At 69.8% G+C, this 53,920-nt stretch carries 48 protein-coding genes and 3 pseudogenes (1 of these 51 only partly in view); 25 read left to right on the forward strand and 26 right to left on the reverse strand.

Features of this window, described 5'->3' with window-relative positions:
• Window positions 1-1,012, reverse strand: the start of a protein-coding gene (locus ABZ453_RS06425) for a thioredoxin domain-containing protein (protein ID WP_359012107.1). 1,025 nt of this gene lie to the left of the window's left edge; the window shows 1,012 of its 2,037 coding nt (coding positions 1-1,012); its start codon is at window positions 1,010-1,012; its stop codon lies off the left edge, out of view.
• A 205-nt stretch (window positions 1,013-1,217) separates the two neighbouring features.
• Between ABZ453_RS06425 and ABZ453_RS06430 the strand changes: the two genes are divergently transcribed.
• Window positions 1,218-4,418 carry a tetratricopeptide repeat protein gene (locus ABZ453_RS06430; RefSeq protein ID WP_359012109.1) on the forward strand — a complete coding sequence of 1,067 codons (3,201 nt, stop codon included), beginning with the start codon at window positions 1,218-1,220 and terminating at the stop codon, window positions 4,416-4,418.
• Window positions 4,419-4,439: 21 nt separating this feature from the next.
• On the opposite strand, the gene ABZ453_RS06435 is transcribed toward ABZ453_RS06430, so the two are convergent.
• Entirely contained in the window at window positions 4,440-4,688 is a 249-nt protein-coding gene (locus tag ABZ453_RS06435; RefSeq protein ID WP_359012111.1) for a hypothetical protein, read from the reverse strand.
• Window positions 4,681-5,562: a mycothiol conjugate amidase Mca gene (gene mca, locus ABZ453_RS06440; RefSeq protein WP_359012113.1), complete on the reverse strand. Its 882-nt coding sequence runs from the start codon at window positions 5,560-5,562 to the stop codon at window positions 4,681-4,683. Before mca ends, ABZ453_RS06435 begins: the two co-directional genes overlap by 8 nt.
• Window positions 5,563-5,689: 127 nt before the next feature.
• On the opposite strand from mca, the gene ABZ453_RS06445 reads away from it, so the two are divergent.
• Window positions 5,690-6,088 (forward strand): DUF4307 domain-containing protein, encoded by a 399-nt coding sequence (locus ABZ453_RS06445; RefSeq protein ID WP_359012114.1) that lies wholly within the window; start codon window positions 5,690-5,692, stop codon window positions 6,086-6,088.
• Between the two features lie 167 nt (window positions 6,089-6,255).
• Window positions 6,256-6,756 (forward strand): transcription elongation factor GreA, encoded by a 501-nt coding sequence (gene greA / locus ABZ453_RS06450; RefSeq protein ID WP_240862790.1) that lies wholly within the window; start codon window positions 6,256-6,258, stop codon window positions 6,754-6,756.
• A gap of 112 nt (window positions 6,757-6,868) precedes the next feature.
• Here the strand turns inward: greA and ABZ453_RS06455 are convergent, their stop codons facing one another.
• From ABZ453_RS06455 to ilvA, 3 genes are all read right to left on the reverse strand, one after another.
• A complete protein-coding gene (locus ABZ453_RS06455) occupies window positions 6,869-7,726 on the reverse strand; it encodes an ABC transporter permease (protein WP_359012117.1) in 858 nt (285 codons plus the stop codon).
• The gene (locus ABZ453_RS06460) at window positions 7,723-8,733 is read right to left on the reverse strand and encodes an ATP-binding cassette domain-containing protein (protein WP_359012119.1); all 1,011 of its coding nucleotides are present in this window, start codon (window positions 8,731-8,733) and stop codon (window positions 7,723-7,725) included. The genes ABZ453_RS06455 and ABZ453_RS06460 overlap by 4 nt, the downstream gene beginning before the upstream one ends.
• A 214-nt stretch (window positions 8,734-8,947) precedes the next feature.
• Entirely contained in the window at window positions 8,948-10,177 is a 1,230-nt protein-coding gene (gene ilvA, locus ABZ453_RS06465; protein WP_359012121.1) for a threonine ammonia-lyase, read from the reverse strand.
• Window positions 10,178-10,340: 163 nt separating this feature from the next.
• Here ilvA and ABZ453_RS06470 point away from each other — a divergent pair, with 163 nt between their 5' ends.
• From ABZ453_RS06470 to ABZ453_RS06480, 3 genes are all read left to right on the forward strand, one after another.
• Window positions 10,341-10,847, forward strand: coding sequence for a MarR family transcriptional regulator (locus tag ABZ453_RS06470; protein WP_208783080.1), 507 nt, complete (start codon window positions 10,341-10,343; stop codon window positions 10,845-10,847).
• A 728-nt stretch (window positions 10,848-11,575) separates the two neighbouring features.
• Window positions 11,576-12,079, forward strand: coding sequence for a sigma factor-like helix-turn-helix DNA-binding protein (locus ABZ453_RS06475; protein WP_359012123.1), 504 nt, complete (start codon window positions 11,576-11,578; stop codon window positions 12,077-12,079).
• Window positions 12,080-12,176: 97 nt separating this feature from the next.
• Complete coding sequence (locus ABZ453_RS06480) at window positions 12,177-12,425, forward strand: hypothetical protein (RefSeq protein WP_359012125.1); 249 nt, start codon at window positions 12,177-12,179, stop codon at window positions 12,423-12,425.
• Window positions 12,426-12,438: 13 nt separating this feature from the next.
• Here ABZ453_RS06480 and ABZ453_RS06485 read toward each other — a convergent pair whose 3' ends face one another.
• Complete coding sequence (locus tag ABZ453_RS06485) at window positions 12,439-13,593, reverse strand: cystathionine gamma-synthase (RefSeq protein ID WP_359012127.1); 1,155 nt, start codon at window positions 13,591-13,593, stop codon at window positions 12,439-12,441.
• A gap of 173 nt (window positions 13,594-13,766) precedes the next feature.
• Between ABZ453_RS06485 and ABZ453_RS06490 the strand changes: the two genes are divergently transcribed.
• From ABZ453_RS06490 to ABZ453_RS06505, 4 genes are all read left to right on the forward strand, one after another.
• Window positions 13,767-14,885 carry a hypothetical protein gene (locus ABZ453_RS06490; RefSeq protein WP_359012129.1) on the forward strand — a complete coding sequence of 373 codons (1,119 nt, stop codon included), beginning with the start codon at window positions 13,767-13,769 and terminating at the stop codon, window positions 14,883-14,885.
• 803 nt (window positions 14,886-15,688) lie between these two features.
• Complete coding sequence (locus ABZ453_RS06495) at window positions 15,689-16,366, forward strand: Crp/Fnr family transcriptional regulator (RefSeq protein ID WP_359012131.1); 678 nt, start codon at window positions 15,689-15,691, stop codon at window positions 16,364-16,366.
• Window positions 16,367-16,543: 177 nt separating this feature from the next.
• A complete protein-coding gene (locus tag ABZ453_RS06500; RefSeq protein ID WP_359012133.1) occupies window positions 16,544-16,855 on the forward strand; it encodes a hypothetical protein in 312 nt (103 codons plus the stop codon).
• Window positions 16,856-17,299: 444 nt separating this feature from the next.
• Complete coding sequence (locus ABZ453_RS06505; protein WP_359012135.1) at window positions 17,300-17,938, forward strand: hypothetical protein; 639 nt, start codon at window positions 17,300-17,302, stop codon at window positions 17,936-17,938.
• 332 nt (window positions 17,939-18,270) lie between these two features.
• On the opposite strand, the gene ABZ453_RS06510 is transcribed toward ABZ453_RS06505, so the two are convergent.
• Window positions 18,271-18,951: a hypothetical protein gene (locus tag ABZ453_RS06510; RefSeq protein ID WP_359012137.1), complete on the reverse strand. Its 681-nt coding sequence runs from the start codon at window positions 18,949-18,951 to the stop codon at window positions 18,271-18,273.
• A gap of 141 nt (window positions 18,952-19,092) precedes the next feature.
• On the opposite strand from ABZ453_RS06510, the pseudogene ABZ453_RS06515 reads away from it, so the two are divergent.
• Window positions 19,093-19,248, forward strand: a pseudogene (locus tag ABZ453_RS06515) (DUF4291 family protein); the annotation flags it as partial.
• 159 nt (window positions 19,249-19,407) lie between these two features.
• On the opposite strand, the pseudogene ABZ453_RS06520 reads toward ABZ453_RS06515, so the two are convergent.
• Together ABZ453_RS06520 and ABZ453_RS06525 are read right to left on the reverse strand one after the other, a co-directional pair.
• Window positions 19,408-20,531 (reverse strand): annotated as a pseudogene (locus ABZ453_RS06520) (winged helix DNA-binding domain-containing protein).
• 214 nt (window positions 20,532-20,745) lie between these two features.
• Window positions 20,746-21,345: a hypothetical protein gene (locus ABZ453_RS06525; protein ID WP_359012139.1), complete on the reverse strand. Its 600-nt coding sequence runs from the start codon at window positions 21,343-21,345 to the stop codon at window positions 20,746-20,748.
• 221 nt (window positions 21,346-21,566) lie between these two features.
• On the opposite strand from ABZ453_RS06525, the gene ABZ453_RS06530 reads away from it, so the two are divergent.
• Complete coding sequence (locus ABZ453_RS06530; RefSeq protein ID WP_359012141.1) at window positions 21,567-22,232, forward strand: hypothetical protein; 666 nt, start codon at window positions 21,567-21,569, stop codon at window positions 22,230-22,232.
• 371 nt (window positions 22,233-22,603) lie between these two features.
• On the opposite strand, the gene ABZ453_RS06535 is transcribed toward ABZ453_RS06530, so the two are convergent.
• Window positions 22,604-25,066: a PA14 domain-containing protein gene (locus ABZ453_RS06535; RefSeq protein ID WP_359012143.1), complete on the reverse strand. Its 2,463-nt coding sequence runs from the start codon at window positions 25,064-25,066 to the stop codon at window positions 22,604-22,606.
• A gap of 349 nt (window positions 25,067-25,415) precedes the next feature.
• Between ABZ453_RS06535 and ABZ453_RS06540 the strand changes: the two are divergent.
• The 3 genes and pseudogenes from ABZ453_RS06540 to ABZ453_RS06550 all read left to right on the forward strand — a co-directional run bounded on the left by ABZ453_RS06540 (window position 25,416) and on the right by ABZ453_RS06550 (window position 26,887).
• A pseudogene (locus ABZ453_RS06540) lies at window positions 25,416-25,932 on the forward strand (DUF4291 domain-containing protein).
• Window positions 25,933-26,170: 238 nt separating this feature from the next.
• Window positions 26,171-26,584: a hypothetical protein gene (locus ABZ453_RS06545; RefSeq protein ID WP_359012145.1), complete on the forward strand. Its 414-nt coding sequence runs from the start codon at window positions 26,171-26,173 to the stop codon at window positions 26,582-26,584.
• A 45-nt stretch (window positions 26,585-26,629) separates the two neighbouring features.
• Window positions 26,630-26,887: a hypothetical protein gene (locus tag ABZ453_RS06550; protein WP_359012147.1), complete on the forward strand. Its 258-nt coding sequence runs from the start codon at window positions 26,630-26,632 to the stop codon at window positions 26,885-26,887.
• On the opposite strand, the gene ABZ453_RS06555 is transcribed toward ABZ453_RS06550, so the two are convergent.
• On the reverse strand, window positions 26,871-28,388 hold the full coding sequence (locus ABZ453_RS06555) for a lysyl oxidase family protein (RefSeq protein ID WP_359012149.1): 1,518 nt from the start codon (window positions 28,386-28,388) through the stop codon (window positions 26,871-26,873). The genes ABZ453_RS06550 and ABZ453_RS06555 overlap by 17 nt on opposite strands.
• A 181-nt stretch (window positions 28,389-28,569) precedes the next feature.
• Between ABZ453_RS06555 and ABZ453_RS06560 the strand changes: the two genes are divergently transcribed.
• The gene (locus ABZ453_RS06560) at window positions 28,570-29,676 is read left to right on the forward strand and encodes a serine hydrolase domain-containing protein (RefSeq protein ID WP_359012151.1); all 1,107 of its coding nucleotides are present in this window, start codon (window positions 28,570-28,572) and stop codon (window positions 29,674-29,676) included.
• A 24-nt stretch (window positions 29,677-29,700) separates the two neighbouring features.
• Here ABZ453_RS06560 and ABZ453_RS06565 read toward each other — a convergent pair whose 3' ends face one another.
• Window positions 29,701-30,417: an SDR family NAD(P)-dependent oxidoreductase gene (locus tag ABZ453_RS06565; RefSeq protein WP_359012153.1), complete on the reverse strand. Its 717-nt coding sequence runs from the start codon at window positions 30,415-30,417 to the stop codon at window positions 29,701-29,703.
• 92 nt (window positions 30,418-30,509) lie between these two features.
• On the opposite strand from ABZ453_RS06565, the gene ABZ453_RS06570 reads away from it, so the two are divergent.
• On the forward strand, window positions 30,510-31,322 hold the full coding sequence (locus tag ABZ453_RS06570) for a helix-turn-helix transcriptional regulator (protein WP_359012155.1): 813 nt from the start codon (window positions 30,510-30,512) through the stop codon (window positions 31,320-31,322).
• A 540-nt stretch (window positions 31,323-31,862) separates the two neighbouring features.
• On the opposite strand, the gene ABZ453_RS06575 is transcribed toward ABZ453_RS06570, so the two are convergent.
• Window positions 31,863-32,903, reverse strand: coding sequence for an NAD(P)-dependent alcohol dehydrogenase (locus ABZ453_RS06575; RefSeq protein WP_359012156.1), 1,041 nt, complete (start codon window positions 32,901-32,903; stop codon window positions 31,863-31,865).
• Window positions 32,904-33,080: 177 nt separating this feature from the next.
• Between ABZ453_RS06575 and ABZ453_RS06580 the strand changes: the two genes are divergently transcribed.
• Window positions 33,081-33,998, forward strand: coding sequence for a helix-turn-helix transcriptional regulator (locus tag ABZ453_RS06580; RefSeq protein WP_359012158.1), 918 nt, complete (start codon window positions 33,081-33,083; stop codon window positions 33,996-33,998).
• Here ABZ453_RS06580 and ABZ453_RS06585 read toward each other — a convergent pair.
• The 6 genes from ABZ453_RS06585 to ABZ453_RS06610 all read right to left on the reverse strand — a co-directional run bounded on the left by ABZ453_RS06585 (window position 33,976) and on the right by ABZ453_RS06610 (window position 42,568).
• Complete coding sequence (locus ABZ453_RS06585; protein WP_359012160.1) at window positions 33,976-34,746, reverse strand: antibiotic biosynthesis monooxygenase; 771 nt, start codon at window positions 34,744-34,746, stop codon at window positions 33,976-33,978. The two genes, ABZ453_RS06580 and ABZ453_RS06585, sit on opposite strands and share 23 nt — an antisense overlap.
• 104 nt (window positions 34,747-34,850) lie before the next feature.
• The gene (locus ABZ453_RS06590; protein WP_359012162.1) at window positions 34,851-38,147 is read right to left on the reverse strand and encodes a S8 family peptidase; all 3,297 of its coding nucleotides are present in this window, start codon (window positions 38,145-38,147) and stop codon (window positions 34,851-34,853) included.
• Between the two features lie 208 nt (window positions 38,148-38,355).
• Window positions 38,356-39,039: an ABC transporter ATP-binding protein gene (locus ABZ453_RS06595; RefSeq protein ID WP_133048930.1), complete on the reverse strand. Its 684-nt coding sequence runs from the start codon at window positions 39,037-39,039 to the stop codon at window positions 38,356-38,358.
• A 48-nt stretch (window positions 39,040-39,087) separates the two neighbouring features.
• Window positions 39,088-40,548, reverse strand: a complete 1,461-nt coding sequence (locus ABZ453_RS06600; protein WP_359012164.1) for an ABC transporter permease — start codon at window positions 40,546-40,548, stop codon at window positions 39,088-39,090.
• 147 nt (window positions 40,549-40,695) lie between these two features.
• Window positions 40,696-41,964 carry an Ig-like domain-containing protein gene (locus ABZ453_RS06605; RefSeq protein ID WP_359012166.1) on the reverse strand — a complete coding sequence of 423 codons (1,269 nt, stop codon included), beginning with the start codon at window positions 41,962-41,964 and terminating at the stop codon, window positions 40,696-40,698.
• A 259-nt stretch (window positions 41,965-42,223) separates the two neighbouring features.
• Window positions 42,224-42,568: a hypothetical protein gene (locus tag ABZ453_RS06610; RefSeq protein ID WP_359012168.1), complete on the reverse strand. Its 345-nt coding sequence runs from the start codon at window positions 42,566-42,568 to the stop codon at window positions 42,224-42,226.
• A gap of 109 nt (window positions 42,569-42,677) precedes the next feature.
• Here ABZ453_RS06610 and ABZ453_RS06615 point away from each other — a divergent pair, with 109 nt between their 5' ends.
• Window positions 42,678-43,010, forward strand: a complete 333-nt coding sequence (locus ABZ453_RS06615) for an LPXTG cell wall anchor domain-containing protein (protein ID WP_359012170.1) — start codon at window positions 42,678-42,680, stop codon at window positions 43,008-43,010.
• Window positions 43,011-43,090: 80 nt separating this feature from the next.
• On the opposite strand, the gene hutH is transcribed toward ABZ453_RS06615, so the two are convergent.
• The 3 genes from hutH to ABZ453_RS06630 all read right to left on the reverse strand — a co-directional run bounded on the left by hutH (window position 43,091) and on the right by ABZ453_RS06630 (window position 46,756).
• Window positions 43,091-44,629: a histidine ammonia-lyase gene (hutH, locus tag ABZ453_RS06620; protein ID WP_359012210.1), complete on the reverse strand. Its 1,539-nt coding sequence runs from the start codon at window positions 44,627-44,629 to the stop codon at window positions 43,091-43,093.
• 64 nt (window positions 44,630-44,693) lie between these two features.
• The gene (locus tag ABZ453_RS06625; protein WP_359012172.1) at window positions 44,694-45,845 is read right to left on the reverse strand and encodes a GGDEF domain-containing protein; all 1,152 of its coding nucleotides are present in this window, start codon (window positions 45,843-45,845) and stop codon (window positions 44,694-44,696) included.
• A gap of 107 nt (window positions 45,846-45,952) precedes the next feature.
• Entirely contained in the window at window positions 45,953-46,756 is an 804-nt protein-coding gene (locus ABZ453_RS06630; RefSeq protein WP_359012174.1) for an enoyl-CoA hydratase-related protein, read from the reverse strand.
• A 675-nt stretch (window positions 46,757-47,431) separates the two neighbouring features.
• Between ABZ453_RS06630 and ABZ453_RS06635 the strand changes: the two genes are divergently transcribed.
• A complete protein-coding gene (locus ABZ453_RS06635; RefSeq protein ID WP_359012176.1) occupies window positions 47,432-47,956 on the forward strand; it encodes a hypothetical protein in 525 nt (174 codons plus the stop codon).
• Between the two features lie 47 nt (window positions 47,957-48,003).
• Here the strand turns inward: ABZ453_RS06635 and ABZ453_RS06640 are convergent, their stop codons facing one another.
• Both ABZ453_RS06640 and ABZ453_RS06645 read right to left on the reverse strand, forming a co-directional pair.
• Entirely contained in the window at window positions 48,004-49,128 is a 1,125-nt protein-coding gene (locus tag ABZ453_RS06640; RefSeq protein ID WP_359012178.1) for an adenylate/guanylate cyclase domain-containing protein, read from the reverse strand.
• Between the two features lie 168 nt (window positions 49,129-49,296).
• A complete protein-coding gene (locus tag ABZ453_RS06645; RefSeq protein ID WP_359012180.1) occupies window positions 49,297-50,157 on the reverse strand; it encodes a biotin--[acetyl-CoA-carboxylase] ligase in 861 nt (286 codons plus the stop codon).
• Between the two features lie 111 nt (window positions 50,158-50,268).
• Here ABZ453_RS06645 and ABZ453_RS06650 point away from each other — a divergent pair, with 111 nt between their 5' ends.
• From ABZ453_RS06650 to ABZ453_RS06665, 4 genes are all read left to right on the forward strand, one after another.
• On the forward strand, window positions 50,269-51,861 hold the full coding sequence (locus ABZ453_RS06650; protein ID WP_359012183.1) for an acyl-CoA carboxylase subunit beta: 1,593 nt from the start codon (window positions 50,269-50,271) through the stop codon (window positions 51,859-51,861).
• 9 nt (window positions 51,862-51,870) lie between these two features.
• Entirely contained in the window at window positions 51,871-52,080 is a 210-nt protein-coding gene (locus ABZ453_RS06655) for an acyl-CoA carboxylase subunit epsilon (RefSeq protein ID WP_359012185.1), read from the forward strand.
• Window positions 52,081-52,218: 138 nt separating this feature from the next.
• Window positions 52,219-52,347: a hypothetical protein gene (locus tag ABZ453_RS06660; protein ID WP_133048920.1), complete on the forward strand. Its 129-nt coding sequence runs from the start codon at window positions 52,219-52,221 to the stop codon at window positions 52,345-52,347.
• 32 nt (window positions 52,348-52,379) lie between these two features.
• On the forward strand, window positions 52,380-53,000 hold the full coding sequence (locus tag ABZ453_RS06665; RefSeq protein ID WP_359012187.1) for a nucleoside triphosphate pyrophosphatase: 621 nt from the start codon (window positions 52,380-52,382) through the stop codon (window positions 52,998-53,000).
• Here ABZ453_RS06665 and ABZ453_RS06670 read toward each other — a convergent pair.
• Complete coding sequence (locus ABZ453_RS06670; protein ID WP_359012189.1) at window positions 52,969-53,463, reverse strand: hypothetical protein; 495 nt, start codon at window positions 53,461-53,463, stop codon at window positions 52,969-52,971. The two genes, ABZ453_RS06665 and ABZ453_RS06670, sit on opposite strands and share 32 nt — an antisense overlap.
• Window positions 53,464-53,828: 365 nt before the next feature.
• Here ABZ453_RS06670 and ABZ453_RS06675 point away from each other — a divergent pair.
• On the forward strand, window positions 53,829-53,920 hold a 92-nt coding region (locus tag ABZ453_RS06675), incomplete at its 3' end, for a biotin carboxylase N-terminal domain-containing protein (RefSeq protein WP_308427085.1).

Raw genomic sequence — 53,920 nt, forward strand, 5'->3', positions numbered from 1 at the left:
GGTGGGGCGTCCAGACGTAGTACGCCCCCTCGACGTGATTACCCGTCCCGTCGTCGCTGTCGGCGTCCAGGGCCGAGGCGAACCCGCCCTCGTTCGTGCGCAGTTCACGCACCATGAAGTCGGCGGTCTCCAGGGCGACCCGGCGGGCGAGCTCCGAGCCGGTGGTACGCCACAGGTGGGCGTAGACGCGGCACAGCAGGGCGTTGTCGTACAGCATCTTCTCGAAGTGCGGGACCACCCAGTCACGGTCCACGGAGTAGCGCGCGAACCCGCCCCCGAGCTGGTCGTAGATGCCGCCGCGGGCCATCCGCTCACAGGTGTCCGACGCCATCTGCAGGGCGCCCTCGGAACCGGTGCGGGCGTGATGCCTGAGCAGGAACTCGATCACCATGGACGGCGGGAACTTGGGCGCCCCGCCGAACCCGCCGCGCTGCGGGTCGTACTCCCGGGTCAGCCCGAGCAGCGCCTGCGCGAGCTCCTCCTCGCCGGGGATCTCCGTACCGCCGTAGTTGATCTCACGCTGGGACAGGTCCCGCACGATCTTCCCCGCGACCTCCGCCACCTCGTCCCGCCGGTCCGCCCAGGCGACCCGCACCCCCTCCAGCACCTGCCGGAAGGACGGCATGCCGTGCCGCGCGGCGGGCGGGAAGTAGGTACCGAAGTAGAAGGGCTCTGCGTCGGGCGTGAGAAACACGGTCATGGGCCACCCACCCTGCCCGGTCGCCGCCTGCACCGCCTCCATATAGACGGCGTCGACGTCGGGCCGCTCCTCACGGTCGACCTTGATGTTGACGAAGTGGTCGTTCATGAAACCGGCGGTGCCCTCGTCCTCGAACGACTCATGAGCCATGACATGGCACCAGTGGCAGCTCGAATACCCGACGCTCAGCAGAACCGGTCTGCCGGTCTTACGGGCCTCGTCGAAGGCCTCGGCCGACCACGGCCACCAGTCGACGGGGTTGTCGGCGTGCTGGAGGAGGTACGGGGACGTCTCATGGGCCAGTCGGTTCACTCCCCCACTCTCCCACGGGCTCCGGCAGGGCGTAGAAACGCGTGTGAACCGGGCGCGCCCCCTCGGGGGCATGCCCGGCGCGGCCGCCGTCCCGCTCATGCCGGTACGACCCGGCGCCGCACGAGTGATCGCTGCCCTCTCGCGCTCGCGGCCCACGGGAAGGACACTCGTAGGCGAACCAGTTGCCGCCGGAGGGGGACGGGACATGCGGGACGGCCATCGGGCTGATGCCGAACGGCTGTTGGCACGGGCGGTGGAGGAGGAGGTGCGGCGCTCCGGCGGACGTACCTACGGAGCGGTCCTGCTGTCGCGGGCACGCGGTGCGCTGGACGCGATGGCCGAGACGTCCGCCGAGGAGTACGAGGCCTACACCCGCGCGCTGGACGAGGGGGAGGCCGGCCGGCTCTCGTTCGCGCAGCGGTACGCGAAGGAGGGCGCCGGAACTCCCCTGCTGGTGGCGGCCGTTGCCGCTCTCGCAGCCGCCGTCTCCGACCTGGTCCTGGGCACGGACACGGGCACCGCGCTCGGCGCCGGCGTGGCCGTCGGCGTCGTGGCCGCCGCGGCTACGGTGGTCAAGGTGGCCGGCTCCCATCTGCCCGCCGCCCACCATCGCGCCGGCGCCGCCGGCCAGCCCGGCGGCCCCGAACAGCTGCGGCTGCAGTGGCTGACGGCGCTGGAGGTGCGCGGCATCCGCCCGTTCCTGGACCAGCAACGCGTCCTCGCCGCCTCGACCGGCCCGAAGAAGACGGGCCCGCAGCTGCGCGGCACGGACAAGAGCGCGGCGGCCCGCGGGCGGAGCGTGCTCGCGCAGTCGTTCGGCCAACTCCCGGAGCCGGCCGGCGCGTTCGCGGGCCGACGGCAGGAGATGGCGCGGATCCGGCAGTGGGTGCAGGCCTCGCGCGCGACGACGGAGACGCGTCCGACGGTCGTCGTGCTGCACGGTGCGCCCGGCAGCGGCCGTACGACGCTCGCCGTACGGGCCACGCACGACCTGAAGGACTACTTCCGCGGCGCCTGTGTGGTCGATCTGCGCGGCGGCAGCCCGGAGGAGTCGCCCCTGTCCACCCGTGACGCCCTGCTGCATCTGCTCAACCGGCTGGGCGCGCCCCGCGAGCAGCTGCTGTTCCGTGAGCGTTCCTCCCCCGACCAGCAGGTCAAGCGGCTGAGCGAGCTGTACCACCAGCATCTGACGGGTGTCGCGGTGACGATCGTCCTGGACGACGCCTCGGACCCGGAGCAGGTCCGCACGCTCGTCCCGGAGCGCTCCGACAGCCTGGTCCTGGTCACCGCCCGCGAGCCCCTCGCGCTGCCCTCCGCTCTGCCGGCGGACGTCCATCAGCTGCCGGTGCAGGCGCTGGACGCGGCGGGCGCGGAGGAGCTGCTGGAGGCGGCGGCGCAGGACAGTTCCGGACCGTATGACGCGGATTCCGCGGACCGGATCAGACGGTTGTGCGGCGGGCTGCCGCTGGCGCTGAGCATCGCGGGGTCCTCGCTGGGGCCGCGCTCACCGCGCCAACTGGCCACGGACCTCGGGGCGTACGGACCGGTCGAGCCGACGGAGCGGGCGCTGTGGCTGCGCTACACCGACCAGTCGGAGACGGCCCGGCGGCTGCTGCGCCGGCTCGCCCTGGCCGGCCGTGCCTCGCTCGGCGCCGCCGCGGCGGCCTCCCTGCTCGCGACCGACGAGACGGAGGCCACCCGCCATCTGGTGGCCCTGTCCCGCGCGGGCCTGATCGACCATGTGCGGGGCAACCGCTACCGGCTGCACGACCTGGTCCGCTCCTTCGCGCAGGCCCGTCTCCTCGACGAGGAGGACCCGGCCGAGCGTACGGCGGCGCAGGAACGTCTGATCGTGAACTACGCGGATCTCGCCGACTCGGTGCTGCGTCTGGTCGACGGCAACATGTCGACCCGCTCGGACCGCTTCAGCCCGCACGGCTTCACGTCCCTGGACGAGGCGCTGCGCTGGCTGGACGACGAGTCGAGCTTCATCACCTCCACATTGCGGCACGCGGAGGGCGTGAACCAGGCGGCCGTGCTGAACCTGCTGGGCGCCCTGTGCGACTACTGCCTGCTGCGCGGCGACCTCTACCGGCTGGGCGAGATCAGCGAGCTGGCACAGGCCGTCGACCAGGGCCTGCTGGTCCGCTCGGTGCAGTGGCGCACGGGTATCGCCGCGCGTCAGCTGGGCGAGCTGGACAAGGCCCGGACGACCCTGACCTCGGTCGTGGACCTGTACATGGAGGCCCATCACGACGCGGGCGCGGCCCGGGCGCTGTGCTCCCTCGGCATCACCCTGCACCACCAGGGCAACCTGACCGAGGCGACGGCGCGGCTGCGGGAGGCGCTGGAGCTGCAGTCGGTTCCCGAGCTGGCGACGGACCGGGCCTGGACGATGCACGCGCTGGCGGCGGTGGAGCGCGACCGCGGCCATCTGCCGGAGGCGATGCGGCTGCTCACCGAGTCCCTGGTGCTGCACCACGCCGGTGAGTCCCTGCACGGCGAGGCCTGGGCCCACTTCCAGCTCGGCCAGCTCGGTCTGCGCATGGGTGACGTCCCGCGCGCGGAGGCGGAGCTGCGGGCGGCCCTGGACCGCTACGGCCGTACCCGCGACGCCCGTGGCGAGGCATGGGCGCTGACCCAGCTGGCGCGCGCCCGGCTGGTGGCCGGCGATCCCTCCCCGGCGGTCGACGGCCTGCGCCAGGCGGCGGCCCGGCACCGGGAGAACGAGGACGCGCGCGGCGAGGCCTGGACGGTCTACTACCTGGGCCAGGCCCTGGAGGAGACCGGCGACCTGGATCAGGCGGTGCGCGAGCTGGAGCGCTCCCGCACGATGTTCTCCCGGATGCGGGACGTCTACGGCCTCGCGTGCGCCCGGCACCACTCGGCCCGCGTCACCCGCGACCAGCGGGCGGCCCAGACGGGGTCGCTGCGCAACTCCGGCTTCGCCCGCCAGCTCCTGGTCGACGCCCGCGCCGACTTCCAGCGCATCGGCGTCGCCCACGGCGAGGCGTGGACGTGTCTGGAGCTGGCGGTGGTGGACGCGGGCAACGCCCGCACCCAGCAGGCGCTCGCCCTGTGCGACGAGGCGGCGGGCCTGTTCGCCTCCTACGGCGACCGCCGCGGCGAGGACTGGGCCCGCTTCCTGCGCTGCACCCTGCTCCCCTACGCGGCCCCCGGTGGTGTGGAGGTCGGCACCGCGGTCGCCCAGGAGGATCTGACCGAACTCGCCCGCACCGACCACCCCCTGCGCGACGCGAAGCTCGACGACTACGTGGGGGCGTACCAGCTGCTGCTGGAGCGGGGGGTGAGTCTGGAGGCGGGCTGGCAGGCCTGGCGGCTGGGGATGGTGCCCAGCCGGCATGCGCGGGAGGTCATGGGAGTGGCGGTGCCGGCCAGACAGTGACCGGCACCTCCCTCCGCCTCGTCAGCTCTGGCGCGCCTCGGTGTCGGCGGAGGTCTTCGCGGACTCGGCGTCCGGGTCCGTCGGCTCCTTGAACTTGACCTTGCCCATGTGGCGGTTCATGGACTTCATCAGGACCCACACCGCCAGCGCCATCGCCGCGAAGACGATGAAGCCGAGGACGCCGGGGGTGACCTTGTTCTCGTCCACCTCCTTGGCGAGGGGGACGAGGTGCGTCATTGCCAGGCTCACGCTTGCGCTCATGTCAGGCATTGTCCCGGACGCCCGCGAAGAGGTCGTCCTCGGGGAGGGAGGTATCGACGAGGGACTTGGCGAGCTCGTACTCCTCGGTCGGCCAGACCTCCTTCTGGATCTCCATCGGGACCTTGAACCAGCCGCCGTCGGGGTCGATCTGCGTGGCGTGCGCGATCAGCGCCTTGTCGCGGATCTCGAAGAAGTCGGCGCACGGGACGTGGGTGGTCAGGGTGCGCTCGGCGCGCTCGAATTCCGCCCACCGCTTGAGCCAGTCCCCGTACGGCGACTCCATGCCGCGCTCCAGCAGCGCGTTGTGCAGTGCCTCGGTGCGCGGGCGGTTGAAGCCCTGGTTGTAGTACAGCTTCAGCGGCTGGTACGCGGGACCGAACTCGGCCTCCGGGTACTTCTCGGTGTCCGCCGCGCCCTCGAACGCCACCATCGAGATCTTGTGGGTCATGATGTGGTCGGGGTGCGGGTAGCCGCCGTTCTCGTCGTAGGTGGTGATCACCTGCGGACGGAACGAGCGGATCTGCTTCACCAGCTCGCCGGCCGCCTTGTCGACGTCCTCGAGCGCGAAGCAGCCCTCGGGCAGCGGCGGCAGCGGGTCGCCCTCGGGCAGGCCGGAGTCGACGAAGCCGAGCCACTCCTGCTTGACGCCGAGGATCTCGCGGGCCTCGTCCATCTCCTTCTTGCGTACCTCGTGGATGTGCTCCTCGATGTACGTGTCCCCCTGGAGCTTCGGATTGAGGATGGAGCCGCGCTCCCCGCCCGTGCAGGTCACGACCAGCACGTCCACCCCCTCGGACACGTACTTCGCCATGGTGGCCGCGCCCTTGCTCGACTCGTCGTCGGGGTGGGCGTGCACGGCCATCAGTCGCAGCTGGTCAGTCAAGACTCAATCCTTGGTAAGTCGGCGCCCCGGTGTCTTCGGGTGCGATCGGCGGCTTCTATAGTGACCGAATCGGGGGGCGAATAATTCCGGGGTACGGCTCCGGGGGCCCCGCACCGAGAGGACGATCATGAGTACGGCGAGCACTCAGCTGCCCGAGGGCCGCTACGGTCGCTCCTCGGACGAGCGCGCCGACCGCAAACTCAAGATCGCCGGGACGGTGCTCGGCGCCCTGCTGCTGGCGCTGATCGGTTACTTCGCCTACCACTACGTCGGCCAGAACAAGATCAGCGGCGAGGTCATCACCTTCGAGCCCCACAAGGACTCGGTGCAGATCCATCTGGAGGTCCGCAAGGACTCCGGTACCTCCGGCTACTGCACGATCCGCTCCCAGGCGGCGGACGGCACCGAGGTGGGCCGGGCCGACTTCCGCTTCACCGGGAGCCCCACCCGCATCGACCGGGTCCTCACGCTGCGTACGACGGCCCCGGGCACCACGGCGGAGCTGCTGGGCTGCCACGCCGACTGACGTCACCCGGAAACGTGTCGGCTGACCTGCGGCGACGTAATTCTGATGGCTTATGTCCTCCCCCTTCGGCCGCTGAATTGTTAGGCTCGTGGTTTCGCCCATCCGTGAAGGAACATTCTTCTGGGTAGGGCGATGCTTTGTATTCCCAGTACCTACGAGGAGCACCTGTGACCCAGACCAGCGAGAACGTCACCTGGCTGACCCAGGAGGCGTACAACCAGCTCAAGGCCGAGCTGGAGTACCTGTCTGGTCCTGCGCGCACGGAGATCGCCGCCAAGATCGCGGCCGCGCGCGAGGAGGGCGACCTGCGTGAGAACGGCGGGTACCACGCGGCCAAGGAGGAGCAGGGCAAGCAGGAGCTCCGTGTGCGCCAGCTGACCCAGCTCCTGGAGAACGCCAAGGTCGGCGAGGCCCCGGCGTCGGCGGACGGCGCCGTGGCGCCCGGCATGGTCGTGACGATCGCCTTCGACGGCGACGAGGACGACACGATGACCTTCCTGCTGGCGTCGCGCGAGTACGCGAGCTCCGACATCGAGACCTACTCGCCGCAGTCCCCGCTGGGCTCCGGCGTGATCGGCCACAAGGTCGGCGAGGACGCGGAGTACGAGCTGCCGAACGGCAAGAAGGCCTCCGTACGGATCCTCAAGGCCGAGCCCTACAACGGCTGACCCAGGCCCCCCGCACGTCCTTGGCGAGCCCCCGGCGTCCCGTGACGCCGGGGGCCTCGTCATGCGGGCGGGTCATGCAGTGGGTCATGCGGGCGGGGTCACGCGGTCGGGCTCACGCGGTCGCCGAGCGGTACTTGCGCACCGCGAGGGTCCGGAATATGACGATGATCAGCGCCGAGTAGATCAACGAGGCCCACACCGGGTGCACCATGGGCCAGGCGCCGGACGCCGACTGGCCCGGGTTCGCGAACAGCACGCGGCATGCCTGCACCGTGGCGCTGAAGGGGTTCCATTCGGCGATGTGGCGCAGCCACGGGGTCATGTGGCTGGTGTCCACGAACGCGTTGGAGATGAACGTCACCGGGAACAGCCAGATCAGCCCGCTGGAAGTGGCCGCCTCGGGGGTGCGCACCGACATGCCGATCAGGGCGCCGATCCAGGTGAACGCGTAGCCGAGCAGGAGCAGCAGGCCGAAGGCGCCGACGACCTTGGCGGCGTTGGTGTCGCCGTTGGAGCCCACGCGCCAGCCGACCAGCAGGGCGACCACGGCGAGGACGACCAGGGTCAGTGCCGTCTGCACCGAGTCCGCCAGGGTGCGCCCGGTCAGCACCGCGCCGCGGGCCATCGGCAGCGAGCGGAAGCGGTCGATGAGGCCCTTGTGCATGTCGTCGGCGATGCCCGCGCCGGAGCTGGCGGTGGCGAAGGTGACGGTCTGCGCGAAGATGCCCGCCATCAGGAAGTTCTTGTAGTCGGTGGCGCTGGTGCTGCCGCCGATCTGCATGGAGCCGCCGAAGACGTAGGTGAACAGCACCACGAACATGATGGGCTGGATGAGCCCGTAGATGATCATCTCCGGGATGCGGGACATCCGGATCAGGTTGCGTTTGGCGACGACCATCGAGTCCCGGAAGGACTGGCTGACCGGGTTCGTGCTCGGCGCGACCCGCACGGCGTCGGTGACGGCGCTCACTTGGCTGCCTCCTTCTTCTGACCGCGTCCCTTGGGCCCGGCCTGCTCGTCGCTCTCGGTTTCCTTGATCTCGGCGACATGTCCGGTCAGGGAGAGGAACACGTCGTCGAGGGTCGGGCGGCGCAGCCCGATGTCGTCTATCTCGATGCCCCGGACGTCCAGCTCGCGGATCACCTCGGCGAGCAGCTTGGCGCCGCCGGTGACGGGCACGGTGAGCTTGCGGGTGTGCTCCTCGACGGTGAGCTCGCCCTTGCCGAAGCCGGCGAGGACCTCCCCGGCGACCGTGATGTGCTCGCGCTCGTGCACCACGACCTCGACGCGTTCGCCGCCGGTGCGGGCCTTGAGCTCGTCGGAGGTGCCGCGCGCGATGACCCGGCCGTGGTCGACGACCGCGATGTCGTGCGCGAGGTGGTCGGCCTCTTCCAGGTACTGGGTCGTCAGCAGCAGGGTCGTGCCGCCGGAGACGAGCTGTTTGATGACCTCCCACAGCAGCTGGCGGTTGCGCGGGTCCAGGCCGGTCGTCGGCTCGTCCATGAACATCACGGGCGGGGAGACGACGAGGGCGGCCGCGAGGTCGAGACGGCGGCGCATGCCGCCTGAGTAGGTCTTCGCGGTCCGGTCTGCGGCGTCCGTGAGGTCGAACTGGTCCAGCAGCTCCGCGGCGCGGGCCTTCGCCGCCCTGGCCTTCATCTGATAGAGCTGGCCGACCATCTGGAGGTTCTCGCGGCCGGTCAGGTACTCGTCGACCGCGGCGAACTGGCCTGACAGGCCGATCGAGCGACGCACCTCGTTCGGTTGCTTGAGCACGTCGAGGCCGGCGACGACGGCCTTGCCGCTATCCGGTTGCAGCAGGGTCGTCAGACAGCGGACAGTGGTCGTCTTGCCCGCGCCGTTCGGCCCGAGCAGGCCCAGCACGGTGCCCTCGGGGACATCGAGGTCGACGCCGTCCAGAGCCCTTACGTCCCCGAAGGTCTTCACCAGACCTTCGGCATAGATGGCGCCTGGCATGTGAGTCTCCACGTCGTCGGGGATTCTTCGAAAAGGCCTAGGCAAGCCTAGGTTTTGTGCGATTTGTTCCGCCTGCTGGATGACGCGGCGGCGGCCACGAGACACACCATAACGCGATGTATCGCGTCTCTCAATGGATTTACCCGATCGAGTGACATCGAGTGACGAAGAGCCCCTGAGCAGGCCGTTCCGCTTGGGCGGGCGGTCTGCGACCTCAGCCGATGACCGTGTACCCCGCCTCGCGCAGCGCCCGGCCGACCTCGGCGCAGTGCTCCGACCCCTTCGTCTCCAGGTGCAGCTCGACCTCCGCCTCCGTGAGCCCGAGCCGTGGATCGGTCCGTACGTGACTCACATCAAGGACGTTAGCGTCCACCACTGACAACACCCCGAGAAGCGTCGCGAGCGCCCCCGGCCGGTCCGTCAGCCGCAGCCGTACGGCCAGGTAGCGGCCCTGCGCGGACATGCCGTGCCGCAGCACGCGCTGCATCAGCACCGGGTCCACGTTCCCGCCCGACAGCACCGCGACGACCGGGCCCGCGAAGGAGCCGGGCTCGCCCAGCAGTGCGGCGACCGGGCTCGCGCCGGCCGGTTCGACGACCAGCTTCGCCCGCTCCAGGCACAGCAGCAGCGCGGCGGCGAGCTGATCCTCGGTGACCGTGCGGACCTCGTCCACCAGCTCCTGGACGATCCCGAACGGCACGTCGCCGGGCCGCCCGACCTTGATCCCGTCGGCCATCGTCACCGGGTTCTCGACCGACACCGGGTGCCCGGCCGTCAGCGAGGGCGGATAGGCCGCCGCGCCCTGCGCCTGCACGCCCACGATCCGCACGTCCGGCCGCAGGGCCTTCACCGCGACCGCGATACCGGCCGCGAGGCCTCCGCCGCCGATGCCGACGACGACGGTCCGCACCTCCGGGCACTGTTCCAGGATCTCCAGGCCGACCGTGCCCTGGCCGGCGATGATGTCGGGGTGGTCGAAGGGGTGGATGAACACCGCGCCCGTCTCGGCCGCGTACGCCTGCGCGGCGGCCAGCGTCTCGTCGACCACCTGCCCGTGCAGGCGCACCTCCGCGCCGTACTCGCGCGTGGCGCTGATCTTCGGCAGCGGGGCGCCCCGCGGCATGAACACCGTCGCCCGCACGCCGAGCAGGGAGGACGCGAGGGCGACGCCTTGCGCGTGGTTGCCGGCGCTCGCCGCGACCACCCCGGCGGCCCGTTCCTCCGGCAGCAGGCCGGCGATCCGGACGTACGCGCCGCGCAGCTTGAAGGAGCCCGTCCGCTGGAGGTTCTCGCACTTGAAGTGCACCGGCGCGCCGACCAGCTGGGACAGATGCCTGCTGCCCTCCATCGCCGTCACCCGTGCCACGCCCGAGAGCATCTTCTGGGCGCCCCGAACGTCGTCGAGGGTCACGTGCCGCAAGGAGTCAGCCGTGCTGTAGCTCATGACTCAAGCATCGCAGTTCACAGGGTCCCGCGACCGGTGTGACCAACCTCCGAGACTGGTTTGCGCAGCGCCGGTACGGCCCGCCTTCCGGCCGCGTACTCTGTCCCCCATTCACAGACCACCTTCATGAAGCGAGCCTCCGGCCATGCCCACAACACCTGAAATGTCGATGGACATGACGACCGTCGGTGACAGCGGTCTCCTCGACACGCTGCAGCACGAGGTGGCGGTCTTCGCCCGGCGTGCCGAACAGACCCGGCTCGGGGGGGTCGGGCAGGTGCGCAACTCCATGGACCGCGCCGCATACCTGCTGCTCAACCGCCTGGACAAGGAAGGTCCGATGGGCGTCAAGGCGCTCGCCGCCAGCATGGGCATCGACTCCTCGACGGTCACCCGGCAGGTGGCGCCGCTCGTGGACACCGGGCTCGTCAAGCGCACCTCGCACCCCGAGGACGGGCGCGCGGTGGTACTCCAGCTCTCCCCGCGCGGCCTTTCCCGGCTGGAAGAAGTGCGCTCCTCCAGGCGACAGTTGATGGCGGAGTTGACCCAGGACTGGGAGCAGGAGGAGCGCGAGGCGTTCTGCGCGCTCCTGACCCGCTTCAACACCGCCCTGTCCGCCCGGATGACGGCCCAGGGCGTTCCGGGCCCGGAGGCGTCGTCCCCGTCGTAGACACTCGGCACGCGCACGACGGGGGACGCGTGCGGGGGTGGGCGTGGCGATTCACGCGGCGGGGGGCGCTTCACGCGTGCGGGGGTAGGGGCGTGGCGGCTTCACGCGCGCGTACGTGCGCCACGCCTCACGCGCGTGCGTCGGGGCTGCACGCGCGTGTGCGTACGTCGAGAGGGGCACGTGCGTTGCGCGTCGGGGGCTCCGCGGTGCGTATGACGTCGGGGAGCTGAACCCGTGCGTGGGCGCGTCGGGGGCTCAACGGATCTTGGTGCACCGGGGACTCCGACCGTGCGAGGTTGTGTCGCTGGGCTCCGGAGCGTGCGTGGCCGTGCCAGTGGCTGCTTACGCTGCGCGCGGGGACTTCACGGGCGCCGAGCGCGTCGGCAGTTGCATCGCGCGTGCATGACTGCGGCACGCTGCTCCGCCCACGCGATCATGGCTCCTCTGGCGGCTGCTGTGTGTGCATGGGTGCGTCGGGGGGGGCCGCGCATCTGCGGGTACCCCGGGGCTCCGGGCGTACGTTGGGTGCGTCGGCGACTGCTGCGCGTGCGTCACGGGGGTCAGCGCGTGCGTTGGTCGGGGAGCCGGGCGTGTTGTGGTTGTCGCGCGGCTCTTGACCGTGGGGCCACCTCTGGCCTCATATGAGACCGGGCCCGTCGTACACGGTTCCGGATGCCGTACACGGCCGGGCCCCGGTTCCGCAGGGTCGCGTCAGGGCGGGAGGCGCGGTGCGACAACGGCAGGCGTTGCAGGGCGCCCGCCGGGCCCGGGAGTTCGAGGCGTTCGTCGCGGGCGCGGCAGGGCGGCTGCTGCATGCCGCCACGCTGCTCACTGCGGAGGCCCCGGACGACAATCCGCGCGCGCGGCGCCTGCTGACGCTGGCCCTCGCCCACACGTACATCTCCTGGAACCGGCTGCGCGGCGAGGACCCGTACGACCGCGCCCGCCAGTACCTGGCCACCCGCTTCGCCCGCGCGGCCTGGCACCAGTACGGCGGTCTCGGCCGCGCCCGGACCCACCCGGGCGCCGCCCTGGCCACGCTCGCACCGCAGGAACGCCTGATCCTGGTCCTGCGCCTGTACGAGGGCGTCGCCGAGGAACAGACGGCGGCCCTCCTGGGCCTGCCGGTGGAACGGGTCCGCACGATCTGCGACCGCGCGACGACCACGCTGCTGCAACCTCCGCGGAATCCCGCTCCGGCCGTGGTGGGGGCGAAGGTGGCACCGTCATGAGTCGCCGCGACGGCGGGATGGGGGACGCCCGCGTGGGTGACGTCGGTGCGGCGGCCGTACGCGCGCGAAGCGGCCCGGGTGAACGGGGGTGGCACGGGTGAACCGGACCGAGCGGGAAGCCACCGTACGGCGGATCATGGAGCAGGCTCCGCCGCCCGTGCCGCCGGACCTGTACGCGGAGGTCATGCGGCGGGGCGCCCGCATGGTGCGCCGCAGGAGGATGGTCCGCCGGACGCTGTGGCTGCTGCTGTGCGCCGTGGCCGTGGCGTTCCTCGTGTGGGCCATGATGGCCCGCCCGTGGGTGGAGCCGCCCTCGCAGACGACTCCCCCGTACACGGGCTGGTGAGCCGCGTGGGCGGCTAGCCGAGGGCCTGCTGCAGGTCCTCCAGGAGGTCGTCCACGTTCTCGATGCCCACGGAGAGGCGGACGAGGTCGGCGGGCACCTCGAGGGCCGAGCCGGCCACGGACGCGTGCGTCATGCGTCCGGGGTGCTCGATCAGGGACTCGACGCCGCCCAGGGACTCGCCGAGCGTGAACACCTTGGCGCGGTTGCAGACCTCCACGGCCGCCTCCTCGCCGCCGGCCACCCGGAACGACACCATGCCGCCGAAGGCCCGCATCTGCTTGGCGGCGACCTCGTGGCCGGGGTGCTCGGGCAGACCCGGGTAGAGAACGTGCGTCACGCGCGCGTGCCGGGTCAGCATGTCGGCGACCTTGCCGGCGTTCTCGCTGTGCCGGTCCATCCGCACGGACAGCGTCTTGGCGCCGCGCAGCACCAGCCAGGAGTCGAAGGGCCCGGCGACCGCGCCCATCGCGTTCTGGTGGTACGCCAGCTCCTCGCCGAGCGTCTCGTCGGCGACGACCAGGGCACCGCCGACGACGTCCGAGTGGCCGCCCATGTACTTGGTCAGTGAGTGCACGACGACGTCCGCGCCGAGCGCCAGCGGCTGCTGCAGGTACGGCGTGGCGAAGGTGTTGTCCACGACCAGCCTGGCGCCCGCGTCACGGGCGACGTGGGCGAGGGCGGCGATGTCGGTGATGCCGAGCAGCGGGTTGGAGGGGGTCTCCACCCACACGGCCTTGGTCTTCGGGGTGATGGCGGCCCGTACGGCGGAGGGATCGCTGGTGTCGGCGACCGACCACTCCACCCCCCACCGGGCGACGACCTTCGCGAAGAGCCGGAATGTGCCGCCGTACGCGTCGTTGGGGATGACCACGTGGTCGCCGGGGCTGAGCAGCGTACGCAACAGGCAGTCCTCGGCCGCCAGTCCGGACGCGAACGCGAGACCTCGGCGACCGCCCTCGAGGGCGGCGAGGTTCTCCTCCAGGGCGGTCCTGGTCGGGTTGGCGCTACGGCTGTACTCGTAGCCGCCGCGCAGGCCGCCCACGCCGTCCTGCTTGTAGGTCGAGACCTGGTAGATCGGCGGGACGACGGCGCCGGTGAGGGGATCGGCGGTGTTGCCCGCGTGGATCGCGAGGGTCTCGAAGTGCTGACTGATGTGCCTGTCGCTCATGGGCACCGAGGGTAGTGCGCTCGCGAGGCGAGTGACGGACGCCGAGGCCGGAGCGGTCCCACGGTCGGGATTTCCCTCGGTCACGGGCCGGCCAGGCACCGGGCCGCGGGAGTTTTCCACAGGTGCGCCGACCGGGTTGGCCAATTGTCCGAGGCGTCTGGAACGCTTGAGGCATGGAAATTCTCTGGGTCCTGATCGCGCTGGTCATGCTCGGCTTCGTGCTGCTCCCGGTCATGCGGCGCCGCCGGGGCATGATCGAGCAGGTCCCACCGGGCCACCCGGACGCCGCGGACCCCGCGAACTACGGCTTCGTACGCGAGGAGGAGCTGGACGTCCGCATGCCCGGCCTCGACCAGGACCTGCTGGACGTCCTGGACCTGGTGCAGCGCACCCAGGACTACCGCGCCGCCTCCCAGCTGCTGGCCGGCACGGAGACGGAGGGCGAGCTGCGCTGGCAGCGCGTGCAGGCCTTCGCGGGCGCCGCGTCGCTGGAACTGCAGCAGCGGCCGGGCGGGGTCAGCGAGACGCCGGGCGGGCAGTGGCTGCGGGTGTGGCGGGCCGAGCAGCCCAAGGACGCGGGCGGGGCGGCCGTGCACGCGGAGTTCCTGGCGCAGCAGGCGTGGCGGACGGCGACGCGGGGCACGGACGAGTTCCGGATCATCATGGAGGAGGCGAGGGCGGCCTGCGGCGACGCGGCGCTGCTCGCCCCCGGCGATCCGGTCCCGTACATCGTCGAGCTGTCGGTGGCGCGCGGACTGGCCTATCCGCGGCCGGAGTTCGAGCAGCTGTGGCTGAAGATCCTGGACCGCGCCCCGGCGCACATGGGCGCGCATCTGGCCGCGCTGCACTACTGGTGTGAGAAGTGGCACGGCTCGCGGCAGCTGGCGTACTCCTTCGCCGAGTCCGCGGCGGCGAGAGCGCCGCAGGGCTCGCTGCTGGCCGCCATGCCGCTGTTCGCGGTCTTCGAGCACCTGCCCGAGGTGAACCTGGTCAGCGGCTTCTACCAGAGCGAGGTCGTCACGAAGGCGATCCACGGAGCGCTGCACGCCGTCCACTCGGCCCGCCCGGACGACCCGATGCTCGCGCACGTACGCCATCTGCTGGTCTTCTTCCTGGTCCGCGCCGAGCGCTGGTCCGAGGCGATGAACCAGCTCATACACATCGACGGCCACATCGGAGCCCTCCCCTGGACCCTGTCCGCCGACCCGGCGGCGGAGTTCGCGGTGTACCGGGCACTGGCGGTGGCGGGCTACGAGGCGAACGGCGGCAGCCCGGCGACGCTGCCACAGTGACGATGCGGAGGACTCCGGAATCCCCGCCGACCGCCCCCTGTTGACGTGGGCGAACAGTTGAGTTGAGGTCCTGCCGTCCTCTTCAAGTTCCAGGACGCGGACGGGCACGGGTGGCTCCGGGAAATGGGCAGGCCACCACAGCAATACGCGGTCCAACCCGCTGCGTAGCGGGGCACACGGCAGCACAGGCTCGTCTGGATGGAATCAGGCTAAGTATCCCGTTCGAGCCGAATTGGGGTGCGTCTTGCTCAACCAGCCTCACGCCTGCCCCCACGAATGACTGTCCGTACGTCGGCGTCCCCGCCTTGGGCGCGGTGTCCGGGTTCGGTGATCGTCGCATCGCCGAACTCAGCTTCAGGGAGCACCGAGCACCTGCCTGTAATCCGAACACGCCTGCGCAAACACAGGTCTGGAGGGGCTCCTTTCGTGACCACGTCGCCTCTCCTCTACGGCCACGACGCGCGCACTCACGACCGCGCGCCGCTCCGCTTCAGGATGTGGCCGCTTCTCAAGCCGGGCCGCCGCGGCGGCACCGGTCGCGTCTGGCGACGGGACTCGCGCTACCGAAGGCATCTCGGCCGGGCTACAGGGACCTGGACGGGGAGCGGAGCAGGTTGGCCGTCCTGTTGGGTGGCTGAGCATGCCAGCCAGCAGCGGTGGCCTGCCAGGAGACCTGAGCCTGTGAGGCGACGGACCCCAGCGGGTCGTCCCCAGCAGGCGCCCGTCCCAGATCAGCACTTGATCACCGAGCTACTCTCAGCGTGCCCTTCCGCAGAGTTATGTGAAGTACTACACTCAAGAGTGTGAGTCATCCTTCACCGGAAAGCGGTCTACCCCTCCTCGTTGAAGACGAGATAGCCGTATTGGAAGATCTGGGCCATGTGCTGCGGTACCCCTCCGGCAGCGTCCTGTTCGGAGAGGGCGAGGAGACGGACTTCGCTCTACTCATCCGCAGTGGACACGTCAAGGTGCAGATCGGGAATCCCCCACACATCGTGGCCCTCCGCGGCCCAGGCGAGATCATCGGCGAAATGGCCGCAGTCAGACAAAAACCACGCTCGGCCAGCGTCTTCGCCCTCGATGACGTAGAGGCCTTGTACCTGCCTGCCACGACATGGCTTCATTTCTTGTACGATCACCCGCGCGCAATGCACGCTCAACTGATCGCCGCCGATGAACGCCTCGAGGAAGCGACCCGCAAGAGCGTCGAGTCTTTCCTAGGCGTAGAGCAGAGACTCGCTAAGGGGCTAGTCGAACTGACCTCGAAAGAGCTGGGAATCCAGACTGAGAACGGACTCGCCCTACGGTTTAGCCAACAGGATCTCGCGGATTTGGTCGGCGCATCACGCGAATCGGTGACGCAGGTGATCAGAAAGTTCAAAGAGAGAGGCATTGTAACCACCGGACGTCAGGTAATCACAATTCGAGACCTCCCGTCATTGTCTCGTATCGCTGAGGGGAATTTTACCGCGTCATCCTAGTTTACATTTAAAAATCCACAACCGAGAGAGATTTCGCCCACCATGGAAGTTAATAAGAACATCACAAGGCACCCTCTCGTCCGGCGCCTAATTTCCTTGAACTTTACAAAAGGCGACTTTCTCATCTTCGGAAGTGCCCCATTGTTGGCCCACGGCATCCGAAGGAGTATCAGCGATGTGGATGTACTGGCCCGAGGGGCCGCATGGAGCGAGGCATGCCGACTAGGGGTTCCCGCTACAGGAACTTCAACCAACAGCGGCGCCATGCATTTCTGGGGTGGACGCATTGAGGTGTACAGCGAATGGATTTCTCCGGGCTTCAGGTTTGAAGAATTGATGGAGCGTGCGGACTGGATCGACGGACTGCCATTCGCATCCCTATCCGATGTCGCCGCATACAAGAAGAAGCTGATGCGCCCTAAAGACATAGATGATCTTCGGATCATGGAGGGAAATACCGTCAGCCACTCAGATAGGGCTGTCAGCTGACAGATCCTTTAACATCACGCCAGGTGGAAAGCGGCATTCACCGGCAACTAAAACCAGAACATCGTCAAACGCGGGAGCGTCGATGTCCCACCACACAACCGTCGGATCTGGAGCTCAAGAAAACCCCCTCTGCCTGCGCCGCGATCATGTCGACATGGAGCGGCGGCTAGAAAGGATTGAACGCGCGATCGATTACCTCCTCGTCGCGCTGACCGTTCTCTGCTGGATCTCGGCCTCTGCACTATTCGGGATAGCCGTCTACCAATTTGTCGTAAAGCAGAGCGGTCCAATGGCTGGCGGTGGGGCCGCCCTGGCGACGCTACTCTATGGTGGTGCCGCATGGGGGAGGCACCGAGTAAGAGTTCGAAAAGAGGAACGTAGGAGTTGAGGATCCCATCCCGAGACGGGCACCCGCAGATAACGTCAAAGTGAGCTGGAGGACGTATGGAATTTGACGGTCTGACCAGGTTGTGCTTGTTCATAGATGTGCAAGGCTACAGCCAGCGCCCAATTGCAGACCAGTCTCGCATCCAAGGATGGCTCGTCGAGATCATCGAGAGAGCCCGCGACGGAGCCGGCCTCACTGAGGAGGAGGTCGTCAAGCAGGACCAGGGCGATGGAGCCCTGCTGCTAGTCCACCCGCACATTCCTCTACCGCGAGTTCTTCCCCGCTTGGTGTCCGCACTCATGGAGGCTGTTGAATGGATCAATGAGCCGCTACGGGAAGAATCCCGAATCAGGTTGCGGGCCGCATTGGATGCTGGCGTTGTACGTCAAGCAGCGAACGGATATGTGGGTCGAGCAATCATCTCCGCAGCAAGGATCGTCGGTTCCCGTGCGTTGCGAACTGCTCTGAGTGAATCATCCGGTACTGGAGTCGCTCTAGCCGTGTCCGACAGCCTCTATCAGGATGTGGTGATGAGTGGTCTGCCGGGCCTGTCGTCCGGCAGCTTTCGGGAGATCGCAGTCCAAGAAAAAGAGTATGCCGCATGGGCCTGGCTCCTGATACAACCTGGCAGCGCTCCCGTCGCAGCTCTCCAGGAAGCTAATGACAAACCACGTCCTAAGCCTGAGGGGAATTGAGCTCGCCCCGTCGTGCCCGGCCACCGGTGAGCAGGGTTCATGAAACCCAAGGCACCGACAGCAGAGGCTGAAAGGCTGTCCGGCCAAGCCGTTGATGTGCTGGTGCGGGCTTCGATTCAGCGACATCCGTAGCCGTCTCGAACTGCCACCCCTCCCAAGGGGCACATGGCAGCCCAGGCCCGTCGGGACGGGGGTCTCCTGCCCGATCGGTGTGACGCCGGCTGAGGGATGAGCAGCGACCTCAACGGGTCTTGCTCCCGCTGCCACGGATGACTGGCCCCATGTCGACGGCCGTGTTCGGCGACCATCGTGCACGTTGCGCTTCGCAGGGTTCAACGAACCGGCTGCGCACCTGTGGTGTGGTCGGCTCCGCCTGGCGATGAACCGACGAACACTGCCAGGTAACGGAACTCTCCGCCTGCTCCACTCTGCTCGGAATACGTCTCCCATCTGAGGGGGTACGCACCTCGCAGGCTGCAAGCGTTCGGCTCGTAAGTCCCCTCGGCCCAGAGCAGCGTCCCCGCCAGCCCCCGCCCGTGGTGAATCCGGAAGTCATCGTCCCGGGTGCGTCGGCGGCCGGGGCCCGGCGGAGTCCAGAGGGACGGCTCGTTGGACAGCATGAGGGCGAGACCGTTCTGATCCGGCCGACGACAGAAGCGCTCCAGCCTCGCAATGTCCCGAACGAAGTGCAGGCGGGCCAGGTCCGTGGCGCCGTGTGCCTTCAGGGCGTAGTCCTCGACCGGAGTGCCGGCCGTGCCGGTCCAGCCGCGGGTGAAGTACTTGAATTCGATCGCGGTGCTGCCGTGAGGCCCGAGGCACTGGAGGTCCAGATACTCGGCCTTGCCCGACCCTCGCTGCGGAACCTCAAGCCGTGATTGCACGTCCGGCGCCAACTCCCAGAGGACCCGGGCAAAACTGTGCTGAAGATCGGCTTCGGAGTGGAAGACCGGCCTGTGCCGAGACAGCATCACCATGACGTCGTCGACCGGAACCCGTCCGGCGATCATTCTCATGCGATCCATCGATGCTGTAGTCACTGCGCCATTGAAGTGGTCCCTCACCTGGACTCTCAACCTCTGCCGGTCTCATGAACGGCAACAGACGCCTTCGAAAATAAATGGCCGGCAGGGATCGAGGACCTCAACCTGTACATCATGGACGAACCGCAACACAGGATCCGGGCGCTGCACACGACATCCACGATCACCGTTTACCAGGCGTACGCCCCGACAATCGGCCTGTCCGCCGTCCAGGACGGCCGTTTCCCGGCCATCTGGAAGCGCGACAGGATGACGTGGGTCACCAAGCCGCGTTCACAGACCATGACCGTCCTGCTGGCAGCGTCCGCGCACGGGCTGATCTGCTCCACGTCGATGCCGTGGGCCCGGACGACCTCTTCCAAACCACCCTCGCGCCCTTAGCCGCCGCGGACGAAGTCCCGTAGGCAAGCGTGCAGCCTGGCGGCGCGGTCAGCCCTTGACCGTCATGCGCTCGACAGCGGGGACCCCCTTGTCCCACCAATGTCCATAACGCCGGTAGACAGATAGATCGCGGTTGACGAGCAGCGCTGACAGCCTCTCTGCCTCCTCCGTCAGACCTTGCCACGTGGCCTTGCCGAGCTTGCGGAACGTGCTCAACTCCAGCCGGCCGTCCGCTGCACGCCATACTCCGGCGACCTGCCCGTCGACGAGCAGACAGGGCAGCATGTCACCATTGCGCCGGACGACCAGCGGCCGGTACTCCTCGGGCATGACGCGACCGGGGATGACGTGGGCCAACAGCGTGCTGTCCCACATCGGCAGCAGCCTCGGCGGCGCCGGGGTGTCCTCGGCGGGCAGGGTAGCGTCCACGAGGTCGAACAGAGCGGCGCGGCCCCGCCCTGCCACTGGTACCACCTGGTCGCCAAGCTTGTGTAGCGCCTGGGTTATCACGGGACGCGTCAGCAGGGTGAACCGGGCGAAATCCTGGGCCGACGCAGGCCCGAACGCCCGTAGGTAAGAGACCAGCAACCGCTGAACCCCAGCGTCCGATTCCCGTGGAGCGGATCCAGGAGCCGTTGGGGAGACACGGTAGGTGTTCGGCTGTGTGAACGATCACGGGCCACCCGTCGGCACATGATGCACGGGGGCATACGTGCGCAGCGCCCACCACACACGGTGCGCGTGCTCGCCGAACCTCCCCGTGACGTAGTGACGCGGGGCCGCTCCAGGAACCCGGCGAGCTCCTGGAGTAGCGCATCAGCGTCAGTGGGGGACAGTCCTGTCGCGGTGAACCGTCGGTCGTAGAGCCGTGACGCCCGCAAAGTGCTGAACATGGCAGCGTGATAGGGCTCGTAGTCCTCGGCGTGGACTGCATGCAGCGTGAGCCGCATGAGGGTCGCCTTCACGATCCGGCGGTCCGCGAACGCCGCGTCGAGATCCTCAGGCGCGAAGTCCTGCACGCGATTCCATAACGCCAGATACGGCGATGCCGGCGCCTGCGCCTGCAAAGCACAGATCCGGCGAACAGCCTCCGCCACATCAAGGCGTTGGCGTTCGAGCAAGAGCTGACGGTCCAGGGTGGCCAGGGCGAGCTGTCGGGCGGTGAGTATCACGCCCGGATTATGTCTCCCCCGGCCACCCCAGAGGCCGGTCCGCCCCGACTTCCGCCGGCCCGCCAGCCCGCCAGCAGTCCAGAGTTCCGCAGTCAACAACTTGCCAGTTGCAGTCGGCGGAGCCGAGACAAGGGTCTGTGAACGCGGCTTGACATGGATCATCAAGCGCGTTCACAGACTCCCGCGCGGTCGGCCGGGGGAACCCGCTCGGCTCTCAGAGGCCGGCTGGGTGGCTGGAAAGCCAGGCGGTGTGTTGGTCACGCACACCGTCACGCTCTGCGGGCGTGACAAGGATGACGTCTGCGCCCCCGTCGTAGGGATGGTGGATGCGCCGCAGTTCTGTGTCGACAACAAAGACTTCGACGAGCGCCTCGTCCGCGACGGCTCGCAACAGCTCGTCAATGCATCCGCGGTTCCACCGACGCTGGTCTGCATACAGACGCGTGTGGGTGTGGAACTCCGGGTCGGGGTCCCCTTGGTCCGACTCGGTCCACCAGCGGACGCCGTCGGGGTGCAGCATCGGTCGTGGAGTCGGGTAGCCCGCAGGCCCTTTCGGTGTGTACGACCAGTCCATGGTCACCACGAACACGTCCGTGTCCGCGAACAACTCGTCGAGGATCGTGTTGTATCGGTCCAGCACGATCGCGTACTCGTCCTCGGACTCCGGGTAACGCTTCGAGCCGGGAAGGCTGTGGAAGCGCACCCAGCGATCGGCGTACCTGGTGCGGAACGTGTGAGCGACGGGAGGGCCTGACGGATGCCGTTCGTTCCACAAAGCCGCCAGGAGATCAGGGTCCACGGCGACACTCCCCATTGGTCGGAGCGACACCGATCGGACAAAAAACGCCGGTCCCGCCGCGGTCGTTGATGTCGCGGTCAAGATACTGCTGGCGGTAGCCGTCCGCCGGGCAAAACGTACAGCCCACAAAGCAAGGCAGGCGTCCATCCCGATGACGGTGGCCGCGGGCTGCGCCTGTGCGGTGGACCAGGGGCACTCTTTTAGGGGCCGGCCTTCGAGGCGAGGATCATGGTCCCGTGACGAAGTGGACGAAGGAGACGCCCCCGGTCGGCCAGTCCGATCATGAGCCCCAACTCTCGGACTACCAGCGGACGATGCGGTACCGGATTCTCGCGGCCCCGGTGGTGCCCGCGCCCGACCCCTGGCGGCCCGTCTTCGAGTACGAGTACGGCGTCCCTGTCGGCGGGCTGCTCGGGATCGGCTTCGCGACGGACCCCGACACCGGCCATGATCTGGTGATGGTCGTCTCCCACGACGGGCACGGTCTCTTCGACGCCGTCACCGGCGAGAAGATCGCGCGGGATCGTGACGCGGACCTCGAGGAAAGTGGTCGCGACGCGGACCCCGCACTGTGGTGTCCCGGGTTGGGACCGGTCGCCGGAAGCAGGGTGCGCATCGCCGGACTTTTCGGGGGAGGACTGCACACCACTAGCGGAGACGGTTGGACGCTGGAGGTCCTTGCCCCGGCCTGGCCGAACGAGCGTGTCCTGCTCTCTCGCGACGGCGGTCTGCCGCACTCCGGCCCGCACGGGGAGCGCTGGTGGCACATCTTCCATTCCAACTACTCCGAACTCCGTGCCGCTGGATTTTCTCCCTCCGGGCAGACCGTTGCCGTAGCGACGAGCAGCGACCTGTCCCTGTGGACTCGCAGCGCCGACCGCGGTCGCAGCAGTAGCGACTGATGATCAGCTAGGACCTGGGGCTGACGTCGTCGGTCTGCTTGATTCTCGCTGACCACGAGGCGCAAGCTACGAGGTTCCAGGTATGGCCCGTTGCGCTGCCCCGCGGTCGGCAACGGAGGTGTCGCCCCGCCCCATAAAGGTTTGTGAGCGAGGCTTTACATGGGTCATCAAGCCGCGTTCAGGACCTGCAAGAACAAGTGCGAGAGCGCTGAGCTGCATCAGCTCCGTCGGGCGAGCCTGCCCAATCATGGATCATGGAGCTGTACTCGCCGAGGGTCGCGGCCTTGGCGGCGCGGCCCTCGGCGCGGTTGCACCGAGGCGAACGAACGCGAGAACGTGTGGCGCCCGGCGGTGAGAACAACCCCTGAGCCTTACAGTGTGTCGCCGCGGGATCCCGCGCCGTGAGTCACTGCGGCGGCGGTGCCGTCGGCGAGAACTCCAGTAATCCGGAAGTACGTCGTATCGCCGAGGGCCACCCGCACGTCGGACTTGTAGAGGGGGCCCTTGGAGCTCGCGACGGTGCTGGCGGGTTCGTAGGTGTGGGTGGACGGGTTCCAGCTGTCCACGTGGTACTCGGTGATGCCGGCGCAGAGGGTCTCGTCGTCGCATGTCCACTGCACATGCCCGAGGGCGCCGACCGTGTCTGGGGCGACGATGGTGAGCGAGCCGGTGTCGTCACCGCGGGCGTCGTCGGGCCTGTTGTCAGGTTCGGTGACGGTGACGGTGGGGGCGTCGGCCCAGGCGATGTGGTTGTCCCACCGGTCCACCGCAGCGACGAAGAAGGTCACTGTTTCGCCGTCCAGGGGTCCTGCGCACAGCAGCGCGTTCGGCACATCCTTGTCGGGAGCCGTTGACGCGGCGTCGTGACACCCGGTGCTGTCGTAGTGGATGCTGCCATCGAGCCGCTGTACGACGCGGGCGGCGACGTAGCGCAAGCCGCTTTCGGCAGGCACGTCCCAGCTCAGTACGACGCCGTCCGCACGCGGAGTTGCGGTCAGGCCGGTGAGCGCGGGCGGGGCGACGCTGTCGGGGGTCACCGTGACCGGCTCCGACATCGGGGACACGTTGCCCGCGGCGTCGGTGACCACGGCGGCGTAGGTGTAGGTGGTGCCGTCGAACGCAGGCAGTTCATCCGCGTAGTCCTCGACCGACGCTGAGGCCGCCGTCACCGTGGCGACGAGTTCGGGGTTGTGGCCGAGGGTGTCGCTGGTGGAGCGGTAGATGTTGAGGGTGCCGCCGTTGCGCAGCTCATGCTGGGTGCGTTCGCTGGGCTGGTCCCAGCTGATGTCGAGAGAGCTGGCGGTGCCCACCTTGTGGGACACGGCGAGGACAGGGGCCGTCGGAACGATGGCGTCGGGCGGGGTGACCGTCAGGACGGGGGTCCGCTCGGACACGTTCCCCACGCGGTCGGTGGCCTGAACGACGTATTGGCGGGTCCTGCCGTCGCGTGGCACTTCGCGGTCGGTCCAGGTGGTCTTGTTGCTCGCCCCCATGGAGATCCAGCCGTCGTCCGCGATCTGCCGGTATACCTGATAGGGGTAAGAGGCGAGATCCATCTCCTTGTTGGGCGCCCAGGTGAGGGTGGCGGAGTCGGTGTCCTCGTCGTACACCACCTTCTCCCCCGTCGGCGCGAGCGGGGCGACGTTGTCCGAACCCGACGCGCCGGGCGTGTAGGCGAACTTGACGGCGGCGGAGCCGGTCCAGTTGACGTAGTCGACGCGGAGGACGTGAGTTCCGCGAGGAATCGTGAGGGTGACGGCCTTGGAGACGGTGGTGGTGCCGTTCTTCCACAGGTCGATCTTGCGTACGCCGTCGAGGTAGACGCGGATGCCGTCCTGGCCGGAGGCGGTGAACTCGAAGGGGCCGCCGGAGCCGAAGTCGCGGGTGATCTGCCAGCGCACCCCGAAGTTGTCCTTGCCGACGCCGGACACTCCGGGCGAGTTGCTGCCCCAGTTCTCGCTGATCGCGGTGTCGGTGTCGGTGCGCTTCGGGGTGCCGGTGAGGGTGGTGTTGGCGAAGTACTGGCGCAGGAAGACCGGGTTCCCGGTGACCGAGACATCGGAGGTCCCGGCGGACTCGTTGCCCGACATGTCGACGGCGCGGACCTCGTAGAGGTGGGTGGTGCCTCCGGCGGTGGTGTCCGTGAAGGTCGTGCCGGCGACCCTGGCGATGGGGCTGCCGAAGGAGGTCTGGTCGGGGGTGCGGCGGTAGACGCGGTAGCCGGCGATGTCCATCTCCTTGTTCGCCGACCAGCGCAGGACGTTCCGCTTGGCATCGGCGTCCCGGGCAATTGACAGCCCGGTCGGCGTGAGAGGGGCGACATGGTCCACGGCGGCGCTGGTGCGCGGGGTGTAGGCGAACTTGACGGCGGCGGCGCCGTTCCAGTTGACGTAGTCGATGCGGAGGGTGTGGGTGCCGCGGGGAATGGTCAGGTCCACGGTCCGGGAGACGGTGCTGGATCCGTTCTTCCACAGGTCGATCTTGCGTAAGCCGTCGAGGTAGACGCGGATGCCGTCCTGGCCGGAGGCGGTGAACTCGAAGGGACCGCCGGAGCCGAAGTCACGGGTCATGGTCCAGCGGACGCCGAAGTTGTCCTTCGAAACGCCGGAGACCCCCGGCGAGTTGCTGCCCCAGTTCTCGCTCACTGCGGTGTCACAGTCCGTGCGCTTCGGTGTGCCCGAGAAGGAGGTGTTCGCGAAGAACTGCCGCGTATAGGTGTTCGCCGCGCAGGCCGCCGCCGACGCCGGCGAGGTGGCGACCGAGACAAGACCCCCCGCCATCGCGGCCACTGCCGCGGTCGCGACGGCCAGACGGGGTCTTCCGACACTGCTCACTGCATCCCCCCATGGACACATGACTGCCCCGCAGGCAGTCGTACGAGACATGAGATTCATGAGAGCAGCCTGTGGTTGTACGGCCAAACGGTTTCCAGTGGCTTTCGATGGCGGGGCATCAGGTGACTGCGTCATTTGTGACGCTTCGACTCATCCGCTGCGGGCAGCGGCTGTTTCGTCGACAGCCCCAGATGCGCTTGGCGTGTCGCCGGGGTCGCCGTCGGGAGTGGAGCTGCGGTCTTCGCCGGGGCCTTTGGGCTCTGCATGACGGCCGTGTCCTACATGAAGAAGCAGATGACCGGCGCTGCGTGGGGGCGGTTTCCGAGTCGAACGGCCCCAAGCACTTGCGCTGTCACGCCGAGGGGAGAATGAGCAGCCCGATCTCCCAAAGGACTGTGAGCGAGGCTTGACATGGATCAAGCCGTCGTTCCTGTGGATGATGTACCGCTGCGGCTGGGGCACGAAGGCGGGGCAGGAGACCGTTCTTGCCGTCGAGATTGCTCGCGACGGCTTTGAGTGGGCACTGCGCAACGCATGCCTGTCGAGCTATGTACGTGGACTGCATTCCGACCGCAGCACCTGGCAACGCGAGTTGAAGCGTGCACCGGCCCGTGTCCAGTGGGATCCGGAGCGCGATCTGCGCCTCCGGCCCCTGCCGTACCGCTCTCTGCAACTCGGGCTCTCGGGTGAGGCCGTACGACGTTACGCGGACGAATGGACGGTCTCCATGACGGACGTGACTCCGCTCGCGCAGGAGATCCACGCACTCGTGACGACGGCCACCTGGACTCCGCGAACCGACTGCTGCCCGAGGAGAGCGGGCATACCCCGTCGAGGACGATCTGCTCGCCCACCTGCGCTCGTGACCGGACATGCTCGGCCGGCTACGCCTCCCCCGTCGTCGGACGAAACCGCGTCGAGCTTCACGTCGCTCGGGCCGTGGGCGGTGGTGAGGTATCAGTGAGGGTTCAGGGGACCGTGGACAACCGCACCAGAATCCGTGTCGAGCTGCTCCTCGAGATCATGGCGCGCTACGAGTCGCTGACCTGAGCCGGGAGAGGCCCTCGGCCGGAGGAGCCCGGTGCGGGCACGGTCCCGCTATCCGTGTTCGCGGCGGTCCCGCTGCGTAGCGTTCCGGGCAGGGACGTGACGTTCACCAAGCTTGCCGGGCGGCACGTCGTCAGGCGGCTCGCTTCCGGGCGCAGCAACATCTTCTGGCCCCTGGATCCGGCGGTCAGGGGGCGTCAGAAGTGCCGGGAGGCGAAGCGTCCGACGAGCAAGGCGGAGGATGCCGGCATGGCACGGTCCGAGGCGTTGGCCTCCGTCTGCGCGCCCCTGTGGGAGGTGCGGGCCGGTCACCGGTCCGAATTGCTCGTCTGGTTCTCCCAGGTCGAGTCGGATCTCCTCGAATCTCCTCTGGTCGACCGCATAGTGCCCCGTCTCAACGAGTTCGCCGGACGCCGGCATGCGCTTTCGGTCGGCGGCGGCGTCACGCTGTCCTGGCCGCTCGGCGAGTGACGACGGCTCGTCGTCGATCGAATCCCTCGTCTGAACCCCCGCCAAGTGTGGAGCACGCCTCATCGCCGTCGCGACCCGCAGTTGTTCAACACCGGCGCGCTGGACCGACATACCGCTGATCCGGGAGGTGGGCTGGCCCGTACGAAGGCATACCTGTCGGGCCTGCGCCTGCCGGTGGCGGAGGCGGCACTCGGGCGGCTGCTCCGGTGCGAGACCTCCGGCGACTTCATGGTCGACGAGTCCGGAGCCCGGCGGGCGGAGGTGCCGGCCCCCGCCCGCCAGGTTGTCAGGGAGCGTCGATGAGGCCGTACTTCGGGACCGTCACCGTACGGGACCCCGGCGTGCCGCCGAGGACGACCTTGCGGTAGGTGATGTTGTTGGCCGTGCTCTGCTCCTTGAGCCGGTTGTCCGGGTTGGCGATGACCTGGATGTAGTACGTGCCGTTCGGCAGGTCGGAGACGTCGAAGGACTGACCGGGCCGGTACTGGCTGTAGGTGTCGCCGTTGCCGACGTCGAGCACCTCACGCACGGACACGGCGGTCTCCTCGCCGCAGGCGGTGGCGAGGTCGGTGTTGTACGGGTGCCAGTTGGCGTTCTTCACCGTGTAGTCGATGGCGTCGGTGTTGGCCAGGCAGAAGGCCTCCTTGCCGCTGCGGACGATCTCCTTCTTGTCCGCGCCGAGCAGCCGGTAGCTGGCGAAGTCGCTGAAGTGCCAGTGCTGGTGACCGTCCCGCGGGTCCCACTCCATGGTGCCGGTGGGCGTGTAGCCGACCTGCTTGCCCTTGGCGTCGTAGAAGTACTGGTAGGCGTCCATCTTTTCCGCGCCGGGCTTGCGGAACCCGTCCACGACCAGCGGGGAGGGGCCGCCGTTCCAGACGGTCGCGCTGAAGGCGAGGTAGTCCTTGCCGGGAGCGGCGCCCGATCCGCCCTCGTCCCCGTTGGTGATCCCGATGCCGTACGCCGGGAGGGCGCGCAGGTCCGGCTTGGGCACGTCGGCGGGGACGGCCGCCCTGCCGGCCGGGCGGTGCGCGGCTGGCTGACGGCTCTTCGAGGCGTTCTTCCGCCCGCGCCCGGCGCCCGCCAGCCCATGGCCCTCACCGGAGTCCTGACGGACCGTCACCTTGATGGTCTGGGTCTTGTCCGGTATCCCGAACAGGTCGCGGTACTTCTTGGCCACCGACACCTTCGCGGTGTAGACGCCGGCCGGCAGGTCGACCGTGTCGCCCTCGCGGAAGCCCTGGGACGTGGCCGCGGCCCAGCCCTTCTCGACACCCCACACCCCGCCGAGCGTGAACGGGTTGTCGGAGCAGCTCTCGGGGTAGTTCGACTTGGCCGGGGCGTCCGGCCGGATGCGGCCGGCCCGGTTGTTCGGGCAGAACGACTGCGTGGTGTCGGCCACCTTCGCGCCCGACGCGTCGCTGATGCTGACCTTGAGGAAGTCCGGCAGGCCCGAGAAGTCCTTCACCAGGTCCTTCGGCAGGGACTTGGTCACGGTCCGGCCACCGGAGTGGATCACCTGCGAGGCGACGATCGGGTCGTTGTAGGACTTTCGCGTCACCCGCAGTTCGAGCGGTCCCCCGTCGACCGTCACGTAGGTGCCGAGATTCAGGTAGACCCCGGCTTCTCCCTGGTACCGGTCCAGGGTCACCGAGGTGGAAGCGGCGATGACGTCGAGCTTCGGTGTACCCGCCTGTGTCGCAGCGCCGGCGCCGGGCGCCGCGAGGGTCGCGGCGGCGCCGACGGTGAGGGCGGCGGAGGCGATGAGCGCCGAACGCCGTAAGGCCGTGGGGTGGTGTCTGGTCATGAGTGCTCTTTCTGCGTCTGGTCGGGACGAGTCGTGCACGTGGTGCAGGCACGGAAGGAATTGCTTGTGTGCCATCTGTGAAAAGGGTGAGAAGCCGGTCGAGGTTGCCTGGCGACGGAAAATCACGTCCCCCCACAAATTCGGTTGCCGCAGCACCCGCGCATGCGGGCTAATGCCACCCATGGCCGACATCGAGGGCTCGTACGACGATCTGTTCACCGCGGTCCCCAACGCGCTGGGCGCACTGCTGGACGCCGGGGACACGGGCGGCTCGGTGGCCGTCTTCGTGGACGGTGAGCCCGTGGTGGACGTGTGGGGCGGGTTCGCCGACAAGGACCGCACCGTGCCGTGGGGGCGGGACACCCTCGTCGGCGTCTTCTCGGTGACCAAGACGATGACGGCGCTGTGCGCGCTGGTCCTCGCGGACCGCGGCGAGCTGGATGTGGACGCGCCGGTGGCCCGGTACTGGCCGGAGTTCGCCGCGGCCGGCAAGGACGGCGTGCTGGTACGGCATCTGCTGTCGCACACCGCCGGGCTGCCCGACTGGGAGGGACCGGTCGAGGAGATCTACGACTGGCGGGCCGCCACCGCCCGTCTCGCCGCGCAGGCTCCGCTGTGGGAGCCGGGCAGCGCGGCCGGGTACCACTCGCTCACCCAGGGGTTCCTGGTGGGGGAGGTGATCCGACGGGTCAGCGGCCGGAGCGTGGGCGAGTTCTTCGCTGACGAGATCGCCGGTCCGCTGGGGGCGGACTTCCATATCGGGCTCGGCCCCGAGCACGATCACCGGGTGGGCCCGGCCGTTCCGCCGCCGTCGCGGGACGAGGACTACGCGGCGAGCGCGCCGGGCGGGCCCGAGATGCCCACCGGCGCGACCGCGATCAGGCTCCGGGACGGCAACAGCCTGGCCTGGCGGCGGGCGCAGATCCCCGCGGCGAGCGGCTTCGGCAACGCCCGCTCGGTCGCCCTCTTGCAGTCGGTACTGGCCTGCGCGGGGACCGTGGACGGGGTGCGGGTGCTGTCGCCCGCGGGATGCGAGCGCGCGGTGCGGGAGCAGTTCAGCGGCGACGACCTGCGCCTGGGCATGCCGATGCGGTGGGGCCTGGGGTACGGGCTGTTCGGCGGCACCTACGGATGGGGCGGCTGGGGCGGCTCCCTCGTCATGATCGACCCCGACGCGCGGATGGTGGTCGCCTACGTGACCAACCAGATGCGTGAACCCGGGGACGACAACCGGGGGTTGGAGATCGTCATGTCCGCGTACGACGGGGTGCAGGGGCTGCGGGCCTGAGCGGGACGGGGCAGCCCGACGGCCTCACCACGGCACCGGCGTCCCGTCCCAGGAGAAGAACTGGCCCGTCGGCCCGTCGTCGGGCAGCAGTGCCAGGCGTACGGCACCCTCGGCGCCCTCCGCCGGGTCGCCGCCCACGGCCTTCGCGCCCGGCACCAGGTCGGTGGCGCGCAGGCCGGGGGCGAGGGCGTTGACCTTGAAGCCGTCCTCGGCGAGTTGCTGGGCGTGGAGCAGGGTGAGGAGGTTGAGGGCGGACTTGGAGGCGCGGTAGGCGGCGGAGCCCGGACGGCCCGGGGTGAACTGGGGGTTGGGGCGGGTGCTCCAGGTCAGTGAGGACGTGCCGCTGGAGACGTTGACGATGCGTGGGTGCGCCGAGCGGCGCAGGGCCGGCAGGAAGGCGTTGGTCACCTCCAGGACGCCGATCACGTTCGTCTCGTAGGCACGGCGGAACTCCTCCGCGCCGGACTCGGTCGGCGGGGCGAGGGAGGGGTTGATGCCCGCGTTGTTGACCAGGACGTCCAGGTCCTCCACCTGTGCGGCGGCCTGGGCGACGGAGGCGGGGTCGGTGACGTCGAGGACCAGCGGACGGGCCCGGTCGCCGATCTCCTCGGCGGCCCGCCGGCCGCGTCCGGCGTCCCGCGTGCCCATGTACACGGTGAAACCCTCGGCCGCGAGCCGTCCGGCAATATGGCGGCCGATTCCCTTGTTGGCACCCGTGACGAGTGCGGTGCGATCGTTCATGTCGGCCACGGTCCTCCGGCCGGTCCGGGTCTGCCAGGGACGACCTGTACCAGGCAGCGGGCGGGCCGGGGTTCGCCGAAGGAGGTGGGCGGGTGGCGAGGCAGGAGTTGGCGCGGTTCCTGCGGGAGCGGCGCGCGGGGCTGCGGCCGCGGGACGTGGGGCTGCCGGACGGCGTACCGCGCCGCACTCCGGGGCTGCGGCGCGAGGAGCTGGCGGAGCTGGCCCATATGTCGGTCGACTACTACGTACGGCTCGAACAGGCCCGTGGGCCCCGGCCGTCGGCGCGGATCCTGGACGGGCTCGCGGGGGCACTGCGGCTCAGTCCCGCCGAGCGCGACCATCTCTTCCGCCTGGCCGGGGCGGCGGCGCCGCCGGGTGCGGGTCCGGTGCGGAGCGTACGGCCGCATGTGGCGCGGATGCTGGAACGGCTACCGGAGACGGCGGCGATCGTGACCGACGCGGCGTACGGGCTCGTCGCCTTCAATCCGCTGGCGCAGGCGGTGTTCGGCGGTGACCTCGGTCGCGGGACGACCAACCTCGCCCGGCGGCGCTTCCTGGGCGAGGGGCGGATGTACGGCAGTTCCAGTGCCGAGGAGTTCGGGCCCATCGTGGTGGCACGGCTGCGCAGGGCCGCGGACCGGTATCCGCACGACCCCGGGCTCGCCGCCCAGCTGGCCCGACTGCGGGCCGGCAGCGCGGAGTTCCGGGAGCTGTGGGAGGACCGGCCGGTCCACGCGCCCGGCCACCGCACCAAGACCGTCGACCACCCGGCCGTGGGCCGTCTCCACCTCAACTGCGACGTCCTGCTCGTCCCCGAGGACGACCAGGAGGTCGTCCTGATCACCGCGGACCCGGGCACCCCGTCGGCCCGCGCCCTGCGCCACCTCGCGCACGTGCCCCAGTGACCGCAGTGGCGGGAGCCGTCGTGCCTGCGGCGTGCAGGGGGTGAGGGCGCCCAGGACGCCCGACACCGAAGCAGCCCGGAGGCCACGGAGTCGCTGGTGCCGAGGATCGTGCCCGGGGTCCTGGCCAGGGCCGGTTCGGGCGCACGGCCACCGGGGGCGTGCTCGCCGCCGCGGCAGCGGGGTGGCGGCGACCGGTCGGCTTCGTCTCGCCGACATCGCCGCGGCCGACCCACCACCCCACCCACGCCTCTCAACTGCCGTTGCCGGGCGCCCCCGGCCGACAGGGGACGGGCACCCGGGGGCGGATCGTGCCCGATTTGCTGGCCGGGGCCGCTCACCGGGGCCGGCCGGGGCCGGTTCGGGCGCACGGCCACCGGGGGCGTGCTCGCCGCCGCGGCAGCGGGATGGCGGCGACCGGTCGGCTTCGTCTCGCCGACATCGCCGCGGCCGACCCACCACCCCACCCACGCCACGCCTCTCAACTGCCGTTGCCGGGCGCCCCCGGCCGACAGGGGACGGGCACCGGGGGGCGGGACCGGGTCAGATCGTCGAGGTGTCGATCACGAAGCGGTAGCGGACGTCGCTGGAGAGCACCCGCTCGTACGCCTCGTTGATCTCGTCCGCTCGGATCAGCTCGATCTCGGCGCCGAAGCCGTGCTCGGCACAGAAGTCCAGCATCTCCTGGGTCTCCTGGATGCCGCCGATGCCGGAGCCGGCGAGGGTCTTGCGGCCGCCGATCACCGAGAACAGGTTGAGCTTGACGGGCTCCTCGGGCGCGCCGACGTTCACGAAGGCGCCGTCCGTCTTGAGCAGGGACAGGAAGGCGTCCAGGTTCAGCGGGGCCGAGACCGTGGAGAGGATCAGGTCGAAGGTGCCCTTGAGGTCCTTGAAGGTCTGCTCGTCGCTGGTCGCGTAGTAGTGGTCGGCGCCCAGCTTCAGCCCGTCGTCCTTCTTGCGCAGGGACTGCGAGAGCACCGTGACCTCGGCGCCCAGCGCGTGCGCGATCTTGACGCCCATGTGGCCGAGGCCGCCCATGCCGAGGATCGCGACCTTCTTGCCGGGACCGGCGTTCCAGTGGCGCAGGGGCGAGTAGGTGGTGATGCCGGCGCACAGCAGCGGGGCGGCGACGTCGAGGGAGAGGCCGTCGGGGATACGGACGACGTAGTTCTCGTCGACGACGATCTTCTCGGAGTAGCCGCCGTAGGTGGGCTCGCCGTCCTTGCCGATCGCGTTGTACGTGCCGACGCCGCCCTTGAGGCAGTACTGCTCCAGGCCGGCCTCGCAGTTCTCGCACTCGCGGCAGGAGTCGACCAGACAGCCGACGCCCACGCGGTCGCCGACCTGGTGCCGGGTGACGCCGGAGCCGACCGCGGAGACGACGCCCGCGATCTCGTGACCGGGAACCATCGGGAAGATGGCCTCGCCCCAGCCCTCACGGGCCTGGTGGATGTCGGAGTGGCAGATACCGGCGAATTTGATGTCGATCAGCACATCGAACTCACCGACCTCGCGGCGCTCGATGGTGGTGCGCTCCAGGGGAGCCTTCGCCGCGGGGGCGGCGTATGCGGCAACGGTGGTCATGCCGGGATTCTCCTAAGCGGGGTTCGCGCCCGGCTGCCTTCTGTCGTTCCGTCCGGGCACGGTGATCAGCATGCCCCGGCGCGGCGGATCCACCCAGGCCACGCTTCTGCGTACGTCCGGTGTTCCTACCACTGGCGGGGTCAGGCTGCTGGGCGTACGACCGTGAATACTTGCCGTATGGACGAACAGCCCGAGGCCGTACAGGGGGCCGGCGGCGCCCTGGACCGGCGTGCCGAGCTCAGTGAATTCCTGCGCACCCGGCGGGCCCGGCTGAAGCCGGAGGACGTGGGGCTGCCGGACTTCGGCCGGCACCGGCGGGTGCCCGGGCTCAGGCGCGAGGAGCTGGCGCAGCTCGCCGGGGTCTCCGTGGCGTACTACACCCGGCTCGAGCAGGGCAACGGGCGAAACGTGTCGGCGGAGGTGCTGGACTCGATCGCGCGGGCGCTGCGGCTGAGCGACGCCGAGCACAACCACCTCACGCACCTGGCCAAGCCGAAGCAGCACAAGAAGAAGACCGCGGCCCGGACCGAACAGGTGCGGGGCGCGCTGCGGCAGCTGCTGGACACGATGGACGGGGTGCCGGCGTACATCTCGGGGCGGCGCGGGGACATCCTCGCCTGGAACCGGATGGCCGCGGCCGTCTTCGGCGACTGGGGGGAGCTGCCGGCGCAGCAGCGGAACTGGGCGCGGCTGGTGTTCCTGACGCCCGAGTACCGCGAACTGTTCGTGGAGTGGGAGCAGAAGGCGAGCGACATCGTCAGCTTCCTGCGCATGGAGGCGGGCCGCTACCCCGACGACCCGCGGCTGTCCGCGCTGGTGGGCGAACTCTCCGTCAAGAGCGAGGAGTTCCGGCGGCTGTGGGCCACGCACGACGTCCGGGAGAAGAGCTACGGCGTCAAACGGCTGCGGCATCCGCTGGTGGGCGATCTGACGCTCAACTACCAGTCCTTCCGCCTGGCCGACGACGACGGACAGGCGATGACGACCTACCACGCGGAACCGGGCTCCCCCTCCGCGGAGGCCCTGCGGCTGCTGGCCAGCTGGGGCGCGGACGCGACCCGCGCGGGGCGGGTCAGCCCCGATACGGCGGCATGACCCCCCATCCCCACCTGGGCACCGGCTGCTCCGCCGGAGGTTTGGCGTCCGGGCCGGAGAAGTACAGCGCCAGCCTCGTCCCCCACTCGATGTAGGCGAGGAACGCCGAGCGGAACTCCGCGTCGGTGGGCAGACCCGCGTCGTCCGCCGCGTCCTGGATGAGGTTGACCCAGCGGCGGCGCTGCGGCTCGGTGATGTTCTTGGCGAAGTGCTTGGCGACCATGTGGCCGTGGCCGCCCTGGGTGAGGGAGTAGGCGGGCGGGCCGCCGAAGACCTCGGCGAGCCACAGGGCGACGTGCTCGGCGTGGTCGGGGGCGAGGTCGGCGAAGAGCGGGGCCAGCAGATCGTCCTTGAGGACCCGGTCGTAGAACGCCGTCGTGAGGCGGGAGAAGGCCTCCGCGCCACCCGCCCAGTCGTACAACGACGGTACCGACGCGCCCCTCCCCCGGACCGTGGTCGGCTTGTAGTGGCGCATCTCCTCGATGTGGCCGACGTAGGGCTGGATCTCCGCCAGGAACTCCGGGAACAGCTCCGAGTCGCGGAAGCCTTCCATGTGGTCCTGTGTCGAGGTCCAGGTGATGCGCAGGACGTAGTGCTCGAAGTCCTCCTCACAGCGCGCCAGTTCGTAGTCGACGCACTGCGGTGCCTCGGCCAGCCGGCCGGCGGCGCGGGTGTAGGCGGCCAGGAACTCGGCCGAGCGGTCCTCCGGGATGCGGTACCGGATGTATTCGACGGTCTCGGTTGTCATGGGTTCACGGAAACACGGAAGCCCCGCCGGAGGCTGCACCTTCGGCGGGGCTTTCGCTGACGGCTCACTCGCCTCGCGAACGGCTCACTTGCCTCGCGAACGGCTCACTTGCCGTAGTACGCGTTGTAGATCGAGATCGTCGACTTGTTGTTCTTCTTGTCGGTGATCTTGGCGTGGAACGAGATGGCCTGTCCCTTCGCCGGGTTCTTCACGGTGATCTTGCCGTGGACCACCTTGACCTGCTTCCAGGTCTGGCCGTAGTCGTACGACACGTACACCGTCAGCGACTTGAGGTTGCTGCCCTTGGCCGCACCCTCGACGGTGACCGGGATGGAGACCGTCTTGCCGGCCGGCACCCGGTTGTCGAGGCCGGTGGTGGCGTTGAAGCGGACCGTGGACGCCGGCAGCGTGGCCGAGGTGCCGGCGGCCGGCTTCTTGGAGTGGAACGTCCAGCTGGCGTCGATGCGGGTGGAGGCCGCGGCGACATGGACGCTGCGCTTGACCGAGGTCGTCAGCCGGTACTCGGCGTCACCGGAGGGGACCTTGAACTCCTTCTCGCCGAACAGCGGGTCGTCGTTGGAGCCGACCTTGGTGCCGTTGCGGTAGAGGGTCGTGGTGACCCCGGTGAAGTCCGAGGAGCCCGCGTGGCCCGCGCCGTCGGAGAACAGCGGGATGTAGCCGTAGATGCTGTTGCCGTCGCGGAAGACGCCGTAGTACGTGTTCAGATGCGGGCCGAAGACCGCCGTGTTGAAGGTCTTCGTGTACTTCTGGCCCGCCTTGAAGGACTGCGCGTCACCCAGCGTGTAGTACGCCTCGGGGATCGGGAAGCCGTCCCGGTCGTGGCCCTTGTACTGCGTGAAGTCCCACGACCACTGGATCTTGTCGGACGTCGACAGGTACAGCGTGCGGGTGCCGGGCAGCTTCTGCTCGATGCCGTTGAAGATGACGAGGTCCTCCGGGAACTCGCCCAGCGCCATCAGCGCACCGGTCTTGCCGACGGCGCCCGAGCCGAGGTTGTTGCGCACCGTGGCGAGCTCGCTCGCCTTGAAGTGGCGGACCTTGTCGCCCTGGATCTTCTTGACGTTCGCGGTGGTCGCCACGTCGTACTCGGCGTCCGCGCCCTTGGTCCACTGGCCGTTCCAGGTCTGGTGCAGGCCCGTGACGTCGCCGCCCAGCGGCGCCATGCGCACGTCGGCGAAGGACTGCAGACCGAGACCGATGCCGATGCCCGCCGGGTCGTAGCTGTACCCGATCATGGCGAGCTGCGGCTTGGCCTGGGCGTCCGGCACGGTGATGTCGGCCGCCTTGGTCGTGCGGGCGTCGATGGTCACCGTGGTGTTCTTGGTGACGGACAGCTTCGGCTGGACCAGCCAGTCCACGCCGCCCTGGAAGTTCACCAGGTCCTTGGCGATCCAGGCGTCCAGGAGGTAGTTGCCCTTGGGCAGTCGCATCGTCACGGTGCCGGTGTCCGAGAGGGTCACCTGGTAGCCACGGCCCTCGGCCAGGCCCGAGTAGCCGAGCAGGGCCGTGTTGTAGTTGCCGGTCGGCTTGCCGTCCCGGTCGATGTGCTTGATCGTGACGTCGTACGACTCGACCTCACGCTGCACGGCCGCGGCCGTACGGACCGTCTGGCCGCCGCCCGTCGCCGTCACGTACGCGGAGTACGCGCCGTCGAGCGTGCCGCCGAGCTTGGTGTTGACGGTCAGGTCGACCGAGGCCTTGCCGCCCGCGGGGACGGTCACCTTGGTCGCGGCCAGCTTGAAGAAGCCGGCCGGAGCGGCCTGGCCCTTGGGGTTGGTCGCGGTGGCCGCCAGGTTCAGCGTGACGTCCTTGGTGCCGAGGTTGCGGTACGTCACCTGCTTGGTGACCGGCGTGTCATCGGTGTGCGGCCACTGCTGCACCCCGAAGCTCACCGACACCGGGTCGGCGATCACGGTCTGCTGGATGGCCTTGTCGACGGCGATACGGCCCGAACCCTGCTGGAACGGCGTGTACTTGCCGCCCTTCGCGGAGCCCGTCAGGGCGCCCTTGAGCTCGGAGAACTTCCAGTCGGGGTGCTCCTGCTTCAGGATCGCCGCCGCGCCCGCGACGTGCGGGGTCGCCATCGACGTACCCGAGATGGTCAGGTAGCCGGGCGGGTTCTCGCCGACCTCCTGGTCGATGACGCTGCCCGGGGCCGCGGCGGCCGTGATGTCCACGCCGGGGGCGGTGACGTCGGGCTTGATGGTGCCGTCGACGGTCGGGCCGGTGGAGGAGAAGTCGGCGAGCCTGTCCTTGTCGTCGACCGCGCCGACGGTGAGGGCGTCCTCGGCGCTGCCGGGCGAACCGATCGACTCCGGGCCGTCGTTGCCCGCGGCGATCGCGAAGAGGATCCCCTTCTCCTCGGACAGCTTGTTGACCTCGGCCTCGAGCGGGTCGATACCGGGGGTGTCCTGGCCGCCCAGGCTCAGGTTGACGATGTCGGCGCCCTGCTCGGCCGCCCACTCCATGCCGGCGAGGATGCCCGAGTCGTCACCGGAGCCGGTGTCGTCCAGGACCTTGCCGTTGAGGATCTTGGCGCCGGGCGCCACGCCCTTGTACTTGCCGTGGGACTTGGCGCCGGTGCCCGCGGCGATGGACGCGACATGCGTGCCGTGGCCGAAGTGGTCGTTCGCGTCGGCCGCGGTGGAGAAGTTCTTGGAAGCGATCACCTGGGTCTTGAGGTCCGGGTGGTTCGCGTCGACACCGGTGTCCAGGACCGCGATCTTGACGCCCTTGCCGGTGTAGCCCTTGGCCCAGGCGGTGGGTGCGCCGATCTGCGGAACGGACTTGTCGAGGCTGGCCTTGCGGGTGCCGTCGAGCCAGACGTGCGCGATGCCGGAGGCCGTACGGTCGCCGTTGGTGACGGCGTCCCACAGCTCGGGCGTCTCCTTGACCGGGGTCTGGACGGCGTCCGCGTTGAGGGCCTTCAGGGTCCGGCGCAGGGTGCCCGCGTCACGGACGTCGGCCTTGGCGGCCGTCGCCGCGCCCTGGTAGCCGACGATGACCTTCAGGCCCTTGGCCTGGGACTTGCGGGTGGCGGACTTGTTGAGCTCGGTGATGTCGAACAGCCGCTGGTCGAGCTTGCCGCCGGCGACCAGCCGGGCCGCGTCCGCCGGGACGACGAGCGTGTGCCCGTCGGCCTTGCGGAACTGCACGGGTATGTGTTCGCGTCCCTTGGCCCGCTCCAGGCCGACGACGCGGCCCTTGGCGTCGACGACGACCCGGTCGCCGGTGATCAGGGTGATGCGGTGCTGGGACGCGAGTGAGGACTTCGAGGCCGCGCTCGGGTGCTCGGCCTTGGCCTGCGCCGGGCTGGTCATACCCGCCGCGAGGGCCACGGCGGCCGCCGTCGCCACGGTGGCCGCGCATGCTCTCTTCACTTGTCTGCGCAAGTCTCCCCCTGGAGATGAAGTACCGGGCGAATTCCCCGTTCACCCGGCCGGGGGAACTACCGCACACATGCACGGACCCCCCGGGATACGCAGTATGCCGGGGGGTGATCAGCTACCTCAAGAGATGAGAGAAGGGTGAGACAAGCGCCCGTCGACTGTTACACGCCTGCGGGAAAGCCGTTACCGTTCCGTCGGGTCAGGCGCCCGCGTTCTCCTTGACCGTGATCTTTCCCTTGCGGATCGTCGCCAGCCGCGGGGCCTTCCTGGCGATCGCGGAGTCGTGGGTGACCATGATGAACGTCAACCCCAGCTCCTTCCACATCCGTTCGAGCACGTCCATGATCTCGTCGCGCATCGACTCGTCGAGGTTTCCGGTGGGTTCGTCGGCGAGCAGCACCTTCGGCTGCTTGACGAGCGCGCGGGCGATGGCGACGCGCTGCTGCTGGCCGCCGGACATCTCCGAGGGCAGATGGGCGAGACGCTCACCGAGACCGACCGAACTCAGCGCCTCGGCGGCCCGCTCGCGCCGGTCCTTCACCTTGACGCCGAGAGGGACGAGAGCGGTTTCCACGTTCTCCTGCGCGGTGAGCGTCGGGATGAGGTTGAAGCTCTGGAAGACGAAGCCGATGTTCTCGCTGCGGACCTTGGTCAGCCGCGCCTCGGAGAGCTTGGCCAAGTCGGTCCCGTCCAGGACGACTTCGCCCTCGGTGGGCCGGTCGAGGCCGCCGAGCATCTGCAGCAGCGTGGACTTGCCGCCGCCGGTGGGGCCCTGGATGACGAGACGGTCGCCGTCGCCGATGGTGAGGTCGACGCCGTCCAGGGCGTGGATGGTCTCCTTGCCCCGGGTGTAGCGCTTGGTGACGCTTCTGAGTTCGTACATGGGGTTGGCTCCTGGGTGGGGTTGGTGGTGGTACGGGTCCTGGGCCGGCTATTCGACGCGGCGCAGCGCGTCCGCCGGCCGCAGCCGGGACGCCCGCCAGCCGCCGAACGCGCCCGCGATCAGGCCGCCCGCCACCGCCAGGGCCACCGCGATGGCCACCGTCGTGACACTCACCGGTGCCGTCAGGGCGACGTCGAGGGTCCTGGCCGCCGCACGCCCCGGACCGCCGAAGCCGCCACCGCCACCGGGACCGCCGCCGAAGCCGCCGCCCCCGCCCCCGCCACCGCCCAACTGGGCCTGCAGAGTGGGGCTGATGGCCGTCACGACGTATGCGCCGGCGAGTCCGAGGGCGATACCGAGCGCACCGCCCAGCAGCCCGTTGACCATGGCCTCACCGACGACCTGCCGGGTCACCCGGCCCGACTTCCAGCCCAGCGCCTTCAGCGTGCCGAACTCACGCACCCGCCGGGAGACGGCGGAGGAGGTGAGCAGACCGGCGACGAGGAAGGCGGCCACCAGCACCGCGATGGACAGCCACTTGCCGACGTTGCTGGCGAGGCTCGACGCCGTGGACAGCGAGCCGGACACCGTGCTGGCCAGGTCGGAGGAGGTGGTGACCGTCGTACCGGAGACGTTCTTCTGGATCGTGGACTTGACGGCGGAGATCTCCTTGGAGTCGGTCGCCTTGACGTAGATGGTGGTGACCTTGTCCTTCTGGCCCGCCAGCGTCTGGGCCTCCTTCAGCGGCATGTAGAGGTTGGCCGCCGAGTCACCGCTGTCGGCCGTGGCGATACCGATGACCGTGAACTTGACGCTCTTGATCGTGACGGTCGAACCGACCTTGTACTTCTTCTCCTTGGCGTACGCCGAGTCGGCCACCAGCACCTTGGCGGAGCTCTCCGTCGTCTTGAAGGTGCGGCCGCTGGTGATCTTCGACGAGGTCAGCGGGCCGAGCCCGGTCCTGGTGACGTCGGTGCCGTAGACCGTGAAACTGTTGACGTCGAAGTCGGCGCCGCCGCCGCGCACCTCGCCCTGCGGCTGGCCGGTGCCGCCGCCCCGCTGGAAGCCCCCGCTGCCGCCGTTCTGCTGGAACTGGCCGCGGGTGAACTGGCCGCTGATCTTCACCACGTTGAGGCTGAGCCCGCCGACGGCCGTCGACACGCCCTTCTGGCCCGCGACCTTGGTGACGGTGGAGGAGGCGAGGGTCGTGAAGCCCTGCGGCAGGATCCGGTCGCTGCTCTGCGTGGACTTGTCGTCGTTGCCCTGCGCGTCGAACTGGAAGCGCGGCCGCTGCGAGGTGCTCGTGGTCGGCGTCGCCGCCTTGGTGACCGTCATGTCCGTACCCAGGCCGTAGAGCGACTGGAGGACCTTGTCCTGGGCCTTCCCCATGCCGGAGGACACGGAGTTGACCACGATGACCAGCGCGATGCCCAGCGCGAGACCGGAGGCGACGACGAGGGCCGCCTTTCTGCGGCGGCGCAGTTCGCGCCTCAGGTAGGTGAAGAACATGGCCGCACCGTAGGGACGGCGCGTGATGACTGGATAAGGCCGACATAAGAGCTGCATGAGAAGCCTGTGGCCCGCCCCGGAACGGCCTCGCAAACACCGATGCCGCCCCTGGGGGCGGCATCGGAACGCTGTGGACCGACAGTTGCGTCAGACGGCCGAGCCGGCCTTCCACTGGGCCCAGCTCAGGTTCCAGCCGTTGAGGCCGTTGTCCGGCTGGACGATCTTGTCACCGGTGTTGGAGACGACCACGACGTCACCGACGATCGAGTGCGTGTACATCCAGTAGGCGGGCGTGGTGGTGTCGTTGGCGCCCTTGGTGTCCGACAGGCCCACGCAGCCGTGGCTGGTGTTGACGCTGCCGAAGATGGACTTCGCGCCCCAGTAGTTGCCGTGCAGGAAGGTGCCGGAGTTGGTGAGCCGGATGGCGTGCGGCACGTCCTTGATGTCGTACTCGGCCTTGCCGTCGTTGTCGGTGAAGCCGACGGTCGTGCCGTTCATCCGGGTCTGCTTGTACTTCTCGGACATCACCATGATGCCGTTGTACGTGGTGTGCTCCGGCGAACCGGCCGAGATCGGGATGGTCTTGACGACCTTGCCGTCCTGCGTGACCTTCATCTGCTTGGTCTTCGCGTCGACGTAGGAGACCTGGTTGCGGCCGATGTGGAAGGTGACCGTCTTCTGCTGCACGCCGTAGACGCCGTTGGCACCCTGGACGCCGTCCAGCGCGAGCTTCAGCGTGACGGTGGAGTTCTCCTTCCAGTACTGCTCCGGGCGGAAGTCGATGCGGTTGGCGCCGAACCAGTGCCCGACGACCTCCTGGCCGCTGCTGGAGGTGACCGTGATGCCCTTCTGGACCGCGGCCTTGTTGGTTATCGACTTGTCGAAGTTGATCGACACCGGCATGCCCACGCCGACGGTGGTCCCGTTGTCCGGCGTGAAGGTGCCTATGAAGCTGTTGGCCGGGGAGACCGTGGTGAACGAGGCGTTCTCGTGCGCGACCCGCCCGTCGGAGTCCTTGGCCACCGCGGCGACCTTGTAGGTGGTCGAGCGCTCCAGTTGGGTGTTCGGCTTCCAGCTGGTCTTGTCCGCGGAGAGCGTGCCGGCGACGGCGGTGCCGTTCTCGGTCGTCATGCTCACATTGGTGAGCGTGCCCTTGCTGACGGTGACGGCCGCGGAGTTGTTGATGGACGCGTTGTCGGTGCCGTCCTTGGGCGTGATCTTGATGTCGGCCTCGGACGCCTTCTTGGCCGCCGCCTCGTCGGCCTTCGCCTGCGAGGTGTCGTCGTTCCCGCTGCCGGAGGCCTTGTCGCCACCGCCGCCGGAACAGGCCGAGAGCACCAGAACCCCACCGAGCAGGGCGGACGCGACCGTCAGGCCCCTGCGCCGCCTACTGTTCGTCATCACACGCTTCTCCATCAGTCGCCGTATCCCCTAAAAACCCCGAGGGTTCCCGTTTTTCGAACCTCGGCGTTCACGAACCTCAGCCCGTGACGAACGTCAGCCGTCAACGAACTTCAACGCTACGACCGGTTTCTCCCGTTCCACATTCCTCTGATGTGTGGGGCACACCACGTCCGCCGGGGCGGAGGGTGCGGATGACGGCCTGCGCGTCCCCTGAGACGACGAAACCCCGGACGGCGGTTGCCGGCCGGGGTCACCGATGTCCCCGGGCCGCTCAGCCGACGGCGTCCTCCTCGTCGTCCTCCTGGACATCATCGTCGTCCAGGTCCCAGTCCGGCGAATCCGGGTCGTAGTCGATGGGCTCGCTCGACCAGGAGGCCTGCGCGAGTTCCACCCCGGGCACCTCTTTCACCAGGTCGAACGGGTCGACGAGGTACGCGAGGGCCTCGGCAGTGTCTTCCGTCACAGCGCCCTCGGCGTGCGCCCGTTCGTCGTCGGGCATGTCCGGCTCGTCGGCGATCCGGCGCAGAGCCGCCTTGGTCACGGCGTCGGCGTCCTCCACCTCAAGGACGAGCTCCACCCGAAGGCGGACAAAACGTGATGTCTCTTCAGTGCTCATGGCGGGAGCGTACGATGCTTGGCTCCCGTGACTTTCCCGTGACCCGCGCCTTTCACTAACATCGCCCCACACGGCCAATTAGCCAGCACCACAAGGGGATCGATATTCCGTGTCATCCGCTCGCCGATCGTTGCTGACCGCCACCGCCGCGGGGACCCTCCTGGGTGCCCTGTGGTTCGTCCCGTCCGCCAACGCGACACAGGACACCCCGGCGAGAACGCAGCCCTCGGCGACCGCGACGACGCAGGCCAGGGTCACTTCGGCGCAGACCTCCGAGACGTCCGCGGACTCCGCGAACTCCGGGTCGGCGCAGGAGAACACCGAGCTCGCCGACACCGGAAGCATCGACACGACCCCGTACGTCGTCGGCGGAACGCTCTTCCTCACGCTCGGTGCGGGCTTCGTCGTCTACTCGGTACGCCGTGAACGCCTCGGCTTCTGACCTCATCCGACATCTGACGTCAGACCTCATCCGACATCCGACGAGGGGCCCCGCGTCCGCGCGGGGCCCCTTCGGCACGCCTACAGCAGTGGCCCGGTGACCGTCTCGACGGCGGCCACCAGCTTCCCCTCCCGCACGAACGCGTCGGCAGCCGCCAGGTCGGGTGCCAGGAACCGGTCCGGCCCCGGACCGGCGACACCGGCGGCCCGTACGGCCTCGATGACGGCCCGCGAGGCGGGCGCGGGGGTCAGTCCCTCGCGCAGCTCGACGGCGCGCGTGGCGGCGTACAGCTCGATGGCGACCACGCGCGCGAGGTTGTCGACGGCGGTGCGCAGCTTGCGCGCGGCCGACCAGCCCATGGAGACGTGGTCCTCCTGCATGGCGGAGGAGGGGATGGAGTCCGCCGACGCCGGTACGGCCAGCCGCTTCATCTCGCTCACCAGCGCGGCCTGCGTGTACTGGGCGATCATGAGCCCGGAGTCCACCCCCGCGTCGTCGGCGAGGAAGGGCGGCAGCCCGTGGCTGCGGTTCTTGTCGAGCAGCCGGTCGGTGCGGCGCTCGGCGATGGACGCCAGGTCGGCGGCGGCGATGGCGAGGAAGTCGAGGACGTAGGCCACGGGCGCGCCGTGGAAGTTGCCGTTGGACTCCACCCGCCCGTCGGGCAGCACGACCGGGTTGTCCACGGCCGACGCCAGCTCGCGCTCGGCCACCAGACGGGCGTGCGCGACGGTGTCCCGGCCGGCGCCGGCGACCTGCGGGGCGCAGCGCACCGAGTAGGCGTCCTGGACGCGCGGGGCGTCGTCCTGGTGGTGCCCGGTGAGCTCGGAGCCCTTCAGCACCGCGAGCATGTTGGCGGCGGAGGCGCCCTGGCCCGGGTGCGGGCGGATGGCGTGCAGCTCGGGCGCGAGCACCCTGTCGGTGCCGAGCAGCGCCTCGAGGCTCAGCGCGGCGGTGACGTCGGCCGACTTGTAGAGGGTGTCGAGGTCGGCGAGGGCCATGACCAGCATGCCGAGCATGCCGTCGGTGCCGTTGAGCAGCGCGAGGCCCTCCTTCTCGCGCAGTTCGACGGGCGCGATCCCGTGCTCGGCGAGCAGTTCGCCGGCGGGCCGCACGGACCCGTCCGGCCCCTCGGCCTCCCCCTCGCCCATGAGCGTGAGGGCGCAGTGGGACAGCGGGGCCAGGTCGCCGGAGCAGCCGAGGGAGCCGTACTCGTGGACGACGGGGGTGATGCCCGCGTTGAGCACGTCGGCCATGGTCTGCGCGACCTCGGGCCTGACGCCCGTGTGTCCCGAGCAGACGGTCTTCAGCCGCAGGAACATCAGGGCCCGTACGACCTCCCGCTCCACCCTCGGGCCCAGTCCGGCGGCGTGCGAGCGGACGATGTTGCGCTGCAGCTGGGCCCGGAGCTCCTGGCTGATGTGCCGGGTCGCGAGGGCGCCGAAGCCGGTGCTGACGCCGTAGACCGGCTCGGGCTTGGCCGCCAGCGCGTCCACGATCGCGCGGGCCGCGGCGAGCGCCGCGACCGCCTCCCCGGAAAGCTCGACACGAGCGCCGCCGCGCGCCACGGCGAGAACGTCGGACGCGGTCACCCCGGACGTCCCCACCACCACAGTGTGCATATCCATATTCAGGAGCGTACGCAGTGAAGACGGAGATGTCACTAGCGGGGAGAGGTTACGACCCTTACACCCGGCGCCCCCGGAAACGCCGCCGCTCCACGGCCCCCTCCCCCGTCGGCGCCGCGTCTGCCAGCCGTACCACGGGGTCGTCGGGGCCCTCCCGGCCGGCGATCACGGGCTTCGACGCCCGCTCGGCCTTGGCCTTGTACTGGGCCGCGTCCGCGAGCCGGAAGAGACGGCGGGCCGAGCGGACCGGACCGATGGGGTCCTCCGTGGTCGCCACCCCGCAGGCCACCCCCTCACCGAGCTCCAGCTCCGCCGCCCGGCGGCACAGCTCGTCGGCCGCCTTCACCACCTCGTCGGCGGACGGCCCGACCGCGAGCAGACAGAACTCGTCCCCGCCGAGCCGGGCGGCGAGCGCCCCCGGCAGCATCGCGCCGCACAGCGAGAGCACGGAGCCGAAACGTTCGAGGAGCCGGTCGCCGACGGCGTGTCCGCGGGTGTCGTTGACCCGCTTGAGGCCGTTGAGGTCGCAGACGACGAGGCTGACCACCGTGCCGTCCACCCGATGCCGCTCGACGGCCTCCTCCAGCCGCACGTCGACGGCGCGGCGGTTGGCGAGGCCGGTGAGCGCGTCGGTGTAGGCCAGCCGTCTCGCCTCCTCCAGCCGCTCCGCCTGGGCGATCCCGGCGGCGACGACGGCGGCCAGCACGGTGGCGAAGTCGGCGTCGGCCCGCTCGAAGACGGGCACGCCGAGACGCCGGGCGACATACAGCTCGCCCCACGCCCGTCCGTTCAGCACGATCGGCGCGACCACACAGCAGCCCCGGCCGCGGCGGCGCAGCGCGGCGACGCGCTGATGGACGTAACCGGGCCGGCGCCCCGCGGCGGGACCCTCGGCCGTCTCCACCCAGGCGTTGGGCTCCCCGCCGCCCGCCCACCGCTCGTGCAGGAACTCGGTGATCTCGGGAAACTGGTGGACGGGATAGGACTCGTCGTCCGGGAACTCGTCCTCCCCCGCGGCCCGCTCCCCCACGTTGACGAGGACCCGCAGCCGCCCCAGCTCCCGCTCCCACACCGACAGCGCGGCGAAACTCCCGCCCAGCGCACGGCACGCGCCGACGGCCGCGGCCCGCCACGCCTCGCGCGAGCCGTGGGCCGCCGCCATCCCCTGAGCCAACGCGACAACGGCCGCAAGCCGCTTGTCCTCACCCATCACACCAGGTTAGGGAGGTTTGTGGGGTTTCGTTCGATTGATGCGGCGGTGGGGTGACCGGGTGACGGCGCCGGGGTGAGGTCGCCGAGCGGCCCTACGGAACCCGGTCACTCACCCGGCCACTGGGGCTTGCGCTTCTCGTTGAACGCCGCCACTCCCTCCGCCCGGTCGCCGGAGAACGCCACCGACCGCCAGGCAGCGTCCTCGACCTCCAGCCCGGCCCGCAGATCCAGCCCGTGCCCGAGCCGCAGGGCGCGCTTGGCCGCCCTGAGCCCCACGGGCGAGTTCGCGGCGATGCGGGACGCGAGGGCCAGCGCCTCCTCCGTGTCCCGCCCCTCCTCCACCAGCTGGTCCACGAGCCCCAGCTCCCGCGCCTCCACCGCTTCCAGGCGCCGCGCCGTGAAGATCAGCTCGGCGGCCCGCCCGGCCCCGACCCGCCTCGGCAGCAGCTGCGTACCGCCGCCGCCCGGGATGACCCCCACGGAGACCTCCGGCAGCCCCACCACGGCCGTACGGTCCGCCACGATCAGGTCGCAGGACAGGGCGAGCTCGAACCCGCCGCCCAGCGCGAAGCCGTGCACGGCGGCGACGGTCGGCACGGGCAGTTCCAGTACGCCGGTGTAGGCGCCGCGTGCGACGGGCCGCTGCCGGACCAGATCGGCGTCGCTGAGGGAGTTCCGCTCCTTCAGGTCGGCGCCGACGCAGAAGGCACGCTCGTGCGTGGAGGTCACCACCACGACCCGTACGCCCCGGTCGGCGCCCAGCGCGGCACAGGCCTCGGCGACGGACCGGGCCATCGCGGTGGAGACGGCGTTCATGGCCTTGGGCCGGTCGAGGGCGAGCTCCGCGACATGCCCGCCGTCGCCGTGCCGCCGTACCAGCACGAACTCCCCGAACCGCTCCTCGCTCATGACACCCTCCGGTTAACGCGGGTTAACAACGCCTCGCCCGATCATCGCAGCCGGGTGCGCGGTGAGGGAAGGCCGGTTCCCGGGGCCGGGGCCGACAACCCGTTCGAGTGACATCCCGACCAACTCCCCACCCACCCCCCACAGCAGCGCATAACGTGCGTCCGCCACGGCGCACCGGGGGCGCGACGCATCGGGGAGGACGCGATGAGGGAGCCGGAAACGACGGATCCAGTACGACACGGGGAACGGCCAGGACGGACGGGCACGGCACCGCGCAACGAACCACCGGGGCCGGCAACGACCGGGAAGACGCCGGGACCGACCGAGGAAACGACGGGAGCGGGCCGGGCGAAGGCGGCCCGGAGCGGCGGGACGGCGCGGGCGGCGCGGGCGGCGCAGCGGGAAAGGCCGCGGAGCGGCGGAAGGGCCGGGGCGTCGGCGGCAAGGGAACCTCGCACAACGCCCCCCGCCCAGGCGCCGCGCCGTGCCGAGCCGTCCTCCGTTCACTCCTCACAGGCCACTGCCGGCAGTACTGCGTCCGCCGGACTGCGAGGGCCCGCCCGGCCAGGGGGACTCGCCCGAGCGGCCACCCCGGACATCGAACCCGCCTCCGCCCGCATCCCTCTCCTCGGATCCCGGATCCGGGGGCGGCACCGGCGGCCGCGGCCGCGCAAGGTGCTGTTCGCCGTCGGGGGGCTCGCGTTGGCGGCCGGGGCGTTGAGTCTGGTGCGGCTCACTCCCGAGGCCGGAGTCGGCGGGAGCGGGACCGCGGAGGCCGAGCCTCGGCTGGACCCGGGCAGTGGGGCGGAGCAGGCCACCAACGCCGTCGCCACCGTCGCCGCCGCACCCACCGCCGCCCCCTCGGCCAGCTCCGTGATGGGCGGGGTGAGCGCCACACCGTCGGCCACCTCGACGTCCGTGCCCGTGCCGACCGGCCCCTCATCGCGACCGGCGTACGCCGCCCCCGCCGTAACCTCCGACAGCACCACGATCCCCGAGGCGCCGAACACCCCGGCGCCGGACACCACCGCGCCCCAGGCACCCCGCGGCCCCGAGACGACACCGGCCGCCGCCGCCCCGCGGCCGACACCCACCGCCGGTCGCGGCACGGCCCCGTCGGCCACCCCGCCGCCGGGCAAGCCGGGCCTGTGCGTGCCGCTCGTCGGGCTGTGCGTCGGCGGGTCGGGGCAGCACGGCTGACGGCCCTGAAGAGACAGTCGGCCGCGGGTGCCCCCAAGCGCCGTCGGCTATACCGCGCCGCCCCTGCGGGTGAGCAGCCACGGCTCCACCACGCCCAGGCCACGCACCGGCCGCTGCCACATCGGCTGGAGGGCGAAGCGGTAGACCGGGGGCTCCTCCCCCTCCTTCTCCGCCTTCGCCGCCGCCTCGGCGGCCTCCGCCTCGGAGGCGGGCGCCTCCCCGGTGCGGATCAGTTCCTCCGCGAAGGCGCTGTCGACGAGGACGGCGTCCCGGGGAGCTATCGAGGTGAGCCGGGAGGCGAGGTTCACGGTCGTTCCGAAGACATCGCCCATTCGGGTGGTCACCGTGCCGAAGGCGATGCCCACCCGCAGCTCCGGCATCGTCTCGTCGTTCGCCATGGTCTCGATGAGGCGCAGCGCGATCTCGGCGGCCACGCCCGCGTCGTCGGCGGCGTACAGGACCTCGTCGCCCAGCGTCTTGATCAGCCGACCGCCGTGCGCGGCGACCAGGTCCGCGGCCGTCGTCTCGAAGGCCTCGACCAGCTCGCCGAGCTCCTCCTCCTCCATCCGGCGGGTCAGACGCGTGAAGCCCACCAGGTCGGCGAACCCGACGGCGAGGCGCCGGTCGACCATCTCCTCGTCGTCGGCGGCCTGCACGACCCGCCCGGCGGAGGCCGCGAGCTGGCGGCGCCAGACGTAGACCAGGAACTCCTCCAGCTCGGGCAGGAGCAGCTCGACGATCGGGTACGTCACCTCGGTCCGGGTCATCCCCGGCTCCGGGGGCTCCGTCAGGCCCTCCAGGAAGGAGTCGATCTGCCACTCGGCGAGACGGGCCGTGGTCTGGCCGGTGGAGCGGGCCACCTGGACCGCCATGGCCTCGCTGAGCAGGCCCGCCTCGACGAGACCGGACAGCCGGCGCAGCGCCAGGACGTCGGCCTCCGTCAGCGCCTTGGCCTGGCCGATGTCGGCGAAGCCCATCGCCCGCCAGAAGCGGGTCGCCAACTCGACCGAGACGCCGGCGCTACGGGCCGCCTGGAAGGGCGTGTAGCGCCGCTCGGCACCCAGGATCAGGTGTTCGAGACGCAGGGCGAGCGGGTCCTCGCCGGGGTCGGCGGCGTGGGGGTCCACCCGGCCGTCCGCGTCCGAACCGGAGCCCGTGTCGTCGACGGTCACGCCTGCTGCCCTTCCGATCTGCCACGGTCAGGTATCGACCGGCCTTCACTCTACGGCAGCTGTGCGCTACCTCACTCCCGTGGAGCCGACGCTACGTCACCCGTACCGCCGCGGGGACCCGCGCCGGTGCGGGCCTCGTCCTCACAACGCCGCACGCGCCGTCTTTTCTCACGCCGGCCGCAGATGCACGATGTCTCCCGCTCCCACCGGCTCCTGGACGCCGTCCGCCGTGGCGATCACGAGCCGTCCGTCGCCGTCGACGGCCACCGCCTCCCCGGTGACCGACCGGTCCCCGGGCAGTTCGGCCCGTACCGTCCGGCCGAGCGTCGCGCAGCCCGCCGCGTACGTCTCCTGCAGACCGCTCACCGCGGGGTCGCCGCCGGCCTCCCGCCAGCGCCCGTACCACTCCTCCAGGGCGCGCAGCGCGGCCCGCAGCAGCGGATCCCGGTCGGTGCTCACCGCTCCGGCCAGCGCCAGCGACCCCGCGGCGGGGACGGGCAGCTCGCTCTCCCGCAGGGTGACGTTGACGCCGACGCCGATGACCACGCCGTCGTTCCCGGCGCGCTCGGCCAGGATGCCGCCGGCCTTGCGTTCCTCACCGGCGATGGAGACGAGCAGGTCGTTGGGCCATTTGAGTGTGGTGTCGACGCCCGCGGCCCGCGCCAGCCCGGTCGCCACCGCCACGCCGGTCAGCAGCGGCAGCCAGCCCCAGCGGGCCACCGGCACCTCGGCCGGGTTCAGCAGCACGGAGAAGAACAGGCCCGAGCGGGCGGGTGCCGTCCACTCGCGGTCCAGGCGGCCCCGCCCGGCGGTCTGCTCCTCGGCGACCAGGATCGAGCCCTCGGCCGCCTTGCCGGCCGCCGCCAGGGCGACCAGGTCGGAGTTGGTGGAGCCGGTGGCGCGCACCACCTCCAGTTCCCGCCACAGCCCGCCCTCCCGCACGAGCCCGCGGCGCAGCGCCACGGCATTGAGGGGAGGCCGTTCCAGATCGGACCAGCGGCTGTCGTCTGATGCATCTCGCGGCGTCATGCAAGCCACCCTAGGTGTGTGAAACGCCGCACTGCTGATTCGTAGGGCCACCACTACTCTACGGATGAGTAACCGTCCCCCCTTTTGAGCAGGCAGGGAGCCGCGATCCCGATGTCCGAGCCGGAAGCGATCGACATTCACACCACTGCGGGCAAGCTCGCGGATCTCCAGCGTCGTATTGACGAGGCGACGCATGCCGGCTCCGCGCGCGCCGTCGAGAAGCAGCACGCCAAGGGCAAGTTGACGGCCCGTGAGCGCATCGAGCTGCTGCTCGACGAGGGCTCCTTCGTCGAGTTGGACGAGTTCGCCCGGCACCGCTCCACCAACTTCGGCCTGGAGAACAACCGCCCCTACGGCGACGGCGTCGTCACCGGCTACGGCACGGTCGACGGCCGCCCCGTGGCCGTGTTCTCCCAGGACTTCACCGTCTTCGGCGGCGCGCTGGGCGAGGTGTACGGGCAGAAGATCGTCAAGGTGATGGACTTCGCGCTGAAGACCGGCTGCCCGGTCATCGGCATCAACGACTCCGGCGGCGCCCGTATCCAGGAGGGCGTGGCGTCCCTGGGCGCGTACGGCGAGATCTTCCGCCGCAACACCCACGCCTCCGGCGTCATCCCGCAGATCTCCCTGGTCGTCGGCCCCTGCGCGGGCGGTGCGGTGTACTCCCCCGCGATCACCGACTTCACCGTCATGGTCGACCAGACCTCGCACATGTTCATCACCGGCCCGGACGTCATCAAGACCGTCACCGGCGAGGACGTCGGCTTCGAGGAGCTGGGCGGCGCCCGCACCCACAACTCCGTCTCCGGCGTGGCCCACCACATGGCCGGCGACGAGAAGGACGCCGTCGAGTACATCAAGCAGTTGCTGTCGTACCTGCCGTCCAACAACCTCTCCGAGGCGCCGGTCTACCCGGAGGAGGCGGACCTCGCGGTCACCGCCGAGGACCTCGAGCTGGACACCCTGGTGCCGGACAGCGCGAACCAGCCGTACGACATGCACACGGTGATCGAACACGTCCTCGACGACGCCGAGTTCTTCGAGACCCAGCCGCTGTACGCGCCGAACATCCTCACCGGCTACGGCCGCGTCGAGGGCCACCCCGTCGGGATCGTCGCCAACCAGCCGATGCAGTTCGCCGGGTGCCTCGACATCAAGGCGAGCGAGAAGGCGGCCCGCTTCGTGCGCACCTGCGACGCCTTCAACATCCCCGTCCTCACCTTCGTCGACGTCCCCGGCTTCCTGCCCGGCGTCGACCAGGAGCACGACGGCATCATCCGCCGCGGCGCCAAGCTGATCTACGCCTACGCCGAGGCCACGGTCCCGCTGATCACCGTCATCACCCGCAAGGCCTTCGGCGGCGCCTACGACGTCATGGGCTCCAAGCACCTCGGCGCCGACCTCAACCTCGCCTGGCCGACCGCCCAGATCGCCGTCATGGGCGCCCAGGGCGCGGTCAACATCCTGCACCGCCGCACCATCGCCGAGGCCGAGGCGAGCGGCGACCTCGACGCGACCCGCGCCCGGCTGATCCAGGAGTACGAGGACGCCCTCCTCAACCCCTACGTCGCGGCCGAGCGCGGTTACGTCGACTCGGTGATCATGCCGTCCGACACCCGCCGCCACGTCGTCCGCGGCCTGCGCCAGCTGCGCACCAAGCGCGAGTCCCTGCCCCCGAAGAAGCACGGCAACATCCCCCTCTAAGGAGACGCTGTGAACATCAAGGTCGTACGGGGCAACCCCACCCCGGAGGAACTGGCGGCGGCCCTGACGGTGGTCAGGGCCCGAGCGGCGGCGGCCTCCGCCGCGCCGGAGAACCCGGCCAAGGACAGGGACACCTGGTCCGACCCGTCCCGCGTCGCGGCCCAGCGCCTGCCCCAGCCGGGGCCCACGGCATGGGCGCGAACCTACTGGCCGGGGTAAGCGGAAGACGTTTTTTGGGGGCGCGGGGCCGTATCGACATGCGGCTCCGCCGCGTGGGCGCACGGTAGGACAGCGCCGGGCTCAACTTGAGTACGTGTACTCAGGCGCCGTAGCCCGGCCAAGCCGCACGCTGGTGGCATGCTGTGGTCCGACCCCGAGAACGAGCCGCCCGAGGAACTGCGCGAAACGCAGGACATGTTGCGGCGGCTCGGCGTTCTCATGGCGCTGGCCATGGTCCTGGCGATGATCGTGATCGGCCTGAGGTGAGTCCGGCGGCGGCACCTGACTAACCTGACCGCATGACTGCACAGCGCCGCAGGCGTCTCGTCCTCGCCTCCCAGTCCCCGGCCCGACTGAATCTGCTCCGCCAGGCGGGCCTGGACCCCGAGGTCATCGTGAGCGGCGTGGACGAGGATGCCGTGAGCGCGCCCACCCCCGCGGACCTGGCGCTCGCCCTCGCCGAGGCCAAGGCCTCCGTCGTCGCCGCCCGGCCGGAGGTCCAGGGTGCCCTGGTGATCGGCTGCGACTCCGTGCTGGAACTGGACGGCCAGGCGCTGGGCAAGCCGGCGGACCCCGAGGAGGCCACCGCCCGCTGGAAGGCGATGCGCGGCCGGGCCGGGACGCTCCAGACCGGCCACTGCGTCTGGGACACCACCAGCAAGCGGTACGTGTCGGGCACGGCCTCCACGCTCGTCCGTTTCGGTGACCCCAGCGACGAGGAGATCGCCGCCTACGTCGCCACCGGCGAACCCCTCCACGTGGCCGGGGCGTTCACCCTGGACGGCCGCAGCGCGCCGTTCATCGAGGGCATCGACGGCGACCACGGCAACGTGATCGGCCTCAGCCTTCCCCTGCTGCGCAAGCTGCTCGCCCACCTGGGCGTCGGCATCACGGAGTTGTGGGCGCCGGCGGAGAAGTGACCGGCGAGCCCTCGTCGTCCTCGGGCCCCGGCACGTCCGCGGGCGGCGTGTCGGCGGGCTCGGCGGGCTGCACAGGTGCCTCGTAGGTCATCAGCAGCAGCACGATGAGGGCCAGCACCACGACCATGAACACGAACGCGGGCCAGCCCACCAGCCCCCACACGAGGGCCGCCAGGAGGGCGTGCACGACCGCCGCGCTGATCAGCAGGACGCGGCCGAAGCCGGCCGCGGGGCGGTTGCGTATCGCCACCAGGAGCGCGACCAGGCCGCACAGGGCGTAGTAGAGGCCGAAGACGATCCCGCCGATCTTCGAGGACAGCGACATCGTGTCCGGGTCGAGGCCGGCCAGGGACATGTCCTGACGGTCGACGACGATCCCGAGGAACCAGTTCAGCGCGGCGACCCCGAGCGCCTCGACGAAGAGGACGACCGCCACGACCCATGCCACCGGCCTGCGCACCACCGGTCCCCACCCACTCTCGAGCCAAGTTCGGGTTACTCCAAGTACGTTTCGATCCATCGCGAACGCTACTAACGGGTAAACCCCGGGACAAGGGTTGTGTCGACCGCAAAGAATCATTGGGCCATTCGTAGGGACTCCACAAAGAAACAGAGTGGCCCGCAGCACGCTCTCACAGAGACCTTGGCCACATGGGAGAGCTAGGGTTGCCGGGAGGAGTCCTGCGTACCTGGGTACGACAAGGGATTTCGCGGGTCGAGCGAGCCTCGAATCACGCTCCGTGTGGGCAAGCTCACCATTGGGGACGGGTCGAAGTGCCTCGTCGGCAGTCCCTAAACTCGGCTTGTTTCAAGGAGGGAGCCTCAATCGTGCGCAAGGTGCTCATCGCCAACCGTGGCGAAATCGCTGTCCGCGTGGCCCGGGCCTGTCGGGACGCAGGCATCGCGAGCGTGGCCGTCTA

Origin of the sequence: Streptomyces sp. NPDC005799 (assembly GCF_040630525.1) — a bacterium.
Lineage (GTDB): Bacteria > Actinomycetota > Actinomycetes > Streptomycetales > Streptomycetaceae > Streptomyces > Streptomyces griseorubiginosus_B.

Coding starts and splice junctions, on each gene's coding strand:
- ABZ453_RS06645 (WP_359012180.1), bottom strand. CDS start 50,157: ATGACGCCGCGAGATGCATCAGACGACAGCCGCTGGTCCGATCTGGAA.
- ABZ453_RS06650 (WP_359012183.1), top strand. CDS start 50,269: ATGTCCGAGCCGGAAGCGATCGACATTCACACCACTGCGGGCAAGCTC.
- ABZ453_RS06575 (WP_359012156.1), bottom strand. CDS start 32,903: ATGACCACCGTTGCCGCATACGCCGCCCCCGCGGCGAAGGCTCCCCTG.
- ABZ453_RS06610 (WP_359012168.1), bottom strand. CDS start 42,568: ATGAGCACTGAAGAGACATCACGTTTTGTCCGCCTTCGGGTGGAGCTC.
- ABZ453_RS06525 (WP_359012139.1), bottom strand. CDS start 21,345: ATGGGGAGTGTCGCCGTGGACCCTGATCTCCTGGCGGCTTTGTGGAAC.
- ABZ453_RS06460 (WP_359012119.1), bottom strand. CDS start 8,733: ATGCCAGGCGCCATCTATGCCGAAGGTCTGGTGAAGACCTTCGGGGAC.
- ABZ453_RS06600 (WP_359012164.1), bottom strand. CDS start 40,548: ATGTTCTTCACCTACCTGAGGCGCGAACTGCGCCGCCGCAGAAAGGCG.
- ABZ453_RS06470 (WP_208783080.1), top strand. CDS start 10,341: ATGTCGATGGACATGACGACCGTCGGTGACAGCGGTCTCCTCGACACG.
- ABZ453_RS06560 (WP_359012151.1), top strand. CDS start 28,570: ATGGCCGACATCGAGGGCTCGTACGACGATCTGTTCACCGCGGTCCCC.
- ABZ453_RS06555 (WP_359012149.1), bottom strand. CDS start 28,388: ATGACCAGACACCACCCCACGGCCTTACGGCGTTCGGCGCTCATCGCC.
- ABZ453_RS06505 (WP_359012135.1), top strand. CDS start 17,300: ATGGAATTTGACGGTCTGACCAGGTTGTGCTTGTTCATAGATGTGCAA.
- ABZ453_RS06510 (WP_359012137.1), bottom strand. CDS start 18,951: ATGAGAATGATCGCCGGACGGGTTCCGGTCGACGACGTCATGGTGATG.
- hutH (WP_359012210.1), bottom strand. CDS start 44,629: ATGCACACTGTGGTGGTGGGGACGTCCGGGGTGACCGCGTCCGACGTT.
- ABZ453_RS06445 (WP_359012114.1), top strand. CDS start 5,690: ATGAGTACGGCGAGCACTCAGCTGCCCGAGGGCCGCTACGGTCGCTCC.
- ABZ453_RS06665 (WP_359012187.1), top strand. CDS start 52,380: ATGACTGCACAGCGCCGCAGGCGTCTCGTCCTCGCCTCCCAGTCCCCG.
- ABZ453_RS06660 (WP_133048920.1), top strand. CDS start 52,219: ATGCTGTGGTCCGACCCCGAGAACGAGCCGCCCGAGGAACTGCGCGAA.
- ABZ453_RS06435 (WP_359012111.1), bottom strand. CDS start 4,688: ATGCCTGACATGAGCGCAAGCGTGAGCCTGGCAATGACGCACCTCGTC.
- ilvA (WP_359012121.1), bottom strand. CDS start 10,177: ATGAGCTACAGCACGGCTGACTCCTTGCGGCACGTGACCCTCGACGAC.
- ABZ453_RS06625 (WP_359012172.1), bottom strand. CDS start 45,845: ATGGGTGAGGACAAGCGGCTTGCGGCCGTTGTCGCGTTGGCTCAGGGG.
- ABZ453_RS06630 (WP_359012174.1), bottom strand. CDS start 46,756: ATGAGCGAGGAGCGGTTCGGGGAGTTCGTGCTGGTACGGCGGCACGGC.
- ABZ453_RS06585 (WP_359012160.1), bottom strand. CDS start 34,746: ATGACAACCGAGACCGTCGAATACATCCGGTACCGCATCCCGGAGGAC.
- ABZ453_RS06580 (WP_359012158.1), top strand. CDS start 33,081: ATGGACGAACAGCCCGAGGCCGTACAGGGGGCCGGCGGCGCCCTGGAC.
- ABZ453_RS06490 (WP_359012129.1), top strand. CDS start 13,767: ATGGAAATTCTCTGGGTCCTGATCGCGCTGGTCATGCTCGGCTTCGTG.
- ABZ453_RS06485 (WP_359012127.1), bottom strand. CDS start 13,593: ATGAGCGACAGGCACATCAGTCAGCACTTCGAGACCCTCGCGATCCAC.
- ABZ453_RS06565 (WP_359012153.1), bottom strand. CDS start 30,417: ATGAACGATCGCACCGCACTCGTCACGGGTGCCAACAAGGGAATCGGC.
- ABZ453_RS06595 (WP_133048930.1), bottom strand. CDS start 39,039: ATGTACGAACTCAGAAGCGTCACCAAGCGCTACACCCGGGGCAAGGAG.
- ABZ453_RS06430 (WP_359012109.1), top strand. CDS start 1,218: ATGCGGGACGGCCATCGGGCTGATGCCGAACGGCTGTTGGCACGGGCG.
- ABZ453_RS06605 (WP_359012166.1), bottom strand. CDS start 41,964: ATGGAGAAGCGTGTGATGACGAACAGTAGGCGGCGCAGGGGCCTGACG.